The sequence below is a fragment of the Blastococcus sp. KM273129 genome (genome assembly GCF_021698995.1).
In the GTDB taxonomy this organism is placed as follows: domain Bacteria; phylum Actinomycetota; class Actinomycetes; order Mycobacteriales; family Geodermatophilaceae; genus Blastococcus.
Map to the genome: position 1 here is coordinate 1 of NZ_SSXB01000015.1, position 57,671 is coordinate 57,671.

General features: G+C 72.1%; 46 protein-coding genes and 2 tRNA genes (1 of these 48 running past the window's edge). 12 read left to right on the forward strand and 36 right to left on the reverse strand.

The window, feature by feature from the left end; genetic code table 11:
- The 3 genes from E9565_RS06645 to E9565_RS06655 all read right to left on the reverse strand — a co-directional run.
- Positions 1-317 (reverse strand): hypothetical protein (locus E9565_RS06645; protein WP_236834370.1); only part of this gene is annotated, 317 nt, incomplete at its 3' end.
- Between the two features lie 320 nt (positions 318-637).
- The gene (locus E9565_RS06650) at positions 638-1,405 is read right to left on the reverse strand and encodes a TIGR03936 family radical SAM-associated protein (RefSeq protein ID WP_236825374.1); all 768 of its coding nucleotides are present in this window, start codon (positions 1,403-1,405) and stop codon (positions 638-640) included.
- Positions 1,405-3,327, reverse strand: coding sequence for a TIGR03960 family B12-binding radical SAM protein (locus tag E9565_RS06655; RefSeq protein WP_236834371.1), 1,923 nt, complete (start codon positions 3,325-3,327; stop codon positions 1,405-1,407). The genes E9565_RS06650 and E9565_RS06655 overlap by 1 nt, the downstream gene beginning before the upstream one ends.
- A gap of 162 nt (positions 3,328-3,489) precedes the next feature.
- Here E9565_RS06655 and E9565_RS06660 point away from each other — a divergent pair, with 162 nt between their 5' ends.
- A complete protein-coding gene (locus tag E9565_RS06660) occupies positions 3,490-3,756 on the forward strand; it encodes a helix-turn-helix transcriptional regulator (RefSeq protein WP_236825376.1) in 267 nt (88 codons plus the stop codon).
- A complete protein-coding gene (locus E9565_RS06665; RefSeq protein WP_236825377.1) occupies positions 3,753-4,259 on the forward strand; it encodes a hypothetical protein in 507 nt (168 codons plus the stop codon). The genes E9565_RS06660 and E9565_RS06665 overlap by 4 nt, the downstream gene beginning before the upstream one ends.
- 74 nt (positions 4,260-4,333) lie before the next feature.
- Here the strand turns inward: E9565_RS06665 and ndk are convergent, their stop codons facing one another.
- From ndk to E9565_RS06685, 4 genes are read right to left on the reverse strand one after another with little or no spacing between them, the layout of a single operon-like run.
- Positions 4,334-4,744: a nucleoside-diphosphate kinase gene (gene ndk / locus E9565_RS06670; protein ID WP_236825378.1), complete on the reverse strand. Its 411-nt coding sequence runs from the start codon at positions 4,742-4,744 to the stop codon at positions 4,334-4,336.
- Positions 4,745-4,755: 11 nt separating this feature from the next.
- On the reverse strand, positions 4,756-5,163 hold the full coding sequence (locus tag E9565_RS06675; protein ID WP_236825379.1) for a DUF4233 domain-containing protein: 408 nt from the start codon (positions 5,161-5,163) through the stop codon (positions 4,756-4,758).
- Entirely contained in the window at positions 5,160-6,512 is a 1,353-nt protein-coding gene (locus E9565_RS06680; RefSeq protein ID WP_236825380.1) for a folylpolyglutamate synthase/dihydrofolate synthase family protein, read from the reverse strand. The genes E9565_RS06675 and E9565_RS06680 overlap by 4 nt, the downstream gene beginning before the upstream one ends.
- Before the next feature lie 21 nt (positions 6,513-6,533).
- Positions 6,534-6,989 carry a YccF domain-containing protein gene (locus tag E9565_RS06685; RefSeq protein WP_236825381.1) on the reverse strand — a complete coding sequence of 152 codons (456 nt, stop codon included), beginning with the start codon at positions 6,987-6,989 and terminating at the stop codon, positions 6,534-6,536.
- An 80-nt stretch (positions 6,990-7,069) separates the two neighbouring features.
- Here E9565_RS06685 and valS point away from each other — a divergent pair, with 80 nt between their 5' ends.
- On the forward strand, positions 7,070-9,655 hold the full coding sequence (valS, locus tag E9565_RS06690) for a valine--tRNA ligase (RefSeq protein ID WP_236825382.1): 2,586 nt from the start codon (positions 7,070-7,072) through the stop codon (positions 9,653-9,655).
- Between the two features lie 36 nt (positions 9,656-9,691).
- On the opposite strand, the gene E9565_RS06695 is transcribed toward valS, so the two are convergent.
- Entirely contained in the window at positions 9,692-10,618 is a 927-nt protein-coding gene (locus E9565_RS06695) for an oxygenase MpaB family protein (RefSeq protein WP_236825383.1), read from the reverse strand.
- A gap of 37 nt (positions 10,619-10,655) precedes the next feature.
- A complete protein-coding gene (locus tag E9565_RS06700; RefSeq protein ID WP_236825384.1) occupies positions 10,656-11,183 on the reverse strand; it encodes a DUF1697 domain-containing protein in 528 nt (175 codons plus the stop codon).
- A 277-nt stretch (positions 11,184-11,460) separates the two neighbouring features.
- Between E9565_RS06700 and E9565_RS06705 the strand changes: the two genes are divergently transcribed.
- Positions 11,461-12,276 (forward strand): DUF559 domain-containing protein, encoded by an 816-nt coding sequence (locus E9565_RS06705; RefSeq protein WP_236834372.1) that lies wholly within the window; start codon positions 11,461-11,463, stop codon positions 12,274-12,276.
- Between the two features lie 112 nt (positions 12,277-12,388).
- Here the strand turns inward: E9565_RS06705 and clpX are convergent, their stop codons facing one another.
- From clpX to E9565_RS06740, 7 genes are all read right to left on the reverse strand, one after another.
- A complete protein-coding gene (clpX, locus tag E9565_RS06710) occupies positions 12,389-13,663 on the reverse strand; it encodes an ATP-dependent Clp protease ATP-binding subunit ClpX (protein ID WP_236825386.1) in 1,275 nt (424 codons plus the stop codon).
- Between the two features lie 298 nt (positions 13,664-13,961).
- A complete protein-coding gene (locus E9565_RS06715) occupies positions 13,962-14,591 on the reverse strand; it encodes an ATP-dependent Clp protease proteolytic subunit (protein ID WP_236825387.1) in 630 nt (209 codons plus the stop codon).
- Positions 14,592-14,611: 20 nt separating this feature from the next.
- Positions 14,612-15,250: an ATP-dependent Clp protease proteolytic subunit gene (locus tag E9565_RS06720; RefSeq protein WP_374201379.1), complete on the reverse strand. Its 639-nt coding sequence runs from the start codon at positions 15,248-15,250 to the stop codon at positions 14,612-14,614.
- 299 nt (positions 15,251-15,549) lie between these two features.
- Positions 15,550-17,013, reverse strand: a complete 1,464-nt coding sequence (gene tig, locus E9565_RS06725) for a trigger factor (protein WP_236825388.1) — start codon at positions 17,011-17,013, stop codon at positions 15,550-15,552.
- 96 nt (positions 17,014-17,109) lie between these two features.
- Positions 17,110-17,183, reverse strand: a tRNA-Pro gene (locus E9565_RS06730).
- Between the two features lie 89 nt (positions 17,184-17,272).
- On the reverse strand, positions 17,273-18,724 hold the full coding sequence (locus tag E9565_RS06735) for an amidase (RefSeq protein ID WP_236834373.1): 1,452 nt from the start codon (positions 18,722-18,724) through the stop codon (positions 17,273-17,275).
- Between the two features lie 54 nt (positions 18,725-18,778).
- A complete protein-coding gene (locus E9565_RS06740) occupies positions 18,779-18,940 on the reverse strand; it encodes a hypothetical protein (protein WP_236825390.1) in 162 nt (53 codons plus the stop codon).
- Here E9565_RS06740 and E9565_RS06745 point away from each other — a divergent pair.
- Both E9565_RS06745 and E9565_RS06750 read left to right on the forward strand, forming a co-directional pair.
- Positions 18,939-20,876, forward strand: coding sequence for an alpha/beta hydrolase (locus tag E9565_RS06745; protein WP_236825391.1), 1,938 nt, complete (start codon positions 18,939-18,941; stop codon positions 20,874-20,876). The two genes, E9565_RS06740 and E9565_RS06745, sit on opposite strands and share 2 nt — an antisense overlap.
- A 107-nt stretch (positions 20,877-20,983) precedes the next feature.
- Positions 20,984-21,370: a hypothetical protein gene (locus tag E9565_RS06750; RefSeq protein WP_236825392.1), complete on the forward strand. Its 387-nt coding sequence runs from the start codon at positions 20,984-20,986 to the stop codon at positions 21,368-21,370.
- Between the two features lie 39 nt (positions 21,371-21,409).
- On the opposite strand, the gene E9565_RS06755 is transcribed toward E9565_RS06750, so the two are convergent.
- From E9565_RS06755 to E9565_RS06775, 5 genes are read right to left on the reverse strand one after another with little or no spacing between them, the layout of a single operon-like run.
- Entirely contained in the window at positions 21,410-22,027 is a 618-nt protein-coding gene (locus E9565_RS06755) for an ABC transporter ATP-binding protein (RefSeq protein ID WP_236834374.1), read from the reverse strand.
- On the reverse strand, positions 22,027-22,833 hold the full coding sequence (locus E9565_RS06760) for an ATP-binding cassette domain-containing protein (protein WP_236834375.1): 807 nt from the start codon (positions 22,831-22,833) through the stop codon (positions 22,027-22,029). Before E9565_RS06760 ends, E9565_RS06755 begins: the two co-directional genes overlap by 1 nt.
- Positions 22,830-23,687 (reverse strand): ABC transporter permease, encoded by an 858-nt coding sequence (locus E9565_RS06765; RefSeq protein WP_236834376.1) that lies wholly within the window; start codon positions 23,685-23,687, stop codon positions 22,830-22,832. The genes E9565_RS06760 and E9565_RS06765 overlap by 4 nt, the downstream gene beginning before the upstream one ends.
- The gene (locus E9565_RS06770) at positions 23,684-24,796 is read right to left on the reverse strand and encodes an ABC transporter permease (protein WP_236825396.1); all 1,113 of its coding nucleotides are present in this window, start codon (positions 24,794-24,796) and stop codon (positions 23,684-23,686) included. The genes E9565_RS06765 and E9565_RS06770 overlap by 4 nt, the downstream gene beginning before the upstream one ends.
- Positions 24,784-26,403 carry an ABC transporter substrate-binding protein gene (locus E9565_RS06775; protein ID WP_236834377.1) on the reverse strand — a complete coding sequence of 540 codons (1,620 nt, stop codon included), beginning with the start codon at positions 26,401-26,403 and terminating at the stop codon, positions 24,784-24,786. The genes E9565_RS06770 and E9565_RS06775 overlap by 13 nt, the downstream gene beginning before the upstream one ends.
- A 251-nt stretch (positions 26,404-26,654) precedes the next feature.
- Here E9565_RS06775 and E9565_RS06780 point away from each other — a divergent pair, with 251 nt between their 5' ends.
- Positions 26,655-28,037 carry a hemolysin family protein gene (locus E9565_RS06780; protein WP_236834378.1) on the forward strand — a complete coding sequence of 461 codons (1,383 nt, stop codon included), beginning with the start codon at positions 26,655-26,657 and terminating at the stop codon, positions 28,035-28,037.
- On the forward strand, positions 28,034-29,059 hold the full coding sequence (locus tag E9565_RS06785; protein WP_236825399.1) for a hemolysin family protein: 1,026 nt from the start codon (positions 28,034-28,036) through the stop codon (positions 29,057-29,059). The genes E9565_RS06780 and E9565_RS06785 overlap by 4 nt, the downstream gene beginning before the upstream one ends.
- Before the next feature lie 111 nt (positions 29,060-29,170).
- On the opposite strand, the gene E9565_RS06790 is transcribed toward E9565_RS06785, so the two are convergent.
- Positions 29,171-29,962, reverse strand: coding sequence for a GAF and ANTAR domain-containing protein (locus E9565_RS06790; protein WP_236834379.1), 792 nt, complete (start codon positions 29,960-29,962; stop codon positions 29,171-29,173).
- Positions 29,963-30,162: 200 nt separating this feature from the next.
- Between E9565_RS06790 and E9565_RS06795 the strand changes: the two genes are divergently transcribed.
- Positions 30,163-30,236 (forward strand) — tRNA-Gly (locus E9565_RS06795).
- 308 nt (positions 30,237-30,544) lie between these two features.
- Here E9565_RS06795 and E9565_RS06800 read toward each other — a convergent pair.
- The 3 genes from E9565_RS06800 to E9565_RS06815 all read right to left on the reverse strand — a co-directional run bounded on the left by E9565_RS06800 (position 30,545) and on the right by E9565_RS06815 (position 37,490).
- Positions 30,545-35,314, reverse strand: a complete 4,770-nt coding sequence (locus tag E9565_RS06800; protein ID WP_236834398.1) for a type ISP restriction/modification enzyme — start codon at positions 35,312-35,314, stop codon at positions 30,545-30,547.
- A gap of 605 nt (positions 35,315-35,919) precedes the next feature.
- Positions 35,920-36,354: a hypothetical protein gene (locus tag E9565_RS06810; RefSeq protein ID WP_236834380.1), complete on the reverse strand. Its 435-nt coding sequence runs from the start codon at positions 36,352-36,354 to the stop codon at positions 35,920-35,922.
- Complete coding sequence (locus E9565_RS06815; RefSeq protein WP_236834381.1) at positions 36,354-37,490, reverse strand: hypothetical protein; 1,137 nt, start codon at positions 37,488-37,490, stop codon at positions 36,354-36,356. Before E9565_RS06815 ends, E9565_RS06810 begins: the two co-directional genes overlap by 1 nt.
- 538 nt (positions 37,491-38,028) lie before the next feature.
- Between E9565_RS06815 and mobF the strand changes: the two genes are divergently transcribed.
- Positions 38,029-43,524, forward strand: coding sequence for a MobF family relaxase (mobF, locus tag E9565_RS06820; protein WP_236834399.1), 5,496 nt, complete (start codon positions 38,029-38,031; stop codon positions 43,522-43,524).
- A 55-nt stretch (positions 43,525-43,579) separates the two neighbouring features.
- Here the strand turns inward: mobF and E9565_RS06825 are convergent, their stop codons facing one another.
- Positions 43,580-44,290 carry an AbiV family abortive infection protein gene (locus E9565_RS06825; protein ID WP_236834400.1) on the reverse strand — a complete coding sequence of 237 codons (711 nt, stop codon included), beginning with the start codon at positions 44,288-44,290 and terminating at the stop codon, positions 43,580-43,582.
- Between the two features lie 319 nt (positions 44,291-44,609).
- Here E9565_RS06825 and E9565_RS06830 point away from each other — a divergent pair, with 319 nt between their 5' ends.
- On the forward strand, positions 44,610-45,974 hold the full coding sequence (locus E9565_RS06830; protein WP_236834382.1) for a nucleotidyl transferase AbiEii/AbiGii toxin family protein: 1,365 nt from the start codon (positions 44,610-44,612) through the stop codon (positions 45,972-45,974).
- 337 nt (positions 45,975-46,311) lie between these two features.
- Here the strand turns inward: E9565_RS06830 and E9565_RS06835 are convergent, their stop codons facing one another.
- Complete coding sequence (locus E9565_RS06835) at positions 46,312-47,082, reverse strand: DUF6602 domain-containing protein (RefSeq protein WP_236834383.1); 771 nt, start codon at positions 47,080-47,082, stop codon at positions 46,312-46,314.
- Between the two features lie 317 nt (positions 47,083-47,399).
- On the opposite strand from E9565_RS06835, the gene E9565_RS06840 reads away from it, so the two are divergent.
- Complete coding sequence (locus E9565_RS06840) at positions 47,400-48,233, forward strand: DUF5710 domain-containing protein (protein ID WP_236834384.1); 834 nt, start codon at positions 47,400-47,402, stop codon at positions 48,231-48,233.
- Here the strand turns inward: E9565_RS06840 and E9565_RS06845 are convergent.
- The 9 genes from E9565_RS06845 to E9565_RS06885 all read right to left on the reverse strand — a co-directional run.
- Complete coding sequence (locus E9565_RS06845) at positions 48,223-49,563, reverse strand: hypothetical protein (RefSeq protein ID WP_236834385.1); 1,341 nt, start codon at positions 49,561-49,563, stop codon at positions 48,223-48,225. The two genes, E9565_RS06840 and E9565_RS06845, sit on opposite strands and share 11 nt — an antisense overlap.
- A 2-nt stretch (positions 49,564-49,565) precedes the next feature.
- Positions 49,566-49,862: a hypothetical protein gene (locus E9565_RS06850; protein WP_236834386.1), complete on the reverse strand. Its 297-nt coding sequence runs from the start codon at positions 49,860-49,862 to the stop codon at positions 49,566-49,568.
- Between the two features lie 108 nt (positions 49,863-49,970).
- The gene (locus E9565_RS06855; protein WP_236834387.1) at positions 49,971-50,453 is read right to left on the reverse strand and encodes a hypothetical protein; all 483 of its coding nucleotides are present in this window, start codon (positions 50,451-50,453) and stop codon (positions 49,971-49,973) included.
- Positions 50,450-51,028, reverse strand: coding sequence for a hypothetical protein (locus E9565_RS06860; protein WP_236834388.1), 579 nt, complete (start codon positions 51,026-51,028; stop codon positions 50,450-50,452). The genes E9565_RS06855 and E9565_RS06860 overlap by 4 nt, the downstream gene beginning before the upstream one ends.
- Positions 51,025-52,938: a type IV secretory system conjugative DNA transfer family protein gene (locus tag E9565_RS06865; RefSeq protein ID WP_236834389.1), complete on the reverse strand. Its 1,914-nt coding sequence runs from the start codon at positions 52,936-52,938 to the stop codon at positions 51,025-51,027. The genes E9565_RS06860 and E9565_RS06865 overlap by 4 nt, the downstream gene beginning before the upstream one ends.
- 67 nt (positions 52,939-53,005) lie before the next feature.
- Positions 53,006-54,175, reverse strand: coding sequence for a M23 family metallopeptidase (locus tag E9565_RS06870; protein ID WP_236834390.1), 1,170 nt, complete (start codon positions 54,173-54,175; stop codon positions 53,006-53,008).
- Positions 54,172-55,680, reverse strand: coding sequence for an ATP-binding protein (locus E9565_RS06875; RefSeq protein ID WP_236834391.1), 1,509 nt, complete (start codon positions 55,678-55,680; stop codon positions 54,172-54,174). Before E9565_RS06875 ends, E9565_RS06870 begins: the two co-directional genes overlap by 4 nt.
- Complete coding sequence (locus E9565_RS06880; protein ID WP_236834392.1) at positions 55,677-57,191, reverse strand: SCO6880 family protein; 1,515 nt, start codon at positions 57,189-57,191, stop codon at positions 55,677-55,679. Before E9565_RS06880 ends, E9565_RS06875 begins: the two co-directional genes overlap by 4 nt.
- Positions 57,188-57,671 carry the final stretch of a hypothetical protein gene (locus tag E9565_RS06885; RefSeq protein ID WP_236834393.1) on the reverse strand. Its footprint extends 1,091 nt past the window's final position, so 484 of the gene's 1,575 nt are visible here — the last part of the coding sequence; its start codon lies off the right edge, out of view; it ends in the stop codon at positions 57,188-57,190. Before E9565_RS06885 ends, E9565_RS06880 begins: the two co-directional genes overlap by 4 nt.

Genomic DNA, 57,671 nt, shown 5'->3' on the forward strand with positions numbered 1-57,671 from the left:
GAGGCCGAGACCACCGGCGTCCCGGCGACCTCCCCGGAGGGCGCGCCGGACGAGGACGCCGCCGAGGAGGACGACGAGCTGAACTGGGCGCCGAACCGAGGTCCGGCCGGCTCGGGTTCGGGCTCCTCGGCCGGGGCCTCGACCTCGGCTGCCGTCGGCTCGTCGTCCTCCTCGGCGGCGTCCTCGTCCGGCGCGCCCTCCGGGGAGGTCGCCGGGACGCCGGTGGTCTCGGCCTCCGCGGGCTGCGGTGTGCCCGGCGGGACCGCGGCGTCCGTCGCTTCGTCGGTGTCGGTGGTCGGGTGGTCGGTGTCAGCCACGAGGGCTCTCGCCTCCTGTGCTGCTCCCGGGCGCCGATCGGTGAGGACTGGCGGCCGCGCAGGAGCACGGGTTGGGCGGGGCGGGCCGCCGCGGGGGTGTGGCGGACGTGCTCGCCCTGCGAAGTCTGTGGGCGGCTCCCGCGCGACGGTTGCCGCGGCAGGGAGCCGGTGTGCGGTGGTGCCCGTTCCCCGGTGACGCCGGGGGCGGTGGTGCGGGTCCTGCGGTGGTCTCAGGCGTCCGGGCCGGGTGGCCCGGGGCGGGCGCGTCACGTCTGGCAGCCGTGCCGCTCGACGGCGCGCGGCCTCCGGGCGTCCGCCGGTCAGACCGTCGCGTGCTCCCCCTGGCAGCGGGTGCGCGCCGCACGGTCAGGACCGAGCGGATCGGCCACGGTCCCGGTGTCGTCGAGCCGGCCCTGCGCCTCACGCACGGCCCGGGGGGGCAACGGCGGGCGCAGGTCGGCGACGGCAGCCAGGGCGGCCAACACGTCATCGGGTCGTACAGCGGGCGTCACCTGCCGGACGACCATGTGCAGTATGGCACAACCTGCCTCCTCCGCCGCTGACGCGCTGGCGACGGCGGGGCGGGCGTCGACGTCCTTCAGGCCGTTCTTGGTGCGCTTCGCGACGGTGACGACGTCGGCGGCCAGGAACTTCTCGACCGCCGGGGCGAGCTCCTCCAGGCGCACGCCGGGCAGCTCCACCCGCCAGACCGAGGTGTCGATCCGATCGGCGAGCGAGCCGGTCCCCTGCGCGGCCTCGACGCACTCCAGGACGGCGATGTCCTCGGGCAGCGCGGCGTCCAGCGCGGCCCGGACCGCCTCGGGGTCGCGGCGTTCGGCGAGCCCGATCTCCACGTACTCCGCCTCGCTGGCCGAGCCGGTGGGCGCCGCACCGAGGTAGGAGATCTTGGGGTGCGGGCTGAACCCGGCGGAGAACGCCATGGGCACCCGCGCCCGGCGCAGCGCCCGCTCCAGGGCGCGGGCCAGGTCGCGGTGCGAGGCGAACCGCAACCGGCCGCGCTTGGCGTAGCGGATGCGCAGCTTCTGCACGGTCGGGGGCGGCGGCGGCCCCTCGGGCTGGCGGGCCATCAGACGACGGTGAGCGGGAGCAGGCTGCGCCCGGTGGGCCCGATCTGGATCTCGGTGCCCATCGTCGGGCAGACCCCGCAGTCGTAGCAGGGGGTCCACCGGCAGTCCGCGACCTCCTCCTCCGAGAGCGCCTCCTGCCAGTCCTCCCAGAGCCACTCCTTGTCCAGCCCGGAGTCCAGGTGGTCCCAGGGCAGGATCTCGTGCTCGGTGCGCTCGCGGGTGGTGTACCAGTCGAGGTCGACACCGAACGCCGCGAGCTCCTCGGCCGCGGCCTGCGTCCAGCGCTCGAAGGAGAAGTGCTCGCTCCAGCCGTCGAACTTCCCGCCCTCGCGCCACACCCGCTCGATGACGCGGCCGACCCGGCGGTCACCGCGGGAGAGCAGGCCCTCGATCACGCCGGGCTTGCCGTCGTGGTAGCGCAGCCCGATGGAGCGGCCGATGCGGCGGTCGGCGTTGATCGCCTGGCGCAGCACCCGCAGCCGGTGGTCGATGGTCTCCGCGCTCGCCTGGGCCGCCCACTGGAAGGGGGTGTGCGGCTTGGGCACGAAGCCGCCGATGGAGACGGTGCAGCGGATGTCCTTGCGGCCGCTGGCCTCCCGGCCGGCGCGGATGACCTCGACCGCCAGCTCGGCGATCTCCAGGACGTCCTCGTCGGTCTCGGTCGGCAGACCGCACATGAAGTAGAGCTTCACCTGCGTCCAGCCGTTGGCGTACGCCGTCGTCACCGTGCGGACGAGGTCCTCCTTGGACACCGTCTTGTTGATGACCCGGCGGATCCGCTCGCTGCCGCCCTCCGGGGCGAAGGTCAGCCCGCTGCGGCGGCCGTTGCGGGAGAGCTCGTTGGCCAGGGTGACGTTGAAGGCGTCGACCCGGGTGCTGGGCAGGCTGAGGCTGGTGTTGGTGCCCTCGTAGCGGTCGGCGAGCTGCTTGGCGACCTGGCCGATCTCCGAGTGGTCGGCGCTGGAGAGGCTGAGCAGCCCGACCTCCTCGTAGCCGGTCGCCTGCAGCCCCTGCTCCACCATCGAGCCGATGCCGGTGATCGTCCGCTCGCGCACCGGGCGGGTGATCATCCCGGCCTGGCAGAAGCGGCAGCCGCGGGTGCAGCCGCGGAAGATCTCCACGCTCATCCGCTCGTGCACGCTCTCGGCCAGCGGCACCAGCGGCTGCTTCGGGTAGGGCCACTCGTCGAGGTCCATGACGGTGCGCTTGCCGACCTTGACCGGCACGTCGGCACGGGTGCGGGTGACGGCGGCGATGGTGCCGTCCGGCCCGTAGGAGAAGGCGTAGAAGCGCGGCACGTAGACGCCGTCGACCCGCGAGAGCCGGGCGAGCAGCTCCTCACGGCCACCGGGGCGGCCCTGCCCCTTCCACGCCTTCACGACGTCGGTGATGTCGCCGACGGCCTGCTCGCCGTCACCGAGGACGGCGCAGTCGACGAAGTCGGCGACCGGCTCGGGGTTGAAGGCGGCGTGCCCGCCGGCGACGACGACCGGGTGGGTCTCGTCGCGGTCCACCGCGTGCAGCGGGATCCCGGCGAGGTCGAGCGCCTCGAGCAGGTTGGTGTAGCCGAGCTCGGTGGCGAAGCTGACGCCGAGCAGGTCGAAGTCGCGCACCGAGCGGTGGCCGTCGACGGTGAACTGCGGGACGCCGTGCTCGCGCATGAGGGCGGCGAGGTCGGGCCAGACGGCGTAGGTGCGCTCGGCGAGGGCGTCGGGGCGCTCGTTGAGCACCTCGTACAGGATCATCAGGCCCTGGTTCGGCAGCCCCACCTCGTAGGCGTCGGGGTACATGAGCGCCCAGTGCACGTCCGCGGACTCCCACGGCTTGGTCTGGGCGTTGAGCTCGCCGCCGACGTACTGGATCGGCTTCTGGATCCGGGCCAGCAGCGGCTCGAGGCGGGGGTAGAGGGTCTCACCAGTCATGACCCGTCCAGGGTAGCCGCCCCCGCCCGCCGCCCATGGTGATCAGGTCACCTGATCGAACTGGGTCCTGGCTCAGCTCCGACCGTGAGCCAGGACCACATCAGGTGAGCCAGGACGGCGAACGCTTCCCCGCGCCGTCGCATTAATGCTACGGTTCGTAGTATGGGACGACAGCCCAGATCCGAGGCGGACAAGGTGCACGACCGCATCGCGGTGCTCCGCGCCGACCGCGGCGTGAGCCGGAAGGAGCTGGCGGACGCCGTCGGTGTGCACCCGCAGACGATCGGCTACGTCGAACGCGGCGAGTACAGCCCGTCACTGGCCCTGGCCCTGCGCATCGCCCGCTTCTTCGACCTGCCCGTCGAGGCGGTCTTCTCGCTCGACCCGCTGCCCTCGCTCAGCGAGGAGCTCCTCAGGAGGACGTCATGAGCACCCACCCGCAGCAGACCTACCTCGCCCGCACCTTCGACGACAGCCGCTACGACCGGGCGCGCAGCCGCCGGACCCGGCGCCGGGCCGTGCTCGCCGAAGCGGCGCTCCTCGCCGCACTGGTGACCGCGACGCTGGTGTGCGCCGCATCGCCCCAGGGCTGGTCGACGTGGTACTTCGTCGTCTGGACGGCGGGCATGCTCGGGTTCATCCCGCTGCACTCGCTGCTCAACCTGGGCATCCGCGGGGTGTTCGACCGCAGCAGCCGCTCGCTGGACGAGCACCAGCAGGAACTGCGGGAGCGCTCCTACGTGGCGGTGGCGTGGCCGGCGTGGGGGCTGCACTTCACCGCGTTCGCCGGTGCGGTCGCCCTCGTCGCGCTGACCGACGAGGTCGCGCTCGGGCTGTGCCTCGGCTTCCTGCTCTGGATGACCGCCGGGCTGCTGGCCTACTGGCACCTGGCGTGGACCGCCCCCGACGAGCCGACCGACGCCGACCTCTGATGCCCTGGGCAGAGGAAGCTGTACCTGCGTTCTCGGGCCCCGATCCGCCCGTATAGCTTCCTCTGCCCCCGCGATCAGGAGAGGTCGGGGAAGAAGAGCGCCACCTCGCGCGCGGCGGACTCGGGCGAGTCGGAGCCGTGCACGATGTTGTTCTGCACCTCGAGGGCGAAGTCGCCGCGGATGGTGCCGGGGCCCGCCTTCACCGGGTCGGTCGCGCCGGCGAGGGCGCGAAAGGCCTCGATGGCCCGCGGCCCCTCGACGACCAGCGCCATGAGCGGGCCGCCGGTGATGAACTCCACGAGGCCGGCGAAGAAGGGCCGCTCGCGGTGCTCGGCGTAGTGGGTCTCGGCGGTCTCCCGGTCCAGGGTGCGCAGCTCGGCGGCGACCAGGCGCAGCCCCTTGCGCTCGAGCCGCGTGATCACCTCGCCGACCAGGCCGCGGGAGACGCCGTCGGGCTTGACGAGGACGAGGGTGCGTTCGGTCACGGGGCGGCAGCCTACGGGGTCGGCGTGGCGTCCCCGCCGCCCTCGGTGGGGTCCGGCTCGGCGACGGCGCCGAACGCGGTGCCGAGCAGCTCCTTCCGGACCTGCAGCAGGTAGGCCCAGATGAGCAGGAACGCCCCGGCGACGAACCACATGACGCCGTTGATCAGCCCGGTCGCCAGCAGGGGGACCTGCAGCGCCGTGCCGATCAGCAGCCCGCGCTCACGGCGCTGGATCCCGCTGGCGAGGATGAGGACAAGGGCCAGGACGAGGAGCGCGGCGAGCAGCCCGCCGCTCAGGCCGTCCTCGGTCTGGGCGATGCCGCGCGGCACGAAGAGCACGGCGATCCCCTCGAGCACCAGCACCGCGGCGGCGGCCCCGCGCAGGGCCTTGGCGGCGCGTACCGGGTCGGCTGCCGTCACCGGGAACCCCGCGCCATCAGCGTGCGGGCCTCACCGGCGGTGATCACGCTGCCGGTGACCAGCACGCCGGAGCCGCCGAGGGCGTCGTCCGGACCGGCCTCGGCCAGCTCGACCGCCTCGGTGAGCGCCTCGGGGAGCACCGGCTGGACGCTCACCCGGTCGGCGCCGAAGACGTCGACGGCCAGCGCGCCGAGCTCGTCGGCCGGCATCGCGCGGGGCGAGCCGTTCTGGGTGACGACGAGCTCCGCGCAGATCTCCTCGAGCGCGGCGAGCATCCCGGTGACGTCCTTGCCGTGCACGCAGCCGACCACACCGACGAGCCGGGTGAAGTCGAAGGACTCCCGGATCGCCTCGACCGTCGCCCGCATGCCGGCCGGGTTGTGCGCCGCGTCGACCAGCACCGTGGGGCTGGTGCGCACCCGCTCCAGCCGGCCGGGCGAGCGCACGGCGGCGAAGGCGGCGCGGACGGTCTCCTGCTCGATCGGTCCGGTCGTCGCACCCGCGCCCAGGAACGCCTCCACCGCGGCCAGCGCCGTCGCCGCGTTCTGCGCCTGGTGGGCGCCGAACAGCGGCAGGAAGACCTCCTCGTACTCGCCGCCGAGGCCCTGCAGGCGGACCTGCTGCCCGCCGACGGCGACCTTCCGCTCCAGCACGCCGAACTCGGTGCCCTCGCGGGCGACCACCGCCTCGACCTCCACGGCGCGGCGGACGAGGGCGTCGAGCGCACCCGGCTGCTGGCGGGCGAGGACGGCGATCGAGCCGGGGGCGATGATGCCCGCCTTCTCCCCCGCGATCGTCGCGACGTCGGGGCCCAGGTACTCGGCGTGGTCGAGGTCCACCGGGGTGACGACGGCGACCCGCGCGTCGGCCACGTTCGTGGCGTCCCAGGTGCCACCCATGCCCACCTCGATGACGGCGACGTCGACCGGCGCGTCCGCGAACAGGGCGTAGGCCATGCCGACCATGACCTCGAAGAAGCTCATCGGGGTCTCCCCCGCGGCGTCGACCATCTGCACGTAGGGCGCGATGTCCTGGTAGGTCTCCACGAAGCGCTCGGCGCTCACCGGCTCGCCGTCGAGCACGATGCGCTCGCGGATCGACTCCAGGTGCGGGCTGGTGAACCGGCCCACGCGCAGGCCGAAGCCGCGCAGCAGCTCGTCGACCATCCGGGCCGTCGTCGTCTTGCCGTTGGTGCCCGCCACCTGGACGACCGGCATCGCGCGGTGCGGGGAGCCGAGCAGGTCGACCAGCGCCGAGATGCGGGTCAGCGACGGCTCGAGCCGGTTCTCCGGCCAGCGGGCCAGCAGCTCTCTCTCGACCCGGGCCATGTCACCGGTGCTGCTGCTCACCCGGTCAAGGATGCCAGCCGTTCACCAGGCCCCGGCGCGCCGCGGGGGTGCGCCGCCCACCACGCCGCCACCGGCGTGCATCCAGTCCCTCGGCGGCGCCGTCTCGACCACCCGCTTGCCCAGCGGGAACAGCCCGACGGCGGCCAGCTTGAACGAGGCGATGCCGAAGGGGATCCCGATGATCGTGAGGCAGAACCCGATGCCCGCGACCACGTGCAGCACCGCGAGCCACCAGCCGGCGACGAGGAACCACAGCAGGTTGCCGACCGCCGAGGCCACGCCGGCGCCCGGTGCGCGCACCGTCGTCCGCCCGAACGGCCAGACGACGAAGCCGGCCAGCCGGAACGACGCGATGCCGAACGGGATGGTGACGACCAGCAGGCAGGCGATGACCCCGGCCAGCAGGTAGGCCAGCGCCAGGATCCAGCCCTGCAGCACGAGCCAGACCAGGTTGAGCAGCAGGCGCAGCGTGTCCACGTCTGTCCCACGCGCGACACCGGGCGGGAGTTCCCCGGCGGGGCGGAGGCCCGTTGCCCGCCCTTCCTAGGATGAGCGGCATGGTTCCCGACATCGCGACCCCGGACACGACTGCCCCGGCTGCGACCGTCGGCGTACCCGACAAGCCGACCGTCGACGGGCTCGAGGAGAAGTGGATCGGCCGCTGGGCGGCCGAGGACACCTACGCCTTCGACCGCGAGGCCGCGCTGGCTGCGCCGCGCGAGCAGATCTGGTCGATCGACACGCCCCCGCCGACCGCCAGCGGCTCGCTGCACGTGGGGCACGTCTTCAGCTACACCCACACCGACATCGTCGCCCGCTACCAGCGGATGCGCGGCAAGCACGTCTACTACCCGATGGGCTGGGACGACAACGGCCTGCCCACCGAGCGGCGGGTGCAGAACTACTACGGCGTCCGGTGCGACCCGTCGCTGCCCTACGACCCGTCCTTCCAGCCCCCGGCCAAGCCGGGCAAGGACCAGCAGCCGGTCTCGCGCCGCAACTTCGTCGAGCTCTGCATGCAGCTGACCGAGGAGGACGAGGCGGAGTTCGAGAAGCTGTGGCGCCGCGTGGGCCTGTCGGTGGACTGGACCAACGTCTACCGGACGATCTCGGAGTCCTCCCGGGCCACCGCGCAGCGGATGTTCCTGCGCAACCTCGCCCGCGGTGAGGCCTACGCGCAGGAGGCGCCGACCCTCTGGGACGTCACCTTCCGCACCGCCGTCGCCCAGGCCGAGCTCGAGGACCGGGAGCGCCCCGGCGCCTACCACCGGATCGCCTTCCGCTCCCCCGCCGGCCCCGTCTTCATCGAGACCACCCGGCCCGAGCTGATCCCCGCCTGCGTCGCCCTGGTCGCGCACCCCGACGACGAGCGCTACCAGCCGCTCTTCGGGACGACGGTGCGCACGCCGCTGTTCGACGTCGAGGTGCCGGTGGTCGCCCACCGCCTCGCCGAGCCGGACAAGGGCTCGGGCATCGCGATGATCTGCACCTTCGGCGACCTCAACGACGTCACGTGGTGGCGCGAGCTGCAGCTGCCGACCCGGGCGATCGTGGGCTGGGACGGCCGGCTGCTGCCCGAGCCGCCGCCGGGCGTGGCGGCCGCCCCCTACGCCGAGCTGGCCGGCAAGACGGTGTTCAGCGCGCAGCAGCGGATCGTGGAGATGCTGCGCGAGTCCGGCGACCTCGAGGGCGAGCCGAAGCCGATCACCCACCCGGTGAAGTTCTTCGAGAAGGGCGAGCGCCCGCTGGAGATCGTCACCACCCGCCAGTGGTACATCCGCAACGGCGGCCGCGACGCCGACCTGCGCGACGCCCTGGTGGCCCGCGGCCGGGAGATCCAGTGGGTGCCCGAGCACATGCGGCACCGCTACGACAACTGGGTGGAGGGGCTGAACGGCGACTGGCTGATCAGCCGCCAGCGCTTCTTCGGCGTCCCCTTCCCGGTCTGGTACCGCCTCGACGAGGCCGGCGAGCCGGACTACGAGAACCCGGTCCTGGCCGACGAGGCGTCCCTGCCGGTCGACCCGTCCTCCGACGTGCCGCCGGGCTTCTCCGAGGAGCAGCGCGGCGTGCCCGGCGGGTTCATGGCCGACCCCGACGTCATGGACACCTGGGCCACGTCGTCCCTGTCCCCGCAGGTGGCCTCGGGCTGGGACACCGACCCGGAGCTGTTCGCCAAGGTCTTCCCGATGGACCAGCGCCCGCAGGCGCACGACATCATCCGCACCTGGCTGTTCTCCACGGTCGTCCGGGCGCACTTCGAGCACGGCACGGTGCCGTGGACGCACGCCACCATCTCCGGCTTCGTCGTCGACCCCGACCGCAAGAAGATGTCGAAGTCCAAGGGCAACGCGACGACGCCGATCGACGTCCTGGAGCGGTACGGCACCGACGCCGTCCGCTGGCGGGCCGCCGGTGCGCGGCCGGGCGCGGACTCGCCGTTCGACGAGGCGCAGATGAAGGTCGGCCGACGCCTGGCGATGAAGATCCTCAACGTCGGCAAGTTCGTCCTGGGCCTGGGTGCGTCGGCCTCGCTGACCGCCGAGCAGGTGACCCAGCCGATCGACCGCGCGCTGCTCACCGGGCTGGCCACCGTGGTGCAGGAGGCGACGGCGGCGCTGGAGTCCTACAACTACACGCGGGCGCTCGAGGTCACCGAGGCGTTCTTCTGGTCGTTCTGCGACGACTACGTGGAGCTGGTGAAGTCGCGCGCCTACGGCTCGGGCGAGGCCGCGACCTCCGCGCAGGCGGCGCTGGCCATCGCGCTCGACGTCCAGCTGCGGCTGTTCGCGCCGGTGCTGCCGTTCGCCACCGAGGAGGTCTGGTCCTGGTGGCAGACCGGCTCGGTGCACCGCGCGGCGTGGCCGGCCGCCGCCGAGCTGCCGGCCGACGGCGACCCGGCGGTCGTCACGGTGACGGCGGCGGCGCTGGCGGCGGTGCGGAAGGCGAAGTCCGACGCCAAGCAGTCGATGCGGGCCGAGGTGGAGACGGCGACGGTCACGGTGGCGCCCGACCAGCTGCCGCTGGTCGAGGCCGCGCGGTCCGACCTCGTCGACGCCGGGCGCATCCGCTCGCTGACCGTCCGCCCCGGCGAGGGCGAGCTCGCCGTCGACGTCGTCCTCGCCGAGGCCGCCGAGAGCTGACCCCGGTTCGACCGTGCCGCCCCGGGCGCCGACGTCTCAGCCTGCGTCGGCGGCCCAGGCCGGCGCGGGTCCCGTGCCGAGCCGCCAGCGCGCCGCCTCCTCCGACGGGCTGTACGGGCCGAGCGCCAGGCGCAGCGCCCGCAGCTGGGCGCGGGTGACGGCGAGCTGCGCCGCGCCGCCACGGCCCCGGCCGGGCACACCGGCGCACCCGGCGATCGACGGCGACACCACGTAGGCCGCAGCGCCGGACAACCCGCGGTAGACCACCCGCTCGGGGACGCTGAGGCCCGGTGGCGCGGCGAGGAACTCGCGCAGGTGCCCGGGAACGGGCCGCAGCCGCGGGCGGTAGGCGGCGAGGGCCTCGGCCAGCTCGGCCCTCGTCAACGGCAGGTCGGTGGCCCCCAGCTCCGCCGCGGCGCGGGCCCACTCCCCCACGTAGACGTCGGGCCAACCGCGGCCGAAGCGCGGGGTCAGGTCGCTGCCGACCGCCTGCTGGGCGGCGAGGAAGGCGTCGGTGAAGGCCAGGTGCACCCAGCGCAGCAGCGCCGGGTCGGACGCCGAGTAGGCCGTGCCACCCACCCGGCCGCGGACGCGGGCGTGCATGGCCCGGACCCGGGCCGCCTCCCGCTCGGCCAGCTCGGTCGAGCCGAAGGTGCTGACGACCAGCCAGCGGGCGGTGCCGGCCAGCCGCTTCCACGGGTCCTCGCGGTAGGCCGAGTGCCGCTGCACCCCGGCCAGCGCGAGCGGGTGGGCGCCCTGCCCCAGCAGCGCCGCGACCCCGCCGACCAGCGTGGCGAGGTCGCCGTGCACGCGCCAGACGACGCCGTCGGGCTCGAACCAGCCGGGGCCGGTGCCGACGCGGGCGATGTCGCGGACCCAGTCCGGGGCGCCGGTCGGATCACCGGAGACGCGGGACCGGAACGCCTCCCGCGCCTGCTGGGGCAGGGAGGTCAGGGCGCGCACGCCCCGAATGTGCCACGCAGCGGGTGCACCGGGACGCTCAGCGGGTGAGCTCGACCAGCTTGCGCACCGTGTTCCAGTTGCGGGTGGTCCCGGCGGCACCGAGCAGCCGGTCCCACGAACGGCCCGCGGTGCTGCTGCGCTGGAAGCCCTCGGGCAGCCACGCGTAGAGCTCGCGCCCGCGCACCACGTGCTCCCCGTTCTCGGCCGCCGGCAGCGCCGCCACCCGCTCGGGGTCCAGGGGCTCGGCGTAGAAGGTGACTGCGTAGCGCGCGGCGTCGGTGGCGACGTGGCCCAGCGGGTCGGCGGCCAGCACGGCGGCGAGCTCGTCGGCCGTGCGGACGACGACGGGGACGTCCAGCGCGAAGTGGTCGGCGATCGCGGCGGACAGGTCGGCGGCGAGCTCCGCCTCCGGCAGCGGGCTCTCGAGCAGGACGTTGCCGCTGGCCAGGTGGGTGCGGACGGCGCCGTACCCGCGGGCGGTGAGCACCTCGCGCAGCCGCGGCATCGGGACCCGGCGGGTGGCGCCCAGGTTGACCGCCCGCAGCAGGGCCACGTACCGCGTCACGTCCCGGACGCTAGCGCTGATCTGCACCCGGCATGCGGGAGGCGTTGTCCCTGATCACGACATCCGGCCCTTCCGAGTGTCGTGATCAGGGACAACGCCTGCGGGGCCGTCCACAGGTCTGCCTCTGGCGCCCCGTTGCGGGACGGCTGACGGCCACTCTGTGGCCGTGCACGATGTCCTCCGACTGCTCGGTCCCGCTCGCGTGGCGTCGACCGCGACGCTGTCGCGTCTCGTCGCACCGCGCACCGTCGGGCGCTGGCTCGCTACCGGCCGTATCGTGCACCTGCACCCCGGCTGGGTCACGGTCCCGGAACTCGTCGACGACTGGACCGTCCGCGCCTACGCAGCCGCGTCCTACTGCGGAGGGCCCCTCAGCCACTGGAGCGCACTGGCCGTCCACGGGCTCGGCGACGAGTACACCCGGTTGCACGTCACCGTGCCGGCGGGAGCGAGGGTGCGGTCGTCACCGCAGCTCCGTGTCCACCGCAGCCGGTTGCCGTTCGGGCTGACCACCGCGCGAGGGCTGGTGACGACGCCGGTCAGCCGGGCGCTGGTGGACAGCTGGGGCGACGCGCACTCCGCGACGGCGGTACGGGCCTCCCCCGGCCTGGCCCGCGCAGCGGTGCTGCGCGCGGTGCAGCGGCGGCGCGTCCAGCCGGCCGAGGTGGCGGACGAGCTCGACCGCCGCCCCAACCTCCCCGGGAAGGCGGAACTGCACGAGCTGCTGGGCCTCGTCGCGGGTGGGAGCCACAGCGAGCTGGAGATCTTCGGCCTCCGGCACATCCTCACCGTCCCCGGGCTGCCGGAGTGCAGACGCCAGTACCGGGTGGACCTGCGCGACGGGCCCGTCTTCCTCGACGCGGCATGGCCGGACGTGCTCCTGGCGGTCGAACTCGACGGCGCCGCCTTCCACGGCTCCCCGGCGGCACGGGAACGAGACCTGCGCCGGGACGCCGCCCTCGCCGTCCTCGGCTGGCAGACCTTGCGCTTCAGCTACCGACGGGCCACCTCGGACCCGGCCGGTTGCCGCGCCCAGATCGCGGAGATCTACTGCCGCCGCTTGGGCGATGTCCCTCAGGCGGACATGAGATGACCGCGAACGTCGCGTGCAGGGTCATCGCTCCCCGGCAGGCTCGTCCGGTGAACGCCAGAGGCCCAGAACCGGGCGGGTCCTGGGCCTCTGGGCTGCCGTGGTCAGCTGTGGCTCACGCCGACTTCTCGCGGGGGGCTCGGGTCGGCTTGCGCGGCACGATGGTCGGGTTCACGTGCTCCAGCACGACCTCCTTGGTGATCACCACGGAGGCGACGTCGTCCCGGCTCGGGACGTCGTACATCACCGACTGGAGCACCTCCTCCATGATCGCCCGGAGCCCGCGGGCGCCGGTGCCGCGGAGGATCGCCTGGTCCGCGACCGCCTCGAGCGCGTCGTCGGTGAACTCCAGCTCCACGCCGTCGAGCTCGAACAGCTTCCGGTACTGGCGCACCAGGGCGTTCTTCGGCTCGGTCAGGATGTTGATCAGGGCCTGGCGGTCGAGCTTGCGCACGCTGGTGATCACCGGGAGCCGGCCGATGAACTCGGGGATCATGCCGAACTTCAGCAGGTCCTCGGGCATAACCTCGGCGAAGGCGTTGGCGTCCTCGATCTCCTGCTTGCCGCGGACCTCGCCGGCGAAGCCGATCCCCTGCTTGCCGGCGCGGGCCTCGATGACCTGCTCCAGGCCGGCGAACGCGCCACCCACGATGAACAGCACGTTGGTGGTGTCGATCTGGATGAACTCCTGGTGCGGGTGCTTGCGCCCACCCTGCGGCGGCACCGACGCCGTCGTCCCCTCGAGGATCTTCAGCAGCGCCTGCTGCACGCCCTCGCCGGAGACGTCGCGCGTGATCGACGGGTTCTCGCTCTTGCGGGCGATCTTGTCGACCTCGTCGATGTAGATGATGCCGGTCTCGGCCCGCTTGACGTCGTAGTCGGCGGCCTGGATCAGCTTGAGCAGGATGTTCTCGACGTCCTCACCGACGTAGCCGGCCTCGGTCAGCGCCGTGGCATCGGCGATGGCGAACGGGACGTTGAGCATCCGCGCCAGCGTCTGGGCGAGGTGGGTCTTGCCGCAGCCGGTGGGGCCGATCAGCAGGATGTTGGACTTCGCCAGCTCGACGGCGTCCTCGCGGGAGGCGCGGTCACCGCCGGCCTGGATCCGCTTGTAGTGGTTGTAGACGGCGACCGAGAGCGTCCGCTTGGCCTTGTCCTGGCCGATGACGTACTGGTCGAGGAAGTCGTGGATCTCCTTGGGCTTGGGCAGCTCGTCGAACTTCAGGTCCGACGACTCCGAGAGCTCTTCCTCGATGATCTCGTTGCAGAGGTCGATGCACTCGTCGCAGATGTAGACCCCGGGGCCAGCGATGAGCTTCTTGACCTGCTTCTGGCTCTTGCCGCAGAACGAGCACTTGAGCAGGTCACCGCTCTCACCGATTCGTGCCACCTGCTGACCTCCACCTCGACAGTCGCCGGTCCTGGTGTCAGGTACCCGCGGGTTGGACCCTGCTTGCTTGTCTTCTGCCCCTGCTCGACCCCGCTGGCAGGCTGCCCCGCGAGGCTCTCCTCCCGGCGGTGCGGGCCGGGGATCGGGCGTTCGCCGAACCTACCCGCCGCCTCCGGCCGGTCCGGGCAATGACTCACCCGGATGACCCGAGGCCGTTCCTCTTCTGTCCCGTCGTGCCCTCGGACCCCCGACGGTACGGGCCGAACACGCGCCTCGCGCGCCCCCGGCCCGTACCGGATCAGGCAGTCGGGAGGGCGTTCAGCTTCCGGCTCTGGATCACCTGGTCGACGATCCCGTACTCCTTGGCCTCCGGAGCGGTGAGGATCTTGTCGCGGTCGATGTCGGCGCGGACCTGGTCGGCGGTCCGGCCGGTGTGCCGCGCCAGGATCTCCTCCATCTGCGTGCGCACCCGCTGGATCTCGGCGGCGTGGATCTCCAGGTCGGAGACCTGACCGCCGGCCTCTCCGGAGGGCTGGTGGATCAGCACGCGGGAGTACGGCAGCGCCAGCCGCTTGCCCGGCGTCCCGGCGGCGAGCAGGACGGCCGCGGCCGAGGCGGCCTGACCCATGCAGACGGTCTGGATGTCGGGCCGGACGAACATCATCGTGTCGTAGATGGCCATCAGCGAGGTGAAGGAGCCACCGGGCGAGTTGATGTAGATGGTGATGTCGCGGTCCGGGTCGGCCGACTCGAGGGTGATGAGCTGCGCCATCACGTCGTTCGCCGACGCGTCGTCGATCTGCACCCCGAGGAAGATGATGCGCTCCTCGAAGAGCTTGTTGTACGGGTTGGACTCCTTCATGCCGTAGCTCGTGCGCTCCACGAAGGAAGGCAGGATGTACCGGCTGGAGGGCATCTGGAAGCTCATGTGTCTGTGTCCTCGGGCGCTCAGTTGTCGGAGACCGGGTTGGCGCTGTCGGTCATCGCGGCACGGCTGACGACGTGGTCGACGAAGCCGTACTCGAGCGCCTCCTGCGCGGTGAACCAGCGGTCGCGGTCGGCGTCCTTCTCGATCTGCTCGACGCTCTGACCGGTGTGGAATGACTGCAGCTCGTTGAGCTCCCGCTTGGTGCGGCGGAACAGGTCGGCCTGGATCGCGATGTCGGCCGCGGTGCCGCCGACGCCGGCCGAGGGCTGGTGCATCATGATCCGCGCGTGGGGCAGGGCGTAGCGCTTGCCCTTGGTGCCGGCGGTGAGCAGGAACTGGCCCATCGAGGCGGCCAGGCCCATGCCGTAGGTGGCGACGTCGCAGTCGATGAACTGCATCGTGTCGTAGATGGCCATGCCGGCGCTGACCGAGCCGCCGGGCGAGTTGATGTAGAGGTGGATGTCCCGCTTCGGGTCCTCCGCGGACAGCAGGAGCATCTGGGCGGCCAGCTGGTTGGCGATGACGTCGTCGACCTGGGTGCCCAGGAAGATGATGCGCTCGCGCAGCAGGCGCTCGTAGACCGAGTCGCCGAGGTTCATCCCCCCGCCGTTGGCGCGCAGCAGCGGCGCGCTGGCCAGGTTCGGGTCGGTGGTGCTCACGGGTGCGGTGACCTCCGTAGGACGCGTGTCGTGGCAGTCGGTCTCGGTGTGGTGCGGGGCCCGGAACGGCCTGCCGGGAGAGGTATCCCCCGGCGATCGCCTGAGTCCTGTCGACCCTAACGCGCACCTGCGACGGGACAGTCCCCGTGGCGGCGGTGTTCGCCGTCGGCGCAGCGACGACCCCGGAACGGCGACGACGCCGCCCCGCCCGGATGGGCAGGACGGCGTCGCCGCGGAGGGCGGTCCCGTCCAGAGGCTCACCCCGAGCGTGCGAGGGGTGAGGGGGACGGGGTCCTTTCTCAGGCCTTGGTGACGTCCTCGGTGTCCTCGGTCGCCCCTTCGGCGGCCTCCGTGGCGACGGCCTGGACGCCGATCTCCTCGGCCTCGACCGGGGCCTCCTCGGTGTCCCCGGCGGGGGTCTCCTCGGCGGCCGCCTGGACCGTCTTCGGCCGCAGGGCGTCGAGGTCGACGGTCCGGCCCGACTCGTCGGTGATCGTCGTCTGCTCGAGCAGCTGCGCGAGGGTCTTGGTGCGCCGGACGTCGGCGACGAACTCGGCGATGTTGCCGCTCTGCTGCAACTGCTGGGCGAACTGCTCCGGGCTCATCCGGTTGCGCTGCGCCTGCGCCATGATCTGCGCCGACAGGTCGTCGTTGCCGACGGTGACCTCACGGGCGTCGGCGATGGCGTCGAGGATGAACTGCGTCTTGACCGCCTGCTCGACGTTGGTGCGCTGGTCGGCCTCGTAGTCCTCGCGGCTCTCCACGCCCGACATCTGCAGGAAGGCGTCCCAGTCCATGCCGGCCTGGGCGAGCTCGCGCTCGAAGGCCTGGTTGCGCCACTGCACCTCGCGCTCGACCAGGTTCTCCGGCACCGGCACCTCGATGGTCTCGATGAGGTGCTCGACCAGCTTGTCGCGCGCCTGCGCGCCCTGCTGGATCACCTTGGTGCGGGCCAGCCGGGTGCGGGCGTCCTCCCGCAGCTCCTCGAGGGTGTCGAACTCGCTGGCGGTCTGCGCGAACTCGTCGTCGAGCTCCGGCAGCTCCTTCTCCTTCACCGAGCGGACGGTGACGGTGACGTCGGCCAGCTGGCCGGCGTCGGGGCCGGAGAGGAGCGCGGTCTGGAAGGTCTTCGACTCGTCGGCGGAGAGGCCGCGGACGGCGTCGTCGAGACCCTCCATCAGGTTGCCCGAGCCGACCTCGTACGACATGCCCGTGGTGGAACCGTCCTCCAGGACCTCGCCGTCGAGCTTGGCCTCGAGGTCGATGGAGACGAAGTCGCCGTCCTGGGCGGCGCGCTCGACGCCGGTGAGCATGCCGAAGCGCTCGCGCATGACGGAGATCTGCTGGTCGATCTCCTCGTCGGTGACCTCGACGTCGTCGACGGTCACGGCCAGGGAGTCCAGCGCCGGCAGCTCGAGCTGCGGGGCGACGTCGACCTCGGCGGTGAAGGCGAGGGTGTCGTTGTCGTCGAGGCGGGTGACCTCGATGTCGGGCTGGCCCAGGACGCGGACCTGGTTCTCGCGGATGACCTCGGAGTAGATCTCCGGGACGGCGTGCTGGACGACCTGCTCCAGGACGACGGGGCGGCCGAGGCGCTGGTCGAGCACGCGGTTGGGGACCTTGCCGGGGCGGAACCCGGGGACGCGGACCTGCTTGCCCAGCTCCTTGTAGACCTCACCGAAGGCGTGGTCCAGGTCCCCCCACGGCACCTCGATCGCCATCCGGACCCGCGTGGGGCCCAGTTCCTCGATGGTGCTCTTCACAGCGGCAGTGCTCCTCGGTGAGACAGTGGTGTGCAGGCGCCCGGGCGGACTCGGGACGCCGGGTCGACCCCCGAGTCTAGAGACGTCGGGGCACGGTCGGGGTGGCGGGATTTGAACCCACGGCCCCCCGCTCCCAAAGCGGGTGCGCTACCAAGCTGCGCCACACCCCGTGGCCGCACGAGTCTAGGCGGACCGGCGGCCGGCCGGGCGGGCGCGGTCGTCAGGGCACGCGGGTCACCGCCGCGGTGCAGGCGCCCGCTCACGCCGACACCGGCGGCCGCTGCCCGGCCCACGGCGCCGCACCCTCCAGGGCGGCGGCCACGCGGACGAGCAGGTCCTCCCGCCCGACGGCGGCGACGAGCTGGACGCCGACGGGCAGCCCCTGCTCGGTCCGGTGCAGCGGCAGGCTGACCGCCGGCTGGCCGGTGACGTTGAACTGGGAGGTGTAGGGCATGAGGCTGTTGATCCGCCGTCCCTCCTCCTTCTCGCCGGCCGCGGTGAACCAGCCGAGCTCCGGCGGGGGCGCGGCGATGGTCGGCGTGACCAGGAGGTCGAACCCCTCGCCACCGAGCTCCCGCGGCGCCCACCACTGCGCCATCCGGCGGCTCCAGGTGCCCAGCCAGGTGCGCGCCCCGAGGTACTTCTCGGCCGAGAGCCTGCGCCCCACGGCCCGGTACACCCGGTTGCGCGGTTCCAGCTCCCCGTCCTCGATCGGCCGGCCGAGGGACCGCTCGAAGGCCGAGAGGGTGAGCGCCACGTCCGCCGCGATGGTCGTGGTGAACCAGCGCGGGAACTCCGGGTCGAACATCGCCCCCGGCGTCCCCGGCTCCACGTCGCAGCCGAGGTCGGCGAGCAGCCGGCCGGTGCGCTCGACCGCCGCCCGGCACGCGGGGTGGTCCAGGTACTGCTCCCCCGGCTCGGCGTCCAGCAGCCCGACGCGGAGCCGGCCCACCGGGGCACCGACCTCCTCGGCGAGCGGGCGGGGCAGCGGCGGGGCGGCGTAGGGGTCGCCGGGCATCGGGCCGCTGATCGCGTCGAGGACGGCGGCGGTGTCGCGCACCGTGCGGGTGACGACGCCGTCGGTGGTCGCGCCGGCCCAGCTCTCCCCCACCTCCGGCCCCTGGCTGACCCGGGCCCGCGTGGGCTTGAGCCCGACGAGGCCGCACTCCGCCGCAGGGATGCGGATCGAGCCGCCGCCGTCGCTGGCGTGCGCGACCGGGACCAGCCCGGCGGCGACCGCGACGGCCGATCCGCCGCTGGAGCCGCCGGCGGAGCGACCGGTGTCGTACGGGTTGCGGGCCGGCGGGTGCGCCGCCGGCTCCGTGGTGATCGTGGTCCCGAACTCCGGCACGTTGGTGCGGCCGAGGACGACGAACCCCGCGGCGCGGAAGCGGGTGGCGAGGTGGCTGTCGACACGCCAGCGGACGTCGGCGTCGCGCAGGAAGGAGGTGCCGTAGTGGGTGGCCTCGCCGGCGACGTGGCAGCCGAGGTCCTTGAGCAGGATCGGCACGCCGCGGAAGGGGCCGTCGGGCAGGTCGCCGGCGGCCTCGGCGCGGGCGGCGTCGAACCGCTCGCGGACCACCGCGTCCAGCCGCGGGTTCACCCGTTCGATCCGCTCGATCGCGGCGTCGACGAGCTCCGCGGGCGTGGCCCGGCCGGTGCGGACCAGCTCGGCCTGCGCGGTGGCGTCCATCCAGGTGGTGTCGGTCACACGCCGCACGCTAGCCGCTGCCCAGGCGGCCCCCGGGACGACGGGGCGGACCGTTCACCCGCCCCGGCCGCCGATCAGGCTCCACGGGACCGACATGTGCCGCTCCCACCAGCCGTCGATGATGGGGTGGACCCCCGCGCCGGTGCCCGTGAGCGGGCGGGCGACGCCCCGGCGCGGGTCCGGCACGACACCCCGGTGCACGCGGAGAGGGCCCATGACCAGTCGTCGAGCAGCAGTGCTCCTGATCCCCCTGCTCACCGTCGGCGCGTGCACGAGCAGCGGTGAGGACGACGCCACGGCCGTCGACGCCTCCCCCTCGGCGACGGCCGGCGAGGTCGACATGGGCGCATGCGGGTTCGACGTGCCGGCGGGCGTGGACGTCGAGTGCGGAACGCTGCCCGTCCCGGCCGACCGCGACGACCCCGACGCCGGGGAGATCCAGCTGGCGTTCGCCGTCGTCCGCAGCGACTCCGGCAGCCCGGCCGAGGACCCGGTCGTCTACCTGTCGGGAGGACCGGGTCAGAGCACCCTGGAGCTCGTGCCGCAGGCGTTCGGCCAGCTCTACGAGCCGCTCACCGCGAACCGCGACCTCGTGCTCGTGGACCAGCGCGGCACCGGGCTCACCGAGCCGTCGCTGGCCTGCGACGAGTACAGCTCGTGGGTGCGGGAGTCGCTGGGCTCGGACCTCCCGCCGGAGGAGCTGGAGGCGCAGGCAGTCGGGTCGCTGGAGGAGTGCCGGCAGCGCCTGGTCGACGAGGGGGTCGACTTCTCCGACTACAACAGCGCCGCCTCCGCCGCGGACCTGGAGGACCTGCGGGTCGCCCTCGGCTACGACGAGTGGAACCTGTACGGGATCTCCTACGGCACCCGGCTGGCGCAGGCGGCCCTGCGCGACCACCCGGAGGGCATCCGGTCGGTGGTGCTGGACGCCGCGTACCCCGTGGACGCCGACCTCTACGAGGAGACGCCGGGCAACGCCGTCCGCGCCATGGACGCCCTGTTCGCGACGTGCGCCGACGACGCGGGGTGCGCCGCGCGGTACCCCGACCTCGAGCCGAGGTTCCGGGCCCTGGTCGACGAGCTGAACGCCTCGCCGGCGCCGATCACCGTGGTCGACCCGGCGAACGGGCAGCGCATCGAGGACGAGCTCGACGGGGACTCCCTCGTGGGCTTCCTCTTCCAGACCCTGTACTCGACCGAGCTGCTGGCGCACCTGCCGGAGATCATCGCCGCGGCCGACGACGGCCAGTACGGCACGATCGGGCTGCTCCTCGGCGCCCTCACCCAGCAGCTGGACCTGGTCAGCCTCGGCCAGCAGCTGGCCGTCCAGTGCCAGGAGGAGGTCCCCTTCGGCTCCCGGGAGGAGGCGGCCGAGGCAGCCGCCGAGCACCCGCTGGTCGAGGGGTTCTTCGAGGGCGCGCCGACCCTGGGCCCGGGTGTCTTCGACGTCTGCTCCTCGTGGGACGCCGGGGAGCCGGGCCCGGGGGCGGACGACCCGGTGACCAGCGACGTCCCCGCGCTGGTGCTCGCGGGCATCCTGGACCCCATCACGCCGCCGCGCTGGGGGGAGGAGATCGCCGCGGGGCTGTCCGCCGGCTCCTTCGTGGAGTTCCCCTTCACCGGGCACGGCGCCCTGCCCAGCCACGACTGCGCCGTCCGGATCGCCACCGACTTCCTGGACGATCCCCGCAGCGAGCCGGCGACGGACTGCGTCGACGACATCGCGGCACCGGCCTTCACGGCGGACGACGTCGACGTCGAGATGACGTCGTTCGAGGACGAGCAGCTGGGCCTGCGGGGCGTGCGGCCCGACGGCTGGACCAAGGTGGTCCCCGGGGTGTGGCAGGAGTCGGCCCTGGTCTCGCTGGTCCAGCAGGTGGTGCCCGGCGCCACCGCGGACCAGCTGCTCCAGCAGGTCGGCGTGCAGCTGAGCCTGGCCGAGCCGCCGCAACCGGTCGGCGAGCTGTCGACGGAGTCCTCCACCTGGCAGCTCTACCGGCTGGACGACCTCGGGCAGAGCGTCGAGCTGGCGCTCGCGGACGGTCCGGACGGCCTGGTGCTGGTGCAGCTGACGACCAGCCCCGACCGCGCCGACGTCCACCGCGAGCAGGTCTTCCTCCCGGCCGTGGAAGCACTCGCCCCGGCGCCCTGAACCCCGGTCCGAGCCGCGCGCGGTGACACCCGCCGATAGCCTGCCGGGAACGCGCGGACCCGGGCCACCGGGCCGCCGGAGCGTGCCCCACGGACGGAGACCTCGCAGTGGCGATCGACGACGACGGCCTCGGCCCGGCCACTCCCCCGCCGCCGCCCGGGTTCGGCGTGCTGCCCGCGGCCGCGGCGCTCGCCCGTCTGCCCTTCGACGTCGCGGTGCTGGTCGGCTACACCGTGCGCCAGCTCCCCCTGCTGGTGCAGGACGTGCGCAGCACGGTCAACGACGTCGCCCGGCTGGTGCACCACGGCGAGCGGGACGGCGCGCTGCGGGAGCTGATCGACGCCCTCGCGCGCGCCGCCCGCGCCGACAGCGCCGGCGCGCTGGCGCACGCGCTGCGCTCGGCCGGCGACCTGGCCGCCGTCCGTGCCGAGGTCGAGCAGCAGCGCCTCGTGACCGGTGCGGTCGACCGCGACGGGGACCGCGGGCACCCGTGACCGCCTGCCGGTCGCCCCAGCACGGGTGCGCGGGGGTGATCAGACGTCCACCGGCGCCCAGTCGACGACGCGGGACGCGACCGCGTCGAGCAGCGGGCGGTCGTGCGAGATCGCCAGCAGCCCGATGCCGGCGGCGCGGCAGTGCTCCAGCAGCAGGTGCCAGATGGCGGCCTGGGTGACGGCGTCGACGCTCGCGGTGATCTCGTCGGCGACGAGGTAGCGCGGCCGGGCCAGCAGCGCCCGCGCCAGGTCGACCCGCTGCAGCTCGCCGCCGCTGATCTCGTGCGGGTGGCGGTCCAGCCAGGCCGGGTCGACCAGCCGCCGGTCCAGCGCGGCGACGTCGCCCTCGGACGCACCGGTGGCCGCGAGCACCCGCCGCACCGTCCAGCGCGGGTCCATCGCGCGCTCGGGGTGCTGGAGCACGAGCTGCACCGGGTGCGGGGCGCGCCGGGCCCGCGGGACGGCGCCGTCGACGGTCACCCGGCCGCGGACGGGGGTGGCGAACCCGGCCAGCACCCGGCCGAGCGTGCTCTTGCCCCCGCCGCTCGGGCCGCACAGCCCCACGACCTCCCCGGCCTCGACCCGCAGGTCCACCCCGGCGAGGACCCACGGCTGCGCGGCACCGTAGCGGAACCACACGTCGGCGGCGTGCAGCATCAGGTCAGCGCCTCCGCCGGCACCCGGAAGCCGTTGGCGGGCAGCGCCTGCCAGAGCGACCGGGTGTACGGGTGCTGCAGAGCGGCCCCGTCGCCGGTGAAGGCGCGCGGGTCGGCGACGTCGACGGTGCGGCCGTCGCGGACGATGACCACCCGGTCGGCGACGGCGAGCGCGGCCACCAGCTCGTGGGTGATGAGCACGACCGCGCAGTCGTCGTCGGCCATCGCCCGGAACTCGGCGAGCGTGCTGGTGACACCGGCGGCCGGGAGGCCCGTGGTCGGCTCGTCGGCGATCAGCACCCGCGGCCGGCTCATCGTCGCCATCGCGACCAGCACCCGCCGGGCCATGCCGCCGGAGAGCTCGTGCGGGTGCAGCCGCAGCACCTCGGGCCCCAGCCCCCGGCGGGCCAGCGCCTCCTCCGCGGCCCGCCGCGGGTCGGGGTGCCCGGCCAGCCGCGCCGAGCGCCGCACCTGCCGGCCCACCCGGCTCAGCGGGTCGAGGAAGGCCACCGACTGCGGCAGCAGCGCGAGGCCGCGCCCGGCCAGCCGGCGGCGCCCGTCGGGGTCGAGGTCCACGCCGTCGTAGGCCACCGTCCCGCGCTCGACCGCGTTCGGCGGCAGCAGCCCCAGGACGGCGTGCGCGAGCAGCGACTTCCCGGCTCCGCTGGCCCCGACCAGCGCCACCACCTCGCCCGCCGCCACGGTGAGGTCCATGCCGGAGAGCGCAGCCACCGTGCGGCGGCGCAGCCCGCGCTCGTACTGCACGAAATCCACCTCGAGGTCGCGCACCTCCAGCAACGGGCTCACAGGTGGGCGCTCCGCGGGTCCAGCAGCGCCCGGGTGTTCTCGCCGATCGTGTCGACGAGCTTCACCACGACCAGCAGGCACAGCCCGGGCAGCACGGCGAGCCACCAGGCGCCGGCGCTGAGATAGCGCATGGACTCGGCCAGCAGCACCCCGATCGAGGGCTCCCCCGGGTCGACGCCCAGACCCAGGAAGGACAGCGCCGCCTCGTGCAGGATCGCGTGCGGGAAGAGCAGGACGGCGCCCACGAGGAAGTGGCCGGTCAGGTGCCCGGCGAGGTGGTGGCGGGCGATCCAGCCGCGGCCGTGGCCGAGCTGCCGGGAGACGCCGACGTGGTCGGAGGAGACGATCTCCCGCGCCCGGCCGCGCAGCACACGGGTGAGCGTCGGCCAGTGGGTGAGGGCGACGGCGATCACCGCGGCCTGCGTGCCCCCGCCGAGGACGAAGGCCAGCAGGATGAGCAGGACCAGGTGCGGCAGGGCGAGGAAGAGGTCGACCAGCCAGCTCACCACCCGGTCGACGACGCCGCCGAACACCGCTGCGACGGAGGCGAGCAGCAGCGCGATGACGGCGGAGATCAGCGCCGCCGTCGTCCCGACCACCAGGCTGAGCCGCAGCCCCGCCAGCACCCGGGCCAGCAGGTCGCGACCGAGCGGGTCGGTGCCGAACGGGTGGGCGGCCGACGGGCCGAGGTTGCGGTCGGCGAGCGCGGTGGTCGAGGCGGCGTCGTCCGCCAGGCCCCCGGCGACGAAGACGCCGAGCACGACCAGCAGCGAGAGCCCGACCCAGGCGAGCGTCCGGCGGCGCCGGTCCCCCAGGAACCCGGTCCGGAGGGCGGGATCGGCGGCGGTGCTCATCGCACCCCCTGCCCGGCCGGGGAGGGCGGCACCTGCTCCTGAGGGGGCAGCGCACCGGTTGCCGGCGGGCGGGGTGCGGCGACCGGACCGCGCAGGCCACGCCGGGCGCGCCGGGCGGCGGCGAGATCGGCCGACACCCGGGGGTCGAGCCGGGCGTGCACGAGGTCACCGACCTGGTTGCCGACGAAGACGAAGACGGTGGTGGACAGGACGATGCCCAGCAGCAGCGGGACGTCCTGCCCGAGGGCGGCGGCGGTCGTCGCGGCACCGAGGCCCGGGTAGGAGAAGACCTGCTCGGCGAGGACCGCGCCGCCGAAGAGCTCACCGAGGGAGCTGAACTGGAGCAGCACCGCGGGGGCCGCGGCGTTGCGCAGCACGCGGTGCAGCACGACGCCGGTCGCCGACTCCCCCTGCGCGCGGGCGAAGGCGACGTAGTCGCTCGCCAGCGCCTCGACGACGGCGTGCCGGGTGTGCAGCACGACCGGGGCGACGCCCACGACCGAGAGGGTGACCGCCGGCAGCACCAGGTGGTGCAGCCGGTCGAGCAGGGTGACGTCCTCGGCCAGGGTGCCGACCGGGACCGCGCAGCACACCGGCGTCCAGCCCAGCTGCACCGAGAAGACGTAGAGCAGCAGCAGGCCGACCCAGAAGGTCGGCGCCGAGGCCAGGGTGTAGGCCCACCAGCAGATCGCCCGGTCGGTGAACGTGCCCTGCCGGGCACCGGCGAGCACCCCGAGCGCGAACCCGGCGAGCCCGGAGAGCAGCCAGGCGGTGGCCATGAGCGCGAGGCTGGCGAGGAAGCGCTCCCCGATGACGTCGGCGACCGGCTGGTTGAACGTCAGGGACCGCCCCAGGTCCCCCTGCGCGAGCTGCCCCGCCCAGGCGAGGAAGCGCTCGACCGGTGGCTCGTCGAGCCCCCAGCGCTCGGCGATCAGCGCCCGCTGCTCGGGGCCGACGGCGGCGATGTCCCCGCCGACGTAGGCGTCCACGGGGTCGACCGGCGAGTGCACCACCAGCGCGAACGACGCGGTGGCGACCGCGACCAGCAGCAGGGCCAGCCGCACCAGCCGGCCGGCCAGCCACCGCGTCGCCCGGCTCAGCAGCTCCACTGCCAGTCCGCGATCCCCGCGGTGACCGGCCAGCCGTGGCCGTGCGGCTCGATCCGCGGGCTGCCGAGGTCGAGGCACTCGTCGACGAAGTAGGTGTGCTCGAGGTTGACCAGCCAGGCCCAGGCGGCATCCCCCTGCGGGCCGAACCCGGCGCCCTCGCCGTCGTGCTGGGCCGCCTGCCAGTGCGGGATCGCGGCCTCCTGGTCGGGGGCGGTCATCGCCGCCTCCAGGTGCGCGTCGACCTCGGAGCTCGCGTAGTAGCCGGGGTTCCAGTACTCGACGCCGGCCTGGGTCGACGAGTAGAGGTTGTACATCTCGGTCGGGTCGAGGCTGCCCCAGCCGAAGAGGACCGCGTCGGAGTGCAGCCGCTGCTCGATGACGTCCCAGCTCGCGCCGTCCGGGGTGACCTCGATGCCCACCGGGGCGAGCATGTCGGTGACGGCGAGGGCGAGCGCCTGCCGCAGCGAGTCGTCGGCCGGGTAGAGCAGGCTGAACGCGGCCGGGACGCCGTCGCGCTCCCGCACGCCGTCGCCGTCGGCGTCGACCCAGCCGGCCGCCTCCAGCAGCCGCTCGGCCTCGGCGGTGTCGGCGTCGGTGACCGCCGCGGCAGGCTCGTCCCAGGGCAGCCCGTCGACCGGCCCGGTCGCCGGCGTGCCGTAGCCCTCCAGGACGCCGTCGACGAGCGCGGCGCGGTCCACGGCGACGTTGACCGCCTGGCGCACGGCGCGGTCGGAGGTGACGTCGTCGCCGATCGGCTGCCCGTCCTCGGTGGTCCGCCCCTCGTCGGGCACGAAGGGGAACATGATCCCGCGGTTGTCGACGGACCGGACCGCGACCAGCTCCATGCCCGGGACCTGGCTGGTCGCCAGCTGCGCGGGGACGGCCGCCATGTCGACCTGCCCCGCGGCCGCGGCGGCCAGGGAGGTGTCCTCGCCGGTGAACTGGAAGACCAGCCGCTCGAAGGCCGGCTGCTCGCCGTAGTAGCCGTCGTTGCGCTCGACGATGAGCTGCTGCCCCTCGTCCCACTGCACGAAGGTGTAGGGCCCCGAGCCGACCGGGTTGCGGGCGTAGTCCGGGCCGTGCGCGTGCTCCGGGACGATGCCCAGCGAGACCAGCCGGTTGACGAAGGTGCTCTGCGGCCGCTCCAACCGCAGCTCGACGGTGTCCTCGTCGACGGCGACGGCCTCGGCCAGCGCGGTGACGTCGGTCAGGCCGCCGCTCTCGCTCGCCGTCGTGAAGGTGTAGGCGACGTCGTCGGCGGTGACCGGCTCGCCGTCGGTGAAGCGGGCGTCGGTGCGGAGGTCGACGGTCCACACCAGGCCGTCCTCGCTGACCGACCAGTCGGTGGCCAGGTCCGGGACGACGTCGAGGTCCGCGTCCCGCGCCAGCAGGGTCGACTGGAACAGCGGCGAGCCGTACCGCCCCCAGCCGAGCGTCGGGTCGTAGCCGTCGTCCGGCTCACCACCGATCGCCAGCCGCAGCTCGGTGGGCGCAGTCGATCCGGCGGCCGTCCCGGCCCCGCGGGTGGCGGCGCCGCAGCCGGCGACCAGGACCGCCGACGCGCCGACGGCCAGCGCGTTCCGGACCGCTCCCCGCCGTGCGCGCACGTGATCCCCTCCGCTCCGACGGCGTGCCGCACCCGGTGCGCGCCATGCCGCCGCCGAGGTTATTGCAAACATCTTGCAACAGGCCATCCGGGGTTGCACACCGCAACCGGGGTACCGGGAAGGAACACTGCACACCGCCGCCTCGTTGGTCTGCGGGGCGACCGCCCCCGTCCTCCTCCGAAGAGAGCCATGAGCCCCTACCACAGTCCCCAGGCCGCGCCCCTCCGTTCCGGTGAGGGGGTGCGCGGCCGGTGACCGAAGTGCTCTCGCTCCTGCTCGGGGTGCTCGTCGTGCTGGCGATCACGGCCGTCACGGGCTACTTCGTGGCCCAGGAGTTCGCCTACATGGCGGTCGACCGGGCGACCCTCGGTGCGCGCGCAGCGGGCGGTGACGCCGCCGCGAAGCGGGCGCTGGACGTCACCCGCCGGACGTCGTTCATGCTGTCGGGCGCCCAATTGGGGATCACGGTCACCGGGCTGCTGGTCGGCTACGTCGCCGAGCCGCTCATCGGCGAGTCCCTGGGGGCGCTGCTGGGAGGCGTCGGCATACCGACGGCGGTCGGCGTCGGCATCGGCGCGGTGCTGGCACTGCTCTTCTCCACGGTCGTGCAGATGCTGTTCGGGGAGCTCTTCCCGAAGAACCTGGCCATCTCCCGCCCGGAGCCGGTCGCCCGGTGGCTGGCCGCCTCGACGGTGGTGTACCTCAAGGTCTTCGGCTGGCTGATCTGGGTGTTCGACCAGGCGTCCAACCTGCTGCTGCGGGCGCTGCGGATCGAGCCGGTGCACGACGTGGAGCACGCCGCCACCGCCCGGGACCTGGAGCACATCGTCGAGGAGTCCCGCGACAGCGGGAACCTGCCGGCGGAGCTCTCGATGCTGGTCGACCGCATCCTCGACTTCCCCGACCGCGACGTGGAGCACGCGATGATCCCGCGCCCGCGCGTGGACACCGTCCAGGACACCATCACCCTGGGCGACCTGCGCGCCCTGATGACCCACGGGCACTCGCGCTACCCGGTGCTGGAGGCCGGCACCGGTGACGTCGTCGGCGTGGTGCACCTGGCCGACCTGCTGGCCACACCCGAGCCGGACACCGCGCGGGTGACGACGATCGCCCGGGAGTGCCCGGTCGTCTCCACGTTCACCCCGCTGCCCGACGCGCTCCGCCGGCTCGCGGAGGGCGGCGAGAAGATGGCCTGTGCCATCGACGAGTACGGCGGCTTCGCCGGCGTCGTCACCCTCGAGGACCTCGCCGAGGAGCTCGTCGGCGAGATCACCGACGAGCACGACGACGAGCGCCCGGAGTACGTGCCGGTCGTGGGCGACGGCGTGTGGGAGATGGCCGGTGACGTGCACGTCGACGAGGTGGAGCGGGCGCTCGGCGTCGACCTGCCCGACGGCCACCACGAGACGATCGCCGGGCTGGTCATCACCGCGGCCGGCGCCCTGCCCGAGCCGGGCGACCGGCTGACCATCGAGCTGCCGCCGGACCCGGCGGATCTGGTGCACGCCGACCGGCCCGCCCCACGGCACCTGCACGTGGAGGTGCTCGACGTGGAGCGGCACGTGCCCTCGCGCGTCCGCCTGGAGCTGCCCGACCGCGCCGGCGCCACCGCCCCGGAGGAGGCCCGATGAGCGAGAACCCGTGGGTGGTCCTCACCGCGACCGTGGTGATCGTGGCGCTGTCGGCGTTCTTCGTCGCGGTGGAGTTCGCCGCGCTGGCCGCCAAGCGCCACCGGCTGGAGGAGGCTGCGCCCGGCAGCCGGTCGGCCCGCGCGGCGCTGCGCAACTCCTCGGAGCTGACCCTGCTGCTGGCCGGTTCGCAGCTGGGCATCACCGCCGCCACCCTGGCCCTGGGCGCGATCAGCAAGCCGGCGGTGCACCACTGGCTCACCCCGCTGTTCGAGTCGTGGGGACTGCCGCTGGTCGCCGCCGACGTCGCCGGCTTCGTGCTGGCGCTGCTGGTGATCACGTTCATCCACCTCGTGGTCGGCGAGATGGCGCCGAAGTCGTGGGCGATCGCGCACCCCGAGCGCTCGGCCACGCTGCTGGCGGCGCCGATGCGGGCGTTCATGGCGGTGTTCCGGCCCCTGCTGCGCCTCCTCAACACCATGGCCAACCGGCTCGTCCGCTCGGTCGGGGTGGAGCCGGCCGACGAGCTCGCCGTCGGGCACAGCCCCGATGCGCTGCGCCACCTGGTGGAGCACTCCGCCAACGTCGGTGCGCTGGACGCCGGCTTCTCCACGCAGATCTCCGGCGCCCTGGAGCTGGAGCGCATGACCGTCCGGGAGCTCGTCACCCCCGAGGCGCCGCTCGTCTCGGTGCCGGCGGACGCGACCGTGGAGGCGGTGCGGGAGGCCACCCGGCGGAGCGGCCACCTGCGCATCCTGCTCGGGACCCGGGCCCGGCTGACCGGTGTGGTGCACGTACGCGACACCCTCGCCTCCGCGCCCGGCACCCCGGCGGCCGGGTTCGCCCGCCCGGTGTTCGACCTGGACGCCGGCACCACCGTGTGGGCGGCCCTCGCGGCGATGCGCGAGACGCGGAACCACCTCGCCGTCGTCACCGAGGCCGGTTCGGTGCTCGGCGTGGTCACCATGGCCGACGTGCTGCACCGGCTCCTCCCCCAGCCCGCGGCCGCCGAGCCGGCCGGCTGAGCGGGGCGGCCCGGCAGCCCGTTGCCTGGACTGCCGGGCCTGGGCGGCGCACCTGCCGGCGGGCGCGGCGCCGCGGGACGAGCGTCCCCGCCGGAGTGCCCGTCCGCTCGCTCAGTCCCGGGACGGGGTCGGCAGGACGCCGGTCTCGCTCAGCTCCTCGGCGATGTCGACGAGCTTGCGGTTGGTGTGCGAGGACGCCCGCACCAGGACCTGGAAGGCCTGGTCACCGGTGAGCTTGAACTGGTTCATCAGGATGCCCTTCGCCTGACCGATCAGGTCGCGGCTGGCGAGCGCGGTCCGCAGGTGCTGCTCGTGCTGCGCGCTGACGAGGGCCACCGCGGCGTGGCTGGCGAACACCAGCCCCACCGACTCGGACTCCTCGCCGAAGGCGCCGGGCCGCGACGAGTAGAGGTTGAGCGCCCCCACGGTGCTGCCGGTGACGAACAGCTGGAACGACAGCATGCTGCGGGCGCCCAGGTCGGCGGCCTCACCGGCGAACCGGGGCCAGCGGTCCTCTTCCCGGAGGTCCTCGATGCGGACGGTCCGCTGCTCGAACAGCGCGTCCAGGCACGGCCCCTCGCCCAGCCGCTCCTGCAGGCGGTCGATGCTTCGAGGCAGGTCGCCGGTCGGGGCCCGCGACTCCACCGTGCGGCGGTCGACCACGGGGGTGATGCCGCTCTCCTCCGCTCCGGGCACGGAGCCGACCGCGGCGTGGGTGATCGCCTGCAACGTGGCCTCGACGTCGCCGTGCTCCTCCTGCAGCGCGCGGGCGACCTGCCCCATGACCTCGCCGAGGTCCGCCGCCGGCCCCCGCGCTACCGCACCGTTGCCCGGGAAGGGAACCGGCCGCTGCGGCTCATCGCTGTGGGCGGACCGGGCTGCGCGGTCGGGCCTCTCGGGCATGCGCGCCACGGTATCGCCGGGCCGCGCGGCTGTCCCTGCGCGGGAGCCGCAGCGTCGACGGTTCTGGGAGCCGACGCCTGCATGGGGCCGCTGCCACGTCGTCCGGCGGCGGCGCGCTACGCTCGTCGCGGCTCGGCAGCCGGTGGATCTCGGTCCCGGCGGCTCCGATGTCGAGGGAGCCCGCTCCCTCGCGCCGTCACGCGGGTGTAGCTCAATGGTAGAGCCCCAGCCTTCCAAGCTGGCCATGCCGGTTCGATCCCGGTCACCCGCTCCACGCCCTGACCGGCTCGTATGCCCGTCTCCGCAGCTCAGCGCGGCCTTTGCACCGCTCCCGTGCCTTAACGGTGCTGACCCCTGCTGACCGCTGATCACCGGCTTTGGCCGGTGCTTAAGGCACGGATAAGGCACGCCCCAGCCGTGAATGACCCCGACGTCGTGCAGCTTCGTGCAGGTGCAGGGGCACGGGCCGCTAGCCCGCGAGCGAAGCAATATATGGACCGCCAAGCGTCGTCTCGTGGCTGGCCTGTGCCGCATCAAGAGCGGCCGGCGCACCGTGATCGCGGCCTGACCGGCCCGTGTCGTTCACCCATCGTGGCGGACATCAAGCGGGGGCAGCGAGTCCACCACCCTGATCGTCTCCAAGGAGACTGTGACGATGCGTGCCAGCAGGTCAACGATGTAGCGCGGATCGCCGACTTCGCGGGACCAGTCGTTCGGGTCGTTGACGATGCCCGACGCCTTGTCGGTCTTCACCCAGTAGCGGTCAATGATCCACTCGATGGCCGAGCGGCTGCCCAGCGTGTAGCGGTACGCCTCCTCTGGGATGCTGCGCAGGGTGATCCGCTCGTTGTAGTGGATCACCGACCGGTCGTTCCGCAGTCCCGCGGCCTTCTGCTCTGGGGTGGGCTTGTCGAAGGCCATCTTCTTGTCGCGGACAGCGAAGAACCCGTAGTCCGCCTCGCCGCCGGGACCGGAGACATCGAGCCCCTCCAGCGGATACGGCTCGACTGTCTCGTAGCCCAGGTGCAGTGCAGCCAACTGCTTGCCTGCGTCGGCGAAGGCGCGGAAATCCTCGGCGAACGGGATGCGTGGAAGCATCTTCCTCAGATCCGCGGCGTAGAGCTCGCGGTACTCCGGCGAGTGCAGCAGGCCGTAGACGTAGTCGAAGATGTCATCCTTGCTGATGGACTCGCCGGTGTAGGCCGCCGTGAACGCCGCCAGAGCCTCGTCGGTGATGTTGTCGATGCGCCGGTAGCCGTCGACCACCTCACCATCGTCGTGGACGTCGAACATCCCGGACTCGTCGACCTTCTCGTACCGCCACCGCGCGAAGAATTGACCGCCCGAGCCTGCTCCCGTGACATGGAGGTCGGGAACTACGTCCAGGGCAAGAACGGAGAAGGGGACGGCGGATCCAGATCCCACCTGGTACACGCCGACATTCGTAGCGTGCCGATCGGGAAAGAGGTTCGGAATACGGTATCGGCGTTCGATAAGAGCGTCGTCGCGATAGCACACCACCTTGGTGAACGGTCGATAGATGGCGTGCACACTCGCCTGACTGCTAAAGCTGAGTTGCTGCCCGCGGGCGTGAGCCGCCTCCAAGCCGCCGCTCCACGCAATCCGGGTAGAATCCTTGGTCCTGTTGCCCGAGACCAGCCCGTCGTTGTAGCTAGCTAGAAGTTTCCGGACTGATGTTTCGACAGCCCCCCTACCAAAGTTGTAGACCCATGCATCCCGGTTGGTCTTGAGACCGCCAGACTGGATCGCATAAATCTTCTCGATGGGCATGAAGGCGCCGAAGTCCTCGGCTCGCTGATACAGCCAGTCTCCGTGCTGGTTGGGGGTGATGGCGGCTGACGCCAGGTTGCCAAGGCTGCGTGCTTCGGCGACACGAGCAAGCTTCTGCTCACGGGTCAGATAGTCGCCGACATCGGTGTAGTGGATCGTCGCCGGTCCTGCGGTGTCAGGCTTCTTGACCAGCAGGGTGATCGCCACCGTGGCCCGGCTACCGCCGCCGAAAACCTTGCCACCTTCACGGCGCGACTGCTCACCCGCCGTCCGCTGGTTTCCGCGCAGGTTGAACACGTGAATCGCGGAGAATTCCTCACCGAGGGTCTGCCGCATGCCGTCGGCGGTGTTCGAATCGAGGAATCCGCCGTTGGTCACGAACGCGACGATGCCGCGCTCCTTGATGCGCAGGGTTGCCCACTTGATCGCGCGGATGTAGGAGTCGTAGAGCGAGTTCTTGTTAGTCGCTGTCGATCGTGCTGCGTAGGTGTCCCGGATCGCGGCGTCCAGGGTCGGGTACTTCTCGTTCGCGTTGTCGTCGTTGGCACTGTCCTGCCCCGAGGAGTAGGGCGGGTTGCCGACGATTACCTGGATGGGCAGCTGCTTCTGCCGCTCCAGCCGCTCGTTGTTCTCCGGCATGACGTCGATGTCCTGCTGGTCGTCGTCCTCCCACGACTGGAAGCTGTCCGTGAGAACGAGCCCAGGGAACGGTGACGGCGTCCCCTCCAGTTCCTCGTACGTCGTCTCGATGTTGGCCGCGGCGATGTAGTAGGCCAGCAGCAGGATCTCGTTGGCGTGTAGCTCGTTCGCGTACTTGCGGACCAGGTCGTGCGGCTCGATCAGCCCGCTCTGCAGCAACCGCACCAGGAAGGTGCCGGTGCCGGTGAACGGGTCGAGCACATGCACGCCCTCGTCGGTCAGCCCCTGACCGAACTCCGCGCGGAGCACCTCGTCCGCAGAGCGCAGGATGAAGTCGACGATCTCCACCGGCGTGTAGACGATGCCAAGCTTGGCCACCGTCTTCGGGAACGCGGTGGCGAAGAACTTGTCGTATAGCTCGACCAGCACCCGCTGCTTGCCTGCTGCGTTGTCCACCCCGGCCACCCGCTTGCGCACGGTGTCGTAGAAGCCCTCGAGCGTCTCGTTCTCTGCCCCTACAGCGTGCGCATCGAGCACCGCGAGCATGTTCTCCATAGTCCGAGCCACCGGGTTGCCGGCCAGGAAGCTGGAGTGGGCGAACAGCGCCTCGAACACCGGCCGGGTGATGAGGTGCTGTGCCAGCATGTCGATCGCGGAGTCATCGGTGATCGAGTCGTTCAGGTTCCCGCGCAGGCCGGCGACGAAGTGCTCGAACTCGTCGGCCGCCGGTCCAGGCGTGGCGAGCAGCCCCTTGATCCGGGTGACGTGCGCGGCGGCGATGTCGGCGATGTCCCTTGCCCAGGTCTCCCAGTACCGGCGCTCGCCGACCTTGGCCACGATCCGCGCGTACATCGCGTCGCGGAACTCGTCGGCCGGGAACTCCATGAGCAACTGCTCGGTGGTCTTCCGCGCCGGCTGGTCGGGGTCGGGCACGGTCACGCCGTCGCCGTCCGTGGGGCCAGTGATCGTGACGATCTCGATGGTGTCGGGCTTGCGCTTGTTCAGCTCGATCTGGTTGACCATCGCGTGGAATCGGTCGTCGTGGCTGCGCAGCGCCTGCAGCACCTGCCAGACGACCCTGTAGCGCTCGTTGTCCCGTAGCGCCTCCTCCGGGGCGATGCCGCTGGGCACCACCACCGGCAGCACGATGTAGCCGAGCTCCTTGCCGGGCGCCTTGCGCATCACCCGGCCGACGGACTGCACGACGTCCACCTGCGAGCCGCGCGGGGTGAGGAACAGGACGGCGTCCAGCGCTGGCACGTCCACGCCCTCGGACAGGCAGCGGGCGTTGGTGAGCACGCGGCAGACACCGTCCGGGGCGGGCTCCTTGAGCCACGCCAGATGGGTGTTGCGCTCGTGCACCCCCATCGTGCCGTCCACGTGCGCGGCCTGGACCCGAAGGCGCGGCCGGTCCTCGGGGGCGTCGATCTGCGCCCGTTCGGACAGGTCGGGGAACGCCGCGGCCGCGGCCTTGGACGCCTTGATGTGCTGGGCGAAGGCCACCGCCGTCCGCATCGGCGCCCGGTCGACGGCGGCACCGTCGTCCACCGACGCCGGCCCGAAGTTCTTCGCCAGGCCGTTCCAGCAGCCGATGAGCTTGGCGGCCTGGTCGAGCGGGATCTCCCCGGAGTTGGCCATGGCCTGCTGGAAGTTCTCCGCGACGTACTTCTCGTCGACCGCGAGCACCAGCACCTTGTAATCGGTGAGCAGGTCGGCCTCGACCGCCTGCCCGAAGCCAAGCCGGTGTAGCTCGGGGCCGAAGACCTCGACGTCGCCCATGTCAGCCAGGACCGCGTCGGCATCGGTCGCCTTGCGCTTGACCTCCTCGCCGAACACCCGTGGGGTCGCGGTCATGTACAGGCGCTTGGTGGCCTTCAGCGCATCGGCGTCGTGCACCCGGACGAACGTCGACTCGTCGCCGTCCGCGATGGTGACGCCGGTGGTGCGGTGCGCCTCGTCGCAGACGACCAGGTCGAAGCTCGGCAGGCCCCGCTCCTGGGCCTGGATCACCACTTCGATCGACTGGTAGGTGGAGAAGACCACCCGCATGCGCCCGGCGGCCTTCTCGCCTCTCTCAAAGCGGGTCAGCAGGGTCTGCGGGTCGGTCGAGGCTGGCTCGGTCAGGTCGATCGGGAGCTGGTCCGCGTCGTCGGACGGCGTTCGACGTCCGACCCGGACGTCGGAGCAGACCGCGTACGGCGCGATGTCCACCTCGGCGTTGGCCATCCACTCCCGCAGGCTCTGGCTCAGCAGCTGGATGCTCGGCACCAGAAACAGCACGGTGCCGCCCGCGCCGACCAGGTCCTCGGCGATCCGCAGGCTGGTGAAGGTCTTCCCGGTGCCGCAGGCCATCACCAGCTGGCCCCGGTCGTGCTCGGCGAGCCCGGCGCGGACGTCGTCCAGCGCCTTCTGCTGGTGCCGGCGCAGCGCCTTCTTGCCGGTCGGGACGACGATCTCCGGCGTCGTCCAGGAGAACTGGCCCCAGTCAATGGCCGCGTCGGCGAGGTAGCCGATGTCGACCCGCTGGGCCACCCCATCGGCCAGCGTCTCCTCAGCGTTGGCCGACCAGGCGGCAGCGGTGTCGAACACGATCCGCCGGGTGAAGCGGGAATGCGCGGAGGCGCTGATGAATGAGTCGATGTCGGCCTTGGCGACCGTGCGATCAGATCCGTAGAACTTGCACTGGATGGCGGTGAGCCCGCCGTCGTCGGCGTTCGCGGCGACCAGATCGATGCCGGTGTCCGGCCGGCCGGCGCGCTCGGGCCAGTCCGACCACAGCCAGACGTCGGAGAACCGCGACGTCCATTCGGGGTCGGAGGTCAGGTAGGCCCGGATCAGTCGCTCGAACCTGCTGCCCTTGTCCCGCTCGTCCAGCGATTCGCTGCGCAGGCGATCCAGGACAGCGTGGATAGTCCCCGTCACGCTTCGCATCTTGCCCGACAGAGCGGCAGGACAGGGTTGCCCCGCCCGGACGAGTGGGCTCTCGTAGCGCCAGAGATCGACTAGCGGAACGTGCACCGAGGCTGGGCTTCGGTCGAGGACCTCACCGCACTCGGCGCCAACCTGGCGCCTGGGGGCTCTCACCCCGCGCCGGATTCCGACCGGTCGATCGACCCGGCGTTCCCGGTTGGTCCAGCCGATCCGCTCGGCGATCACCGTCGCGGACATCGCGGAAACCGCCTGCAGCAGCTCCCGGATCCGCGGCTCGACCCCGCCAACCGCGGGGTCCCCTTGGCCCGATCCAGCCAGCGGATCTCTGTCCACTCCTCCACGGACAGCACCTCCCCTCCCCAGGTCGGCTCGAGCCAAAGTCCCGAGTAGGGGGCGAGTAGGGGTCGGTTTTCGACCGTTGCTAGGGGCAAGTCTTCAAGCGGCGTCGACAGAGTTCGACCGGCGATATGACTGGGGGCAGCCCATGACGACTTGCCCCCTGAGCTGTGTCACTCTTCTCGGCCAGGCTCCGCCCCTCCTCTTCGCGGCTGTAGCCGCCGCTGCCGTATGGGTTGCGGACGACAGCAGCGCATCCCTCATCCAAACTGTCGGACGAGCGTGATGAACTGGTCCGGTGTGCAAGTGAGCACGCCCAGTTCGACGGCTTTCTTAGTGAGCCCCTTGTCTCCCGTGGCGATGATCCAGCGGTCCCCGATCAGCTGCCCCGCGCTGACCGACATCTCGGTGAGAGCGGTTGCCAGCAGCATCACGTCGCCATTGCCCTCGTTGCGGTACAAGTCGACTACCTTGTCTCCCGCCTTGATCGTCGCCAGCACGACCTTTACGTTCTCAAGGACAGTCGTTGTGATCGCGTAGATGAGCGGCTTGAGCATCTCGACGTCGTGCAGTCCCCGGGCCTCGTAGATGATCTCCTCCGGGATCCGACACCTGTTGTGCATGAACGCCGATGCCCTTTGGTTGTCCGTCATCCTCGACAAGGTCACCGTGTCCACCAGGTAGCGGTCGATCATTACAGGGTCGCCCTGTACTCGTTCAGGGAAACGGATTTTCGGTTCTGGAACAACACCCTGGTGATCTCCGAGGCAGGCAGTCGCTTGGCGTCCATCTGTTTCAACAAAGATCGGGAGTACTCCGCGCTGTTGTACTTGCGCAGCGCGTTCACCGGCTTCGGCTGTCGCGCCTGCGTCTTTGGCCGGTTCCGAAAGTCCTCGCGAAGGATGGCCATGTAGTCGCGAGCCGTGGCAGCGTCGAGGAGGCCGAGCCGTCGTGCTCGCATCAGAAACGCGCTGGGTGTCACGCAGTAGGTGTTCGCGTGCGCCTTGACGTCGCCCAGGGAGGACACCCCGAGACCAGCCACCGACGCTGCCGGCATCAGCATCTCCTCGGCGATCTCGTACTCACGGTTGTCGATCGGATCGTCGGACTGGTCCGAGTAGGCGACGGGCTTGAACTTGCCCCGAGCAAGACACACAGTGAGCAGCGCTAGCGTGAGGAATCGCCGGCCCGCAGGCTCCAGGCTGTCGCGGTGCTCGCCGTTGTTGACGAACAGGAAGGGCACCTTCTTGTCCCGGATGCAGATGCCGCTGAACCGCGCCCGCTTTGGAATAGCCTGCGGCATGTAGTTTCGCATGCTCTGGGACACGAAGATGTTGTGCTCCTCCAGGCAGTCGAGAAGGTGCTCAAAGGCGCGTTCTTTGGTCTTAACGCGCAGCAGGTAGGAGCGATCGACGCCGAGCTGGGCGATCAGCCAGTCAGCGTCATCCTTCACGGTCCGCCGGGACCGTCGCAGCGCACTCACGAAGGCGTTGTCAGGGAGCGCCGGGTCCAGCCCTTTCAGCAACTCCTGCTTGCGCAAGATGTCCTTCACGATGAGCTCGACGTCGGCGAGAAGCACCGTGCCGCGAGAGTTGAGCGAGAAGGTGCCCTTGCTGACCCCACGTAGCAGAACTTCCTGCCTCCGCTTGAGTTGCGCCTCCACGACGTCGACTGGTGCGAAGAACAGCGTGTACGGAATCTCCGCGCTCCGCCCGAGACTCACCAGCTTGGTGAACGAGATGCGCGATGCTTCGAGCGCCTTCAGGTATTCCTTCGCCTCTCGCTGCCAGGAGTTCTCGATCAGCGCTACGAAGGTCTCGCGCTCGATCACGGTCGTGGAGTGGCCACGAGAGACAGTGATAGTCACGACAAGAGCCTCTCGTATTTGCGCGATCGTTGTCAGTTACACCCCGCACAGTGCACGCGGTGCGTCCTGCTCTGTCCTGGTGCCGTCGAGCCTGTCTAACTGTGTCCAAGACCGGCCGTTCAGGCGAGGCAGTCGAGGCGCAGCTTCACGGTCCGGCAAACCAGCGGCCAACGGGCCCGCACAAAGGCCCCTGTAGCGGCTATTGGGGACATCCGGCTCTGGCTGCCAGTGCGAACCGCCGTCGCGACCTCTTCCGGCCAGCGTCACGTCACTGGAGAAGAGCAAGATCAAGTGCCACACACCTTCTGCACCGCCGGTCGAGGGCCTGCTCCCCGCGCATAAGCAACGCGGGCCCTCACCGCCGAGCAACGTCCTCCTAAGACAGGAACCATCAGCGGCGCCGATCCAGCGTTGCTCAGGGCGGACGCCGCTGGCGGGAAGGGTGCACTGGAGAACTACTGCATGGAGGCTGGAGGCCGCCTTCCTACCGTCCGCGGACGTGATGTCACTGCACAAGCTGACCGCCGGAGACGGCTACACGTACCTCACCCGTCAGGTGGCGGCAGTCGACAGCACAGAACGCGGTCACGTGGGGTTGGGCGACTACTACTCCCGGCGCGGTGAGTTTCCCGGCGCGTGGGCCGGGGGCGGTCTGGCCGGCCTGATTGGCGTGTCGGATGGGCAACCGGTCGGCGAGGAGCAGATGAAAGCCCTCTTCGGCCAGGGGCGGCATCCGGACGCCCACCGGCTGGAGAGGGAGGCCCTCGCGGCGGGCTGTAGCGCCGAGGAGGCACGGGCGGCCGGCGCACTCGGCCACCCCTTCCTGATCTTCGCCGCCGACTCCAACGGGTTCCCCGCACGCTGCGCTCGCAGGTACGCCGAGTTCAATGCTGCCCGCGGCGCTGAACTCGGCGCTCCGATCCCAACAGAGGAACGCGCGCGAATTCGCAGCGCGATGGGCCGGTTGATGTTCGCCGAGGCTCACGGCCGTCCGCCCGCCGATGCCCGGGAGCTGTCGGGCTTCATCGCCCGTGCGTCCCGACCGGCGACGACGGCGGTTGCCGGCTACGACCTGACCTTCTCGCCCGTCAAGTCCGTCTCGGCGCTCTGGGCGCTGGCGTCCCAGGACATGGCCGAGCAGATCGAGGCTGCGCATGCCGCCGCTGTCGCCGACGTTCTCGCGTGGCTCGAGCAGCACGCGACCTTCACCCGGCTCGGCCACGGCGGCGTCCGGCAGGTGGAGACCATCGGGCTGGTGGCCGCGGTGTTCACGCACCGCGAGTCGCGCGCGGGGGACCCGGATCTGCACACGCACGTAGCGGTGAGCAACAAGGTGCAGACCCACGACGGCCGCTGGCGGGCGCTGGACGGGCGGGTCTTGCACAAGGCCATCACCGCTGCCTCCGAGCGATACAACACGAGACTGGAGACCCACATGGTCGGCCGCCTCGGTGTGCGGTTCGCCGCACGGCCCGATAGCGAGCCCGGCAAGCGACCGGTACGCGAAATTGTCGGCATAGACGCCGGTCTGCTGGCCGCGTGGTCCACACGGCGCCGGGCCATCGATGTCCGCCGCGGCGAGTTGGCCGCCGACTTCCAGCAGGACCACGGCCGCCCGCCGACGACGGTTGAGGCGATCGTGCTGGCCAAGCAGGCGACGCTGGAGACTCGGGATCCCAAGCACGAGCCGCGCTCGCTGGCCGATCAGCGGCAGGCGTGGCGGTCCGAGGCGGTCGCGGTTCTCGGCTCGCCAGCTGCCCTGTCCCGCATGATGGACGACGCGCTGTTCCGGCCGGCCCGGGGAACCACTCCCCGGCTGACCGACGGCTGGGTGGCCGCGGCGGCCGCCCGGGTGGTGGACACCGTCAGTGCCCAGCGGGCCACCTGGCAGGTCTGGCACGTGGCCGCTGAGGCGGAGCGGATGGTCCGCGCCGCCGCCTTCGCGCCGGAGGACGTGGACGCCGCCGTCGATCGGCTGACCGACGCCGTCCTCTCCCCCGCCTGGTCGGTGCCGCTCGGCGAGATCGACCCGGTCGACGAGCCGCCGGAGCTGCGCCGCGGCGACGGGGCCAGCGTCTACACGGTGGCCGGCGCCCGGCTCTACACCAGCCGGGCGATCCTGGACGCTGAGGCGCGGCTGGTCACCGCCGCCGGTCAGGGTGGCGGCCGCCGCGCCGACCCGGGCACGGTCGGGCTGGCCCTGCTGGAGACCAGCGCCAACGGCGCCGAGCTCCACCCCGGACAGGCGCAGCTGGTCCGCGAGCTGGCCGGCAGCGGCGCCCGGCTGCAGCTGGCGCTCGCCCCGGCCGGTGCGGGCAAGACCACCGCGCTGGCCACCCTGGCCCGGGCCTGGACCGCCGACGGCGGCATCGTCCTCGGGCTGGCGCCGTCGGCCGCCGCCACCGCCGCGCTGCGCGCCGGCCTCGGCGGGCACTGCGACACCCTGGCCAAGCTGGTGTCCTGCCTCGACACCGGCCGCCTTCCGGACTGGGCGGCCGGTATCGGCCCGCGCTCCCTGGTGGTGGTCGACGAGGCCGGCATGGCCGGAACTCTCGAGCTGGCCCGAGCCGTGGAGTACGTGCTGGGTCGCGGTGGCAGCCTCCGGCTGATCGGCGACGACCGGCAGCTGGCCTCCGTCGCCGCCGGCGGCGTGCTGCGCGACATCGCCGCCACCCACGGCGCGGCTACCCTCACCGAACTGGTCCGCTTCACCGACCCGGCCGAGGCCGCGGCCACCGTCGCCCTCCGGGACGGCGACACCATCGGCCTGGGCTTCTACCTCGACCACCACCGGGTGCACGTCGGGGACCTGTCCACCTGCGCCGACGAAGCGTATGCGGCCTGGGCCGCCGACCGCGCCCGCGGCCTCGACGCGCTGCTGCTGGCCCCCACCCGCGACCTGGCCACCCAGCTCAACGCCCGCGCCCGCGCCGACCGGCTGGCCGACACCGCATCCCCGGTCGGTCCCGAAGTGCGCTTGGCCGACGGCACCGCAGCCGGCGCCGGGGACGCCGTCATCACCCGCAGCAACGACCGCACGCTGCGCGTCACCACCACCGACTGGGTGAAGAACGGCGACCGCTGGACCGTCACCGGCGTCAGCTCAGACGGCCGCGTGGACGTCGCCCACGCCGTCACCGGACGGCGGATCACCCTTCCCGCCGGCTACGTGCGCGAGCACGTGCAGCTCGGCTACGCCAGCACCGTGCACGCCGCCCAGGGGCACACCGCCGAGGCGAGCCACACCGTGCTCTCCGGGACCGAGAGCCGGCAGCTGCTGTACGTGGCGCTCACCCGCGGTCGCACCGCCAACCACCTCTACCTCGCCACCGTCGGCGACGGCGACCCGCACAGCGTCATCACCCCCGCCGCGGTGTGCCCGCCGACCGCCACCGACCTGCTCACCGCCATCCTGGTCCGCGATGGCGCGCAGACCTCGGCCACCACGGCCGGGCGGGCCGCCGCGCAGCCCGCCACCCTCCTGGCCCACGCGGCCGCCCGATACACCGACGCGCTGCAGTTCGCCGCCGACCACACGCTCGGCCCGCAGGCCGGAGAAGAACTGGAGAACGCCGCCGAGCGTCTGCACGCCGGGCTCACCAGCGCACCGGCCTGGCCCACGCTGCGCGCCCGCCTCGCGCTGGCCGCCCTGTCCGGCACCAACCCGCTCACCGCCCTACGCGACGCCGCCGCCGGCCGGGAACTGGGCAGCGCCGCCGACCTCGCCGCCGTCCTGGACTGGCGGCTGCACCCCCAGCACCCGGCCGCCCCCGCCGGCGGGCCGCTGCCCTGGTTGCCCGCCGTCCCGGCCGCGCTGGCCGACCACCCGCACTGGGGGCCCTACCTGGCCGCCCGGGCCGAGCAGGTCGCCGGGCGCGCCGACGAAGTGGCCCGGGCCGCCGGGACCTGGACGGCGGCCACCGCGCCCGGCTGGGCCCAGCCGCTGCTGGACACCGCGCCGTCACCACTGCGGGCGGACCTCGCCGTGTGGCGGTCCGCCCTGGACATCCCCGACACCGAGCGGCGGCCCACCGGCCCCCAACGGCCCGCCGCCGCCGAACGCACCCACCAGCGCCGGCTCGACCGGGTCCTGTCCACCGTGCTCCCGTCGCGGGGCACGTCTACCTGGACCGCGCTGGCCGACGGCATCGACCCCCGCATCCGACGTGACGAGCACTGGCCGGCCCTGGCCGACCGGCTCGCCACCGCCGACCGCGCCGGCCTCGACGCCGCGGGGCTGATGACCGCCCTCGCCGCCGGACGGCCGCTGCCCGACGACCTGCCCGCCGCCGCCCTCTGGTGGCGGCTGGCCCCGCACCTCGGACCGGCCACCATTCACGCGCAGGCCTGCACGCCCGCGCCCCGCCCGGACTGGTACCCCGCCCTGCTCCGGCAACTTCCCCAGGAGTCGGAGGGCAGTGCACTGGTCGACCCGGCCTGGCCCGCGCTGGTGGCGGCGGTCTCCGCCGCCATCCGCGCCGGATGGGACGCCGACGAGCTGGTTGCGACCGCCGCGACCGGCCTGCCCGGCATGCTCGCCGCCGGCGCGGTGATCGAGGCGCTCGTGTTCCGCGTCACCGCGCTCACCGACCCCGCCCCGGTCCAGACCGCCGAACCGCTCCCGAACGATCTGCGGCCACCCGAGGACGCCCACCTCCTCCCCCAACCCGACGCGCCGGTGTGGATCAGCGCGGACGACCCGCTGCTAGCCGACCTGCCGCCCGAGGACACCCCCGACCGGGACGACGCCTCGCCGCCGTCCCAAATGGCGGAGCCGACCTTCCTGACCCCCGACCCGTTCACCGCGGCCGGCCCGGGCGGCGCCGACGAGGCCGACTACCTGCTCGAGCAGCACTTTTGGGCCACCGCGGCCGTAGGGCGCGACCGGCTCATCGAACTCAACACCCAGGCCGCAGCCTTCTTCACCGCCCACTACTCCGGCTCCTGGGCGCCCGGCTACATGCGCGAGCGGCTGGGTACCGATCCCGCCCGCGACTCCAGGTTCACCGTCGGATACGCCCCGGCCGGCTGGACGTCCCTGACCGACCACCTTCGGCGCTCGGGGGCCACCGACAAGGAGTTGCTGGCCGCCGGGCTGGCCTCGCGTGCGTCCACCGGCCGGCTGATCGATCGCTTCCGCGACAGGCTCACCTTCCCGATCCGAGACACCGACGGCGCGATCCGCGGCTTCGTTGCTCGCCGGAACCCCGCCGCCACCGACGACGGCCGCACCGGTCCCAAGTACCTCAACACCCCGACGACCGACCTATACCGCAAGAGCGAGCACCTGCTCGGACTGCACGAGGCCCAGCCGGGGCTGGCGGCCGGGGCCGCCCTGGCCCTCGTCGAAGGACCGCTGGACGCGATCGCCCTCACCCTGGCCACCGACGGCCGTGCCGTTGGCGTCGCCACCCTCGGCACCGCGCTCACCGATCAGCAGGCCGACCTGCTCCGGCCGCACATTCAGGCCGAGGGCCCCGGGGTCCTGGTGGCCACTGACAACGACGCGGCCGGGCAGCAGGCCTCCGAGCGGATCTTCTGGCTGCTCACCGACCGCGGCGACCACCCGCGCCGCCTCGCCCTACCCGACGGGCTTGATCCCGCCGACCTCCTCTACCGAGACGGCGCCAGCGCGCTGCGCAGCGCCATCGACACCGCGATCAGCCTCGCCGACGCCTTTCTCGACGCCGCGTGCTTCGACAGGAACCCCGCGGACCTCCGCGCGACACTGCGGCAAGTTGGCGCCATCATCACGGCTCTGCCACCCAGCCGTTGGCTGGCACACATCGACCGAGTCACCCAGACCCTCGGCGTCCCGCCCGGCACCGTCCACAACGCAGTGCTGGGAGCCGAACGGACCACCGCGCCGCCTCACAGATCGACGACCGGCCCGGCGCAAATGTCCCAGCTGGCGTCCCCCTTCGAAGATCGTCACCGGAAGGGTCTACCGGGACGCCCGCCGCAAGCCACCCCGACTGACCTGCACCATTCCCGGTAACCGTTCGGCCTACGGACTGGCAGCGCCCCGCGCTCAGCGGCAGATGACTTCTTCGTCAGTCGGGCTCCCCGCCGCGGTCCACGCTTGGACTGCCGGGCAACTGCGTCCTCTTGAATGCATCGGAGGCTGCAGTCCAACCCTCGGGATGGGAGATTGGCAGCAGACGGAACTGCTGATCGTGCGTGCTGTCGTACGGCGTAACAGCTTCCATCTTCATGCGGCTGTGGTCGCGAATGAGCAGCATCTCAACTACCTGCGCGGCAGTCTGGAGGACCTCAGCGATGGTTCCTGGCCCGATGCTCGTCGGCGACAACACAGCGCCGCTGCTATCTCGGTCGACGTAGAAGCCGCGCTGCTTAGCCAGGTTGGCGTCGGTCGCCGTAACTTCAGCTTGCTTCTGCTGTCGTTCCGACGCTTGTTCCCACGTCTCACCGTCCCGCTTTCCATCACGCATAGCGCTGTAGTCACCCCAGAACGAGGCAAGCTCGTCTCCGAATACGATGGCTTCCAGATACTTCTTCGTGTGGCTACGGCCGTGCTGCTTCAGTGCATCCACGCTGCGGGGTGTCTCGTCGCCTTCGCTCCAAGCCTTCTCAAACGCCGCGTAGATCCAGAGTGCCTTGCCGAGCTCCTCCTGTGCCAGGACGGTGAGGGACCCCGCACGGCCGTACGACTCTGCGCTAAGCAGGACGTGTGCGTCGGAGATGAGGGCTGACGCATTGTCCATCAGCGCCTTCCAGAATTCCCGCGCCTCACTGGGGTTCATCTTGACCACGCAGCAAGTGTGCCCAGGTGGTCTGACAGAGCTAGCTCGGCCGCAACCGCGACCCGACCCCGCCGACGAGTCAACCCGGCTGAGGGCAGCCCCTCCCGGGCGAGACCCCTTCAGCGGTGTACGCCGCCGCCTCCGCCCATCGGGCGGTTCGGGCCAGTCGACGGATGTCCGCTTCTGCCGCGAAGGGCGTCCAGCCTCTGGCCGGCTCTCGGCCTCGGCCGCTCGGCGCCCCGGGAGCCGCGGCGTCCAGGGGAGGCGTCCGGTGCGACCCTGATGCCAAGAGAACGTGCCGACCACGCCGGAGCGAACCTTGATCGAGCGGGAGGAACTGGTTGAGAAGTCCGAGGAGTTCGGACTCCATATCAGCAACGTACAGCGTGACTACGTCTTCGGCTGGCTCCTCAGCGGCCTCTACCAGGAGGAGTCCAGCAACGGACTCGTACTCAAGGGCGGAAACGCTCTCCGTAAGGCCTGGCTGCCTGAGACACGATTCTCAGACGACCTCGACTTCTCGACGCCGGGGGTCCTTGATCCCGAGCAGCTACTCACCCGGTTCAACTCTGTTTGCAGACTCGTGCACGCCAGAACGGGCATCCGGTTCGATCTTGACCGCAACGCCCTCGTCAAGGAGCAGCACATCGACGCACGTAAGCGCGTCTACAAGATGCGCTTGTACTTCAACGACTTCAGCGGCAATGCGGACCACCTGACGCTCAGGGTCCGCCTGGATGTCACTGAGGGCGACCGCCTGCGCTTGCCCGTTCAAACCCGCAGCTTGATCCACCCGTACTCCGATGCCGCCGACTGTGCCGTCGACGTCCGGGTCGTGAAACTGGAGGAAGCACTGGCAGACAAGCTGACTTGTCTCATCACGCGCAGGTATGCCTATGACCTCTTCGACCTCGTATATGGGCTCTTCGTAAGGTCGGATCTGCCCGTGAATAGGGGAGAGGTGGTGCACACCTTCCTTCGGAAGAGTGCCTTCGAGCGGAGCCCCGTCACCGCGCGGGACCTCCTGATCAACACGCCACTCGACCTGTTGAGTCAATACTGGTCGAAGATTGTGTGCCCAAAGGCGTCTCTGTTCTCCTTCGACCATGCTCTCGAAACACTCAAAGCCGGCGTCGCCAGTCTGTTTGTTCCGTTCAGGTACGGCGCAGAACACGCTCCTGCCTACTTCCCGCCCCAACTACGTAACGCCATCCTGCAGGCGGCCACTGACCTCACCCTTCTGCGCCTCGTTTATCAGGGGCGCGAGCGGCTGGTGGAGCCGTATTCGCTCGCCTACACCGTTAGGCGCAGCGACGGTGTGGCCCAGGAGTACTTCTGGGCGTACGACCGCACTGGTGGACGAACTGGCCCGGGGATCAAGTCGTTCCTTCGTAGCGGTATTCAGGGCATGGCTAACACGGATATCGCCTTCCAACCGCGGTACCAAGTCGAGTTGTCCAAGGCGCCTACGCGCGGAGGGGTCAGCAGCTTCGCCGGACGCAGTTCCTCTCGGTTCCGCGCGGCTGGCCGAGCCCTGCCAAGTTCTGGGCGTGTGACGTATACGGTCGAGTGTTCATACTGCGGGAAGCGCTTCACCCGCAAGACGAGCCGCACCAGACTGAATCCGCACAAGGATCCCTGGGGATATCCTTGCTCGGGTCGGTCGGGCTACCGCGTGTACTAGGGCTCGTCAAAGGTCTCTGCGCCATCTAGTTGACCGCTGATGCAACGCATCTGTCCTGAGCGATGCCTCTGCCTCAGCCCCGTCCTCGGTCCTTAAGAAGTTCATCTGGCAAAAGTCTGCAGATGCCGCAGACCAGTACGTGCCGGTGGGGGATCCCTCATCCGGGCACGGTCCTCGGACTCAGGAAATTAATCCGCTCGGCTGGGAACGGTGAAGGCTCCCTCTTCGCCGACCCTCCGAATGACCCTCAGAACAGCCTGGCACGCGGATCGCTCGGTCCACTCCCTGAATCGACAACTCACCGTTAGATTAGATGCAGAGTTGATAAGAGTGATCGTCAGAGTCGAAGGTCCTGTGGTATGTAGTTCTTGACGGCTATCGGACGTGTGTCGGTCTGCAGCAGCTGCTCGGAAAGCATCAAGTAGAAGATCAGCAGGGCGTTCGGCGACTCGTAGACCTTGAGGCTGCTTCCCGATGACCCGACAGTGGCGATCATCCCGTCCAATTGTTCGTTGACAAGCACGCCCTTAGAGAGGAGGCAGCCGATGTCGACCCGCTCCCAGAGGGGCAGGGTAGTCATATGGGACTTCAGTGCGGTGTTGAATTTCTTGAGGTCACCCGACTCGAGCGCGAAGAGAGCGTAGAGAGTCGGAGTGTGGTCCCACTGCCGTCCGTAGGACGTGACCACGCGCTGGATACTCCCCTGAGGGAAGTACGCCGACTTGCTGAGTTGCTTGACGCTCAGCATGTTCTTGACGATGCCCTCCGCGTCGCTGGGCCCGACCTTCGTCTTCACCTCGATCACAGCCAGGACGCCCTCCACTGGCACGAGGCGGTGCCCGTCCTCATCGCTGGAGAACAGCATGGGCGTGCGCGCCACGTCGTAGATGATCACGTCCAACTGCCGTGTGCGCTGGCCTTTACTGTCGATCACTTGGCCCTTGGTGACGCCCAGCGACGCAGGCAGGTACCGCCGAAAGAACGACCGGACGGACTCCTCCGCGGCCTCGCCCTTGCTCAGGTTGTGATCCAACGCCGTGCGGATCTTCGCAAGCGACAGGGTCATCTCTTGGGCGGCCTGCGACATGATCGCCATGAGGTCGGACATAGGGCGATGGTGCCTCCCGGGGCTGACAAGTTCGTCGCCGCGATGGCTGGCGCGCGTCGCCGCGACGGCTAGGGCCGACTCAAGGCACGGGCGACCTAGAAGGAACACCCGAGTAGAAGCGGCTCATCGGCGTGTGCGGACGTCCCACAAGCGGATCGGCTTGCGACGCACGCCGGAGGATGGACGATCGGACTCCGGGCATCGCTGATCCCCGTGTTCCCCACACGGTCCGCTGCCCCCGACGCCATGCGTCTGGCCACGGTCTTGTCGGGCCCCTGTTGCATAGTCATGGCCCCCGAGTAGTACGGAGTGTCGGGATGGCCGAGCGCCTATGGCTCGATGTGCCCTATGGCGAGAAGGACGCCGCCAAGTCGGCCGGCGCGCGCTGGGATCCCGACGTTCGTCGCTGGTACGCGCCGCAGGAGGCACTGGTGCCGCAACTGGCGCGCTGGGAGCCCCGGATACCGGAGCTCCTGCCTGGGGAGGACCGCAGCTTCGGCCAAGGCCTGTTCGTCGACCTGGTGCCTTCGACGTGCTGGTTCACAAACGTCCGCAGCTGCGTCGAGGCAAGCCAGTGGGACGCACTCCGGTCCATGGTCTACCGGCGGGCCCGCAACCGCTGCGAGGCCTGCGGCGCTCCGCGCGGCCGCGAGCGCCAACGCCTGGAAGCCCATGAGCGCTGGGAGTACGACGAGACTACCTACACCCAGACGCTGCGGCGCCTGATCGCGCTGTGCTGGTCCTGCCACCGGGCGACGCATTTCGGCTTCGCCGAGGTCACCAGCACCTCCGCCGAGGCAAAGGCCCACCTTCGGGCGGTCAACGGCTGGTCGGCCGTCGAGGTGGACGCCCACATCGACCGGGCCTTCGCGCTGTGGAACAGGCGGTCGACGAATCAGTGGCGGCTCGACCTAGGCATGTTGACGAACGCCGGCATCAAGGTGGTCGAGCCCCCTGCTCCCAGGTGTCGGAGTGAGGAGAGCGCAGCGCGTCTGGCCATCAGGCTGCCGGTTCTGCCCACGGCAGCACGAGGTGAACAAGGCCGCCACACCACCACGACGCACCGATGCGACGCCGAAGGCCGCTCCGGACCCGAGCCGCCCCGCCGGAAGCTCTGGGAGCGTATTCGCGGAGCCCTCACTAGTCAGTAGCGGCCAGGCCGCCTGCGCCTGGCGCCGGGGTGTTGATCCCTTGCACACACCGGGATCCTGCGATGGCCTCGGCCACGTTGTCGGCGTGGCTGAGCAGGCGCTCGCCAGCGCCGGGCGCTCGAGCCCGCTCGGCGTAGTGCCCGGCGAGGTGGCGCTGACTCGGAGTGGCCGGGGACGCGGCACGGTTGACCGCAGCGGCCAGGCTGCTCGACAGTGCGCCGGCCGAGGCCAGCGCGCGACCGAGGCGGTCGAGATCAGCGCCGCGGGCCTGTACGCGGCGGCCGGCGATGACGTCCCGCACCCGGTCCTCGGGCATGTCCTCCATGCGCGGCAGGTCTCGGGCGGCGGCAAAGAGTCGGCCGGTCCGCGACCAACGGTCGACGGCCGCGACGAGTCGGTCGGCGAGGACGGGAAGCTGGTTGGTCACCTCCTGGACCGTGCGGGTCAAGCGCGGGAGGTCGCCTCGGTCGCGGAGCGCGCTGAGGTCGGCGTTGGACCCCAAGTCGTTGCGAAGCGTGTCGGCGAGGGTGCGCGCCCAAGGAACGACGCCGTGAGGGTCAGTGGGCCCGGCTCGGTGGCCATCCTCGAAGGTCATGCTGATCCGGCCCGTGAGTTCCCAGGCGACGGCTGTCAGCAGGGGCCGCATGCCTTCGTGACCCGCCGCAGCGGCTACGACGGACGCGGCGCAGTCGCTCGTGATTTCGGCGGCGGCGACAGCGGCGCGGAAGCCGCGCAGGGCCAGGCCGTCGGTGCGCAGGGCTCTGTCCAGCGCGGCGGTGAGCGCCGCCGCGGCATCGACGGCGGCCAGCTTCTCGCCGGCTCGTGGGAGGCCGGACACGGGCACCAGGCGATCGAGGACGGCCGCGCCGTTGGCCGTCGGCGGGTCGGCCTGGGCGTCGCGCTCGACGGCTGCGGCCAGCCTCCGGACGGCGGCCAGCTCGGCGACCGCAGCCTGCGGCAGCAGCCGGTGCGCCAGCCGGGCGCAGTGGTCGGCAGCTTCGGCAAGTTCGACGGTGACCGCCCACCGGTGGCCGCGACCCATGCTGGCGCGGTCGCGGCCGATCACGTCGGCGGCCGCGCCGGCCAGGTCGGTCAGCGGTCCGCCGGTGCGCGGCCAGAGCCGGCCCACCGTCGTGCAGGCAGCGGTCAGCTGGGCGGCGGTCTGCTGCCGGCGGCTGACGCCAGCGGTGAGCCCGTCCTGGGTCATGCCAGCGATGGCGCGGCCGAGGTGGGCCATCGCTCCGGTGACGTCCTCGATCGCCGCGACGGTGGTCGGCGCCGCGGTGCGTTCGGCGAGCGCGTCGAGCAGCTGCTGCAGGCTGGTGGCCATGATCAACGCAGCTGTCGCAGGGCGCGGCGGGCTGCGCGGGCCGCGTCGATGACGTAGCGGGTCGCAAAGGTCTCCCGGTCGACCAGGCCGAGCGCGCCCATTGCGGCGCGGATGCTGGCGCGGGGGTCGTTGTCGACCAGCGGGACAGGTTCTGCGTGCCCACCGGCCAGCTCGAGGAACTCGGCGGCCTGCATGCACTCCAGGGCGATGTGTGCGGGGACTTGCTCTCGGTCGGCGCCGACGGCGTCGAGCAGGGAGGCGGCGTAGCTGAGCGGGTCGATGCTCGCCTCGACGGTCACGGCGGCTCTCCTTCACTTGGTGGACTGCGCCGAGGCTGGGTCGCCGCGGCCGGTGAGTGGGGATGTGGCGATCAACCTGTGGATCGCGGCGGGGCTGTGCACGACCGGTTATCTGGGCGGCGGCGTGACTGGTCCGCCGTCTGCATCGGGAACGGGCAGGGCGGCCGGGCAGTCGTCGAGCAGTCGCCAGTGCAGCTCCCGCGCCGGATGCCGGTCCGGCAGCGGGGCGGCGGCGAGGGCGGGCAGCCGGGAGGGAACGTCGTAGCCGGCGGCCGCGGCGCGGGTGAGGGCTGCGGACAGGGGCCGCCAGTCCGGACCAAGCAGAAGACGCGGGTCGATCCGTTCGGCGACGGCCTCCCACTCCGAGCACCCGGGCTCGCCATCACCGACGACCGGCTCGCTCTCGAGTTCGGCCGCGATGCGCACGATCTCTGCCGCGATGGACCGCCGCCGAGCCGCGGTCGCGGCGTCGAGCCACGCGGCCAGCAGCCCTGGAGTATGTCGAGTCATCCACTGCCGGCTGACCCGCACACCGCCGAGCAGCGTGACCCAGTCACGGTCCGGACGGCCGGTGTGGGGAGCCTCGGTCACGAGACATCTCCTTCGTCGCCGTCCGGGGCGACCGCGTCCGGTGCGCTGCGAGATGGCTGATCTCCGGTGTCGGCGTCGAAGCGGCGGCGCCGCTCCGCAACAGCGGACGGAGTGCGGTAGTCGGCGTCCCAGGACCGGGCGGGCCAGTCGACATGTCGACCGGGTGGGCAGCCCAGGCCCTGTCGCTCGTTCATGCGGGCGTAGAAGCCGGGCAGGGCGTAGCGGTGCCACTCCTCCATCGGATGGGGAACCGTGGCGTCGGCCGCCGCGGCCCGCATGCACGCGATGACTGCGAGCTCGCGGACCAGTGCCGGGTGGGCCGGCCAGCAGGAGGGGACGACGTGCGTGGTCTGCCAGGCGTAGGTGTGGTTGAGCCAGCCGGCGACGTCGTCGATCCACGACCACAGCTCCCGGCGCACCTGGGGAGAGCAGGTCGCTGGGTCCCACGGCCGGTCGAGCAGCCCGTAGGCCGATGGCTCGAGCCCGGACAGCTCGGCCTGCCGCAGCATCTCCAGCGCGTGCCGGACCCAGCGTGGCGGTCGCGGAAACGGGGGCGCCAGGAGGATCTCGGTCACGACGCCTCCCAACTCGCGGGCATGGTCCCTGCGGCTTCAGCCGTCGCCTCGGAGGGGCGGCGGGCGTGCTCCCCTCCCCCGGTGCCGCGGCCGCGCGCGGCCACAACCCGGTCGCGGGCGGCCGCCTGGGCGGCCAGGAGCGCGGCGCCGCGGCGCCCCGTGAGGCACCGGGTCAGACGGGCGATCAGCGGCGGCGCGTTCTCTGCGAGCACCAGCGCCCGGCCGGGCGGCAACAGGCGGATCTCCTCCGGGCGCAGCACGGGGGTGTCCTCGCCGTGCGTAGATCGTGACCAGCCCGCTCCCCGGTAGCTGTAGGAGGAGCGGCGCACGCGGGTCCGGCCGATCAGCTCGGAGAGCTCGCGGTAGAAATCGCCGTCCTTGCCGCCGCCGAAGGCGATCACGACGTTGGTGAGGCCGAACAGGGCCCGGGCCTCGTGCTCGCCGTAGAGCAACACCAGCTGCCGCCAGGTCTGGGCGGCGTAGATGTAGCTGACGCCCAGTGCCCGGTCGTTGGCCATGCGAGTGCGCAGGGTGGGCAGCGGCGCGGTGGACGGCAGCTCGTCCAGACAGGCCAGCAGCGGCGGGCACAGTCGGCCGGTCCGCGAGCCGGCGGCGAGCTGTAGCGCGGTGTCGAGCACGTGCTCGACCAGCGCGGTCAGCAGCGGGGACGCCGAGGCGTAGGGGTCGTCGCGGCCGAGCAGGTAGACGGTGCCGCCGGCGGCGAGCAGACCGGCGACGTCGGCGGCCGGACGGCCGGGCCCAGGAGTGCAGCGGCGGCGGATGTCGGCCTGGAAGAACAAGGACAGTGCCTGCTGCACGGTCGTGGCGGTGTTCCCGGCGGTGCGCGGATCGCCCTGCAGGGCGCCGTGCAGCAGCCCGTCCCACAAGGGCGCGGCCTGCGGGTGGCCGCGCAGGATGTCGGCCGGCGCGGTCGCCGCCTGCGGATGGGCCGCCCACTCGAGGACGTGCTCGACCGTGCCACCGGTCAGCGCGGCGGCGTGGAAGTAGGCCTGCAAGACCTTGGCCGCCTCGAAGGCGTAGAAGCGAGCCGCGCCGTCAGAGACCCCCCCGGTGACCGCGCTGGCGACGGTGCCGGCGGTGAATGCCTTGGCCCGACGCTCGGCGACCATCGGATCTGCGCAACCGGCGACCGGGTCCCACAGCAACTCGGGCACTCCCGGGACCGAGCCGAACGGGTCGCACACGGCGACCGGCCGCCCGCCGTCGGCACGGGCGTCGAGGGTGAGCAGCAGGTCCTCGGCCTTGGTCAGCGTCACGACGGCCGCCCCGGGCGCGTCCAGCAGCGCCGGGGCGAGCAGGTCCAGGGTCTTGCCCGAGCCCTGCGGGCCGTAGACGCCGGCGGTCCGGTCGAAGGGCACCCACAGCTCTCCCCCGGCGGGGACGGCGCAGGCACCCAGTCGCCAGCCCACGGCGTGCGGCTCGACGGACCGTCCGGCTCGACCCGCGGAAGCGGGCATGTCGGGCCGGACCACGGCAGCGGCGCGACGCAGCCGGGAACGGCCGAGGACCTGCTCGACCTGGTTCCGGTCGGCCATTCCGGTCGGCGTCCCGAGCACCCGCCGGCCGGCCCAGACGGCACCTCCGCTGGCGCCGAGGAAGGCGAGGAGCAGGACGCCGATGACGGCGTAGACGGCGGGGGTGCCGGGCAGCGCCGCCGCCTGAGTCGCGTCGAGGCCGGTGTCCGGATCGCCGGCCAGCAGGCCACCGACCGAGGCAGCCAGGGCGGCGCCATCGGTCGGCCAGACCCAGCCGCCGCCGGCGAGCACGGCGGCCACTCCGCGGCCGACGGGCAGCAGCAGCCCGGCGGCGGCCAGCCAGGCGAGGACGGCTGCGGCTGGGACCTCCCAGCTCGCCGGGCCCACGTCTGCGCGCGCGCCTACGCCGGTCATCGCCGCCGTCCGTACGTCGTCCTTTGCATGGCTCCTCCTGTTGGGCCGGAAAGGGGGCACGAGCAGGTCAGCCCGGGTTGGGCGCACTCAGGTCGACGCCGCGATCGGCCAGCCACGGCACCGGATCGATCGCCGCGCCGTCCTGGCGGACCTCGAAGTGCAGGTGGACACCGGTGCTGTTGCCGGTGGATCCCTGGAAGCCGACCAGCGTCCCGGCGCTGACGTGCTGGCCCGCAGTCACCGTGTAGGCCGAGAGGTGCCCGTAGCGGGTGGTCACCCCGCCGCCGTGGTCGAGCTCGACGAGGTTGCCGTAGCCGGCCAGCCCCAGGCCGCCGTCGCGGTCGCAGTAGGCGCTGGTGCAGGCGGCGGTGATGACGGTCCCGCCGGCGGCGGCGTAGACGGGGCTGTCGCGGGGGCCGGCGATGTCGACCCCGGCGTGCAGGGTGCGCCAGCGAAGCCCATAACCGGAGGTCACCGAGCCGGCGCTGGGCCGGATCCAGGTCCCGGCGGCGACCGGCAGGTCCGGGCAGACGCCGGACGCGGCGCCGGCCGGATTGGCCGCGGTCCCCTGGGCGGCCGGCCACAGCATGCCGGTCAGCTCGCGGCCGAGCGGCTCCCAGCGGGCGTAGGCGCCGCCGGCGGCCGAGATCTGCACCGCTTGGGCCGCCTGGGTGAGCGGGATGGTCCTCCAGTTCGGCACATCGGCCAGCCGGTCGTAGAAGGCGGCGGCGGCGTAGACGGGGTCCATGAGCTGGGTGACGGTGCCCCAGCCGGCGATCCAGCGCTGCTGGAAGGTGTTGACGCTGTCGTGGTCGGAGCCGAGGCCGTCGTGCGCGTACTGCAGGCTGGTGGCCGTCACCGCGGCCTGTTCGGCGGTGAGTTCGGAGCTGCTGCCGTCGTTGGCCAGCATCCGGATCCGGGACTCCTGGTAGGCGGTGGCCAGCGCCACGGTGGCCGCATACGGCTCGAGTCCTTGCGCTACGGCGACGTTGACGATGGTCTGTGCGTGGCCCATCTGGACGGCGTCCAGTTCGATGCCGGCGACGGTGGCGCCGGTGCCGCCGATCGAGCAGGCCGACGACGCGGCCGCCGTCCGGGTCTCGGGGGCCGCGATGACCGCCAGAGGTATGAGCAGCAGGGTGAGCCCGGCGAACAGCGGGACGGCGGCTGGTGCAACGGCCCTCCACAGCCATCTCTCCGCGTACGCCCGTGCGATGGACTCCGCTGTCCCGCTCATCGCGGGCCTCCGGCGGTGAGGGCCTCGTTGGTGTAGGTCAGCCGCAGCTCGGGCTCGGTCAGGACGGTCTGCACCTTGAAGGCCCGATCCCCGACCAGCCACAGTGCGCGGCCCTTGCCGGCGACCGCCCAGCCGGTGACCACGCGCTGGGCGATCGGCGCCAGGCCGAGCAGGCCCCCGAGCTCGTCGCCGACGGCCTGGTCCTGCCCGTGCAGCACCTTGACGTCGCACAGGTGCAGCAGGTCTCGGGCGATGGCGACCGCCTGCGAGGTCGCGTCCCCGGCGGTGAGCATGTCGGAGGGCTTGTGCGCCAGCAGGATCTGCACGTCGGCGTCGCGGCGGGACAGCCGGAGGTTGGCGTCCAGGCTCTTCATCGCCTCGGCACCCAGGCGCATTTGCCGCCACGTCTCGTCGCGGATGACGATGCGCAGGTCCCCGGGCTCGGCGATCTCGCGCATCGCCTGGCCCCAGGAGTTGAGGCAGGTCAGCGCGATGCCGACGGCCTGGTCACCGAGCGGCTCGACCCGGGACAGCGACAGCGACTGGATCGGGGCGCGCCAGTCGACGGCGATGGTGGTGTGGTCGTCGAACAACCCGGCCAGGGAGCCCTTGACCAGGGCGCCGAGAGCGTCGCGGAGAGTGCGGGTGGCGTCGATGAAGTGCCGCCGGTCGGCGTAGCGGCAGCCGGCGACGAGCTCGTCGGGAGGCTCGTCGAGTGCCCGCCACAGCTGCGGGATGGTGGGCTCGGTCAGCCGGGTGGCGCCCGAGCGGTAGCCGGTGAGCAGCCGCAGCGCCTCCCCGACCGCGGTCTCCTCCACCGGGCCGAACGGCACCGCCTGCGAGCCGATCAGGCCGCGCAGCAGCACCAGCCACCGGGCGAACAGGAGCGCCTCGCGGCGCCGGGCCTCGGCGGCGTCGAGGCGGTCCCAGCCGTGCCCGAGCGGGCCGAAGGCCAGCGGGTTCACCCGGGTCGGCAGGCCGTGACCGATGACGAACGGCTCCACGCCGAGTGCTCTGCAGAGGGGCTCGTACTCGTCCTTGGTGTCCCCGAGGATGAGAGTGCGATAGCCGTAGGCGAGCATCCGCAGCGCGAAGGCCTTGACGGTGGCGGACTTGCCGCGGCCGGGCTTGCCGAAGACGACGACGTTGGGGTTGGTGACCGGGAGATCGTCGTCGGTGACCCAGCCGACCGGATCGCAGTAGAACGCTCCGCCGGACAGCAGGTCGAGTCCCATCTGTGCGCCGGTGGGCGGTAGGCCCGAGGTGGCAATCAGGGGCCACACCACCGGCGTCTGCTCCGACGTCATCCGCCACACCGACAGCGGCGCCAGCGCCGCCGCTCGGCCACGACCACGTCCGCGGGGGCCGCGGCGGGGCACCAGCTGGGTGAACGGCCCCCGTTCCCGTGCCGCGGTCTCGACCGCGGGCACGGCGGGCAGCCGGTGGCCGAAGTCGTCGAGCAGGACAGCGACGTCCCGGCCACGGCGGAAGGGACGGCGGCTCATCCTCGGCCTCTGCGGTCCGGCAGCCCAACGCCGAGGGGAATGGCGGCAGCGGCGAAGGCGGAGTCCTGCGCCAGGTCGAGTCGCAGCGGCACGAAGCCGGCGGCCCGGACCGAGGCGGACAGCCGGCGGCCGTGCTCGACCACCGGCCACGTCGCCGGCACGGTGACGCAGGCCGCCGCGGCGACGCGCACCAGAGCACGGCCGGCGGTGAGCTTCTCCTCGGCGGCACCGACCCGCTCGGTGTCCCGCCGCTGCCGGGCCCGCTGCCGGAAACCCATCCGGGCGCGCATCTCGTTGCCGGTGGTGGCGCTCATCTGCTCCCGACTGACCACCCGGGTCGCCCGGGTCAGCGGCAGCGGGTCGAGGAAGACGGTCAGGCAGCGCCGCTCCCCCGCCACCGTCGGCACGAGCACCGGGGCGAGCGCGCCGAGCACCGCACCGGAGTCGGGCAGCAGGATCGTGTCGGTCACCGACGCCCAGGCGTCGTGCAGGTAGTGCCGCACCTCGGCGCGCGCCATCGTGGGTGCCGCGGCGGCCATCGGCACCCCGGTGGCCAACTGCTGGCTGGAGGCGGCCGCCAGGTCGGCGGCGACCAGCTCGCCACGGTCACCCGGGGCGAAGCTGGTGCGCACCGCGGCGGCGAGCTGTGCGGAGTCGAGCCAGGACACCGTCGTGCAGCCGACGGGTCCACGGAGCGCGGCCTCGACCTCTGCCATCACCGAGTGCAAGACCCGGGCCCGGCCGTCCACGCCCCCGCCGGACTCCCTCGCCGCCCGGGCGATCCGTCCCTCGCCGACCACGACGGTCACGAACGCTTCGGTCCGTACCGCGGCCGGCGTCAGCGTTGCGCCCAGCAGCGCGTTGACCCGCGCGGCGAGCGTCGGCGCGTCAGGGTGGGTGTGAGCGCGTTCCCAGGCGGCGCGCTCCGCGCCGTCGTCGGGCACGGTGCGCACCTGCAGGACGAGCACGTCGATCAGCTCGGTGCGGGCGGCGAGCTCGCACATCTCGGCCAGGCCGGCGCCCATCCGGTCCCGCTCGCCCGCCTCGGCGAGCCCGATGCCGGGATGGGCAATCGACGCCACCGCTGCCCAGGTCCGTGCGGCGCAGTTCTGCACGATCACCGGCCGGGTGAACAGCTGCCCGAAGGGCGGCCCGTCGTGAGTGCGGATTCCGGCGAGCACTCCCGGCAGGTCGGCCTCGGACAGGTCGTCGGCCGTCCCCGCTCCGGCCCGTGAGCCGAACGCCGCCCAGCCCATGGCTCCTCCGATCGCGTGCAGACAGAGGTCGCCGAACCAGCGGCCGGCGGCACGGCCCCGGATGGGCACCAGCAGCACGGCGGCCAGCAGCGCCCACACCGGCAGCCAGCCGACGAACAACCCCCAGGCCTGGCCGTTCAGGGCCAGCAGCGCCGGGACGCCGGCGAGCGTCACCAGGGCCAGCTGCGCGCCGGTCATCCCGAGGAACCAGCCGGAGACGTCCTTGGCGTACTCGCCGTAGCGGTGTGCGCTCATGCGGCACCGTCGTCGGCAGGAGAGTCAGGCCGCCCCCGCGGAGCGGGGGAGTCGGATTGGGCAGACCCGCCGCGTCCGGCGCCGTTGGCCCGCTCCGCGGGCCAGCCAACAGCCGCTGCGCCGTCCGCGAGGGACGACCACAGCGGATCAGGAGTCAGGGCGTCTTGGCCGTCCCCGTCCAGACGCGGCGACGCGTCGTCCTGTCGTGAGAGCGCGGTTGCGCGAGCGTGCCCGTTTCCCGCCACGGAAGCCCGGCCCCGAACTGACTGCCCGTAGTAGGGCGCGGTGTGTCCGATGCCAGCTCCAGAGAGGACGTCGGCCGCCGAGGCGGCCACCCCAGCGGCCAGACGGCCGGCCGTGGAGGTGCCCGTTGTCAGCGCACCCAGCGCGCCGGCGAAGCGACCACTGGTCGCGGCGTCGGCTATCGACTCCCCCTGCGCGCGGTCTCCAACCAGCTCTGCCGCGGCTCCGGAGGCCGCA

What these genes read in the sequence shown, in the direction of transcription:
- E9565_RS06655 (WP_236834371.1), bottom strand. Translation starts at nt 3,327, where the DNA reads ATGACTGGTGAGACCCTCTACCCCCGCCTCGAGCCGCTGCTGGCCCGG.
- E9565_RS06845 (WP_236834385.1), bottom strand. Translation starts at nt 49,563, where the DNA reads ATGGCCACCAGCCTGCAGCAGCTGCTCGACGCGCTCGCCGAACGCACC.
- E9565_RS06740 (WP_236825390.1), bottom strand. Translation starts at nt 18,940, where the DNA reads ATGGGCCCTCTCCGCGTGCACCGGGGTGTCGTGCCGGACCCGCGCCGG.
- E9565_RS06870 (WP_236834390.1), bottom strand. Translation starts at nt 54,175, where the DNA reads ATGAGCGGGACAGCGGAGTCCATCGCACGGGCGTACGCGGAGAGATGG.
- E9565_RS06650 (WP_236825374.1), bottom strand. Translation starts at nt 1,405, where the DNA reads ATGGCCCGCCAGCCCGAGGGGCCGCCGCCGCCCCCGACCGTGCAGAAG.
- E9565_RS06755 (WP_236834374.1), bottom strand. Translation starts at nt 22,027, where the DNA reads ATGCTGCACGCCGCCGACGTGTGGTTCCGCTACGGTGCCGCGCAGCCG.
- E9565_RS06790 (WP_236834379.1), bottom strand. Translation starts at nt 29,962, where the DNA reads ATGCCCGAGAGGCCCGACCGCGCAGCCCGGTCCGCCCACAGCGATGAG.
- E9565_RS06765 (WP_236834376.1), bottom strand. Translation starts at nt 23,687, where the DNA reads ATGAGCACCGCCGCCGATCCCGCCCTCCGGACCGGGTTCCTGGGGGAC.
- E9565_RS06835 (WP_236834383.1), bottom strand. Translation starts at nt 47,082, where the DNA reads ATGTCCGACCTCATGGCGATCATGTCGCAGGCCGCCCAAGAGATGACC.
- E9565_RS06810 (WP_236834380.1), bottom strand. Translation starts at nt 36,354, where the DNA reads ATGATCGACCGCTACCTGGTGGACACGGTGACCTTGTCGAGGATGACG.
- E9565_RS06715 (WP_236825387.1), bottom strand. Translation starts at nt 14,591, where the DNA reads ATGAGCTTCCAGATGCCCTCCAGCCGGTACATCCTGCCTTCCTTCGTG.
- E9565_RS06840 (WP_236834384.1), top strand. Translation starts at nt 47,400, where the DNA reads ATGGCCGAGCGCCTATGGCTCGATGTGCCCTATGGCGAGAAGGACGCC.
- E9565_RS06660 (WP_236825376.1), top strand. Translation starts at nt 3,490, where the DNA reads ATGGGACGACAGCCCAGATCCGAGGCGGACAAGGTGCACGACCGCATC.
- E9565_RS06875 (WP_236834391.1), bottom strand. Translation starts at nt 55,680, where the DNA reads ATGAGCCGCCGTCCCTTCCGCCGTGGCCGGGACGTCGCTGTCCTGCTC.
- E9565_RS06785 (WP_236825399.1), top strand. Translation starts at nt 28,034, where the DNA reads ATGAGCGAGAACCCGTGGGTGGTCCTCACCGCGACCGTGGTGATCGTG.
- E9565_RS06745 (WP_236825391.1), top strand. Translation starts at nt 18,939, where the DNA reads ATGACCAGTCGTCGAGCAGCAGTGCTCCTGATCCCCCTGCTCACCGTC.
- E9565_RS06880 (WP_236834392.1), bottom strand. Translation starts at nt 57,191, where the DNA reads ATGAGCGCACACCGCTACGGCGAGTACGCCAAGGACGTCTCCGGCTGG.
- mobF (WP_236834399.1), top strand. Translation starts at nt 38,029, where the DNA reads ATGTCACTGCACAAGCTGACCGCCGGAGACGGCTACACGTACCTCACC.
- E9565_RS06825 (WP_236834400.1), bottom strand. Translation starts at nt 44,290, where the DNA reads ATGAACCCCAGTGAGGCGCGGGAATTCTGGAAGGCGCTGATGGACAAT.
- valS (WP_236825382.1), top strand. Translation starts at nt 7,070, where the DNA reads ATGGTTCCCGACATCGCGACCCCGGACACGACTGCCCCGGCTGCGACC.
- E9565_RS06865 (WP_236834389.1), bottom strand. Translation starts at nt 52,938, where the DNA reads ATGACCGGCGTAGGCGCGCGCGCAGACGTGGGCCCGGCGAGCTGGGAG.
- E9565_RS06665 (WP_236825377.1), top strand. Translation starts at nt 3,753, where the DNA reads ATGAGCACCCACCCGCAGCAGACCTACCTCGCCCGCACCTTCGACGAC.